This window comes from Azospirillum sp. 11R-A, assembly GCF_049472615.1.
Lineage (GTDB): Bacteria > Pseudomonadota > Alphaproteobacteria > Azospirillales > Azospirillaceae > Azospirillum > Azospirillum palustre.
Genome location: NZ_JBCEBL010000026.1, coordinates 57,672 through 115,342 on the forward strand (window position 1 = coordinate 57,672; position 57,671 = coordinate 115,342).

The 57,671-nt window shown below is 67.5% G+C and carries 31 protein-coding genes and 1 pseudogene (2 of these 32 cut by a window edge); 15 read left to right on the forward strand and 17 right to left on the reverse strand.

Annotated elements, in window-relative coordinates; genetic code table 11:
- On the reverse strand, positions 1-102 hold the 5' portion of the coding sequence (locus tag VH569_RS27270; RefSeq protein WP_098734555.1) for a D-sedoheptulose-7-phosphate isomerase. The gene continues 486 nt to the left of window position 1, outside the view; the window shows 102 of its 588 coding nt (coding positions 1-102); it begins with the start codon at positions 100-102; its stop codon lies off the left edge, out of view.
- A 216-nt stretch (positions 103-318) separates the two neighbouring features.
- Here VH569_RS27270 and VH569_RS27275 point away from each other — a divergent pair, with 216 nt between their 5' ends.
- The 7 genes from VH569_RS27275 (at position 319) to VH569_RS27305 (ending at position 12,703) form a co-directional block, all read left to right on the forward strand.
- Positions 319-879 (forward strand): hypothetical protein, encoded by a 561-nt coding sequence (locus VH569_RS27275; RefSeq protein ID WP_423319477.1) that lies wholly within the window; start codon positions 319-321, stop codon positions 877-879.
- A gap of 100 nt (positions 880-979) precedes the next feature.
- A complete protein-coding gene (locus tag VH569_RS27280) occupies positions 980-2,581 on the forward strand; it encodes a tetratricopeptide repeat protein (RefSeq protein ID WP_423319479.1) in 1,602 nt (533 codons plus the stop codon).
- A 247-nt stretch (positions 2,582-2,828) separates the two neighbouring features.
- Positions 2,829-4,157, forward strand: a complete 1,329-nt coding sequence (locus VH569_RS27285) for a hypothetical protein (protein ID WP_423319481.1) — start codon at positions 2,829-2,831, stop codon at positions 4,155-4,157.
- Between the two features lie 127 nt (positions 4,158-4,284).
- Positions 4,285-5,523: a tetratricopeptide repeat protein gene (locus VH569_RS27290; RefSeq protein ID WP_423319482.1), complete on the forward strand. Its 1,239-nt coding sequence runs from the start codon at positions 4,285-4,287 to the stop codon at positions 5,521-5,523.
- A 64-nt stretch (positions 5,524-5,587) separates the two neighbouring features.
- The gene (locus VH569_RS27295) at positions 5,588-8,656 is read left to right on the forward strand and encodes a glycosyltransferase family protein (RefSeq protein WP_423319484.1); all 3,069 of its coding nucleotides are present in this window, start codon (positions 5,588-5,590) and stop codon (positions 8,654-8,656) included.
- 69 nt (positions 8,657-8,725) lie between these two features.
- The gene (locus VH569_RS27300; protein WP_423319486.1) at positions 8,726-9,463 is read left to right on the forward strand and encodes a hypothetical protein; all 738 of its coding nucleotides are present in this window, start codon (positions 8,726-8,728) and stop codon (positions 9,461-9,463) included.
- 129 nt (positions 9,464-9,592) lie between these two features.
- Positions 9,593-12,703, forward strand: a complete 3,111-nt coding sequence (locus VH569_RS27305; protein ID WP_423319487.1) for a M10 family metallopeptidase C-terminal domain-containing protein — start codon at positions 9,593-9,595, stop codon at positions 12,701-12,703.
- A 39-nt stretch (positions 12,704-12,742) separates the two neighbouring features.
- On the opposite strand, the gene VH569_RS27310 is transcribed toward VH569_RS27305, so the two are convergent.
- The 5 genes from VH569_RS27310 to VH569_RS27330 all read right to left on the reverse strand — a co-directional run bounded on the left by VH569_RS27310 (position 12,743) and on the right by VH569_RS27330 (position 34,984).
- Entirely contained in the window at positions 12,743-15,028 is a 2,286-nt protein-coding gene (locus VH569_RS27310; protein WP_423319488.1) for a peptidase, read from the reverse strand.
- Between the two features lie 56 nt (positions 15,029-15,084).
- Positions 15,085-16,578 carry an efflux RND transporter periplasmic adaptor subunit gene (locus tag VH569_RS27315; RefSeq protein ID WP_423319489.1) on the reverse strand — a complete coding sequence of 498 codons (1,494 nt, stop codon included), beginning with the start codon at positions 16,576-16,578 and terminating at the stop codon, positions 15,085-15,087.
- Complete coding sequence (locus VH569_RS27320; RefSeq protein WP_423319491.1) at positions 16,575-17,411, reverse strand: efflux RND transporter periplasmic adaptor subunit; 837 nt, start codon at positions 17,409-17,411, stop codon at positions 16,575-16,577. The genes VH569_RS27315 and VH569_RS27320 overlap by 4 nt, the downstream gene beginning before the upstream one ends.
- Entirely contained in the window at positions 17,408-19,570 is a 2,163-nt protein-coding gene (locus VH569_RS27325) for a TolC family protein (protein ID WP_423319493.1), read from the reverse strand. Before VH569_RS27325 ends, VH569_RS27320 begins: the two co-directional genes overlap by 4 nt.
- A gap of 117 nt (positions 19,571-19,687) precedes the next feature.
- Entirely contained in the window at positions 19,688-34,984 is a 15,297-nt protein-coding gene (locus VH569_RS27330) for an autotransporter-associated beta strand repeat-containing protein (protein ID WP_423319527.1), read from the reverse strand.
- On the opposite strand from VH569_RS27330, the gene VH569_RS27335 reads away from it, so the two are divergent.
- Both VH569_RS27335 and VH569_RS27340 read left to right on the forward strand, forming a co-directional pair.
- Positions 34,956-35,246 carry a hypothetical protein gene (locus VH569_RS27335; protein ID WP_423319529.1) on the forward strand — a complete coding sequence of 97 codons (291 nt, stop codon included), beginning with the start codon at positions 34,956-34,958 and terminating at the stop codon, positions 35,244-35,246. The two genes, VH569_RS27330 and VH569_RS27335, sit on opposite strands and share 29 nt — an antisense overlap.
- Before the next feature lie 378 nt (positions 35,247-35,624).
- A complete protein-coding gene (locus VH569_RS27340; protein ID WP_423319530.1) occupies positions 35,625-35,924 on the forward strand; it encodes a hypothetical protein in 300 nt (99 codons plus the stop codon).
- 467 nt (positions 35,925-36,391) lie between these two features.
- Here the strand turns inward: VH569_RS27340 and VH569_RS27345 are convergent.
- Positions 36,392-37,111: pseudogene (locus VH569_RS27345) on the reverse strand (DUF4347 domain-containing protein); the annotation flags it as partial.
- A 485-nt stretch (positions 37,112-37,596) separates the two neighbouring features.
- On the opposite strand from VH569_RS27345, the gene VH569_RS27350 reads away from it, so the two are divergent.
- Both VH569_RS27350 and VH569_RS27355 read left to right on the forward strand, forming a co-directional pair.
- Positions 37,597-38,265: a phage tail protein gene (locus tag VH569_RS27350; RefSeq protein ID WP_423319495.1), complete on the forward strand. Its 669-nt coding sequence runs from the start codon at positions 37,597-37,599 to the stop codon at positions 38,263-38,265.
- Positions 38,266-38,355: 90 nt separating this feature from the next.
- Positions 38,356-38,676 carry a DUF6916 family protein gene (locus tag VH569_RS27355; protein WP_423319497.1) on the forward strand — a complete coding sequence of 107 codons (321 nt, stop codon included), beginning with the start codon at positions 38,356-38,358 and terminating at the stop codon, positions 38,674-38,676.
- A 62-nt stretch (positions 38,677-38,738) separates the two neighbouring features.
- Here VH569_RS27355 and VH569_RS27360 read toward each other — a convergent pair whose 3' ends face one another.
- Entirely contained in the window at positions 38,739-39,323 is a 585-nt protein-coding gene (locus tag VH569_RS27360) for a GNAT family N-acetyltransferase (RefSeq protein WP_423319499.1), read from the reverse strand.
- A 186-nt stretch (positions 39,324-39,509) separates the two neighbouring features.
- Here VH569_RS27360 and VH569_RS27365 point away from each other — a divergent pair, with 186 nt between their 5' ends.
- Positions 39,510-40,001 (forward strand): RT0821/Lpp0805 family surface protein, encoded by a 492-nt coding sequence (locus VH569_RS27365; RefSeq protein WP_395453901.1) that lies wholly within the window; start codon positions 39,510-39,512, stop codon positions 39,999-40,001.
- Positions 40,002-40,089: 88 nt separating this feature from the next.
- Entirely contained in the window at positions 40,090-42,456 is a 2,367-nt protein-coding gene (locus VH569_RS27370; protein ID WP_423319501.1) for an HAD family hydrolase, read from the forward strand.
- Between the two features lie 270 nt (positions 42,457-42,726).
- Here the strand turns inward: VH569_RS27370 and VH569_RS27375 are convergent, their stop codons facing one another.
- From VH569_RS27375 to VH569_RS27385, 3 genes are read right to left on the reverse strand one after another with little or no spacing between them, the layout of a single operon-like run.
- Positions 42,727-43,566, reverse strand: a complete 840-nt coding sequence (locus tag VH569_RS27375; RefSeq protein ID WP_423319502.1) for a WcbI family polysaccharide biosynthesis putative acetyltransferase — start codon at positions 43,564-43,566, stop codon at positions 42,727-42,729.
- Positions 43,566-43,814, reverse strand: a complete 249-nt coding sequence (locus VH569_RS27380) for a hypothetical protein (protein WP_423319504.1) — start codon at positions 43,812-43,814, stop codon at positions 43,566-43,568. Before VH569_RS27380 ends, VH569_RS27375 begins: the two co-directional genes overlap by 1 nt.
- A gap of 4 nt (positions 43,815-43,818) precedes the next feature.
- Entirely contained in the window at positions 43,819-45,399 is a 1,581-nt protein-coding gene (locus VH569_RS27385; RefSeq protein ID WP_423319506.1) for an AMP-binding protein, read from the reverse strand.
- 132 nt (positions 45,400-45,531) lie between these two features.
- On the opposite strand from VH569_RS27385, the gene VH569_RS27390 reads away from it, so the two are divergent.
- Positions 45,532-46,524 (forward strand): radical SAM/SPASM domain-containing protein, encoded by a 993-nt coding sequence (locus VH569_RS27390; RefSeq protein WP_423319508.1) that lies wholly within the window; start codon positions 45,532-45,534, stop codon positions 46,522-46,524.
- Between the two features lie 107 nt (positions 46,525-46,631).
- Here VH569_RS27390 and VH569_RS27395 read toward each other — a convergent pair whose 3' ends face one another.
- The 6 genes from VH569_RS27395 to asnB form a co-directional block, all read right to left on the reverse strand.
- Complete coding sequence (locus tag VH569_RS27395; protein ID WP_423319510.1) at positions 46,632-48,557, reverse strand: hypothetical protein; 1,926 nt, start codon at positions 48,555-48,557, stop codon at positions 46,632-46,634.
- Positions 48,558-48,916: 359 nt separating this feature from the next.
- Positions 48,917-49,669: a WbqC family protein gene (locus VH569_RS27400; RefSeq protein ID WP_423319512.1), complete on the reverse strand. Its 753-nt coding sequence runs from the start codon at positions 49,667-49,669 to the stop codon at positions 48,917-48,919.
- Positions 49,670-49,700: 31 nt separating this feature from the next.
- A complete protein-coding gene (locus tag VH569_RS27405; protein WP_423319514.1) occupies positions 49,701-51,671 on the reverse strand; it encodes a DegT/DnrJ/EryC1/StrS family aminotransferase in 1,971 nt (656 codons plus the stop codon).
- A 49-nt stretch (positions 51,672-51,720) separates the two neighbouring features.
- Complete coding sequence (locus VH569_RS27410; protein ID WP_423319516.1) at positions 51,721-52,758, reverse strand: dTDP-glucose 4,6-dehydratase; 1,038 nt, start codon at positions 52,756-52,758, stop codon at positions 51,721-51,723.
- A 22-nt stretch (positions 52,759-52,780) separates the two neighbouring features.
- Positions 52,781-54,514, reverse strand: coding sequence for a glycosyltransferase (locus VH569_RS27415; protein WP_423319518.1), 1,734 nt, complete (start codon positions 54,512-54,514; stop codon positions 52,781-52,783).
- Positions 54,501-56,348 carry an asparagine synthase (glutamine-hydrolyzing) gene (asnB, locus tag VH569_RS27420; protein ID WP_423319520.1) on the reverse strand — a complete coding sequence of 616 codons (1,848 nt, stop codon included), beginning with the start codon at positions 56,346-56,348 and terminating at the stop codon, positions 54,501-54,503. Before asnB ends, VH569_RS27415 begins: the two co-directional genes overlap by 14 nt.
- A 541-nt stretch (positions 56,349-56,889) precedes the next feature.
- On the opposite strand from asnB, the gene VH569_RS27425 reads away from it, so the two are divergent.
- Positions 56,890-57,671, forward strand: the 5' portion of a protein-coding gene (locus VH569_RS27425; protein ID WP_423319521.1) for a radical SAM/SPASM domain-containing protein. 208 nt of this gene lie beyond the right edge of the window; 782 of the gene's 990 nt are visible here — the first part of the coding sequence; it begins with the start codon at positions 56,890-56,892; its stop codon lies off the right edge, out of view.

Consider the following 57,671-nt stretch of genomic DNA (forward strand, 5'->3'; position numbering starts at 1 on the left):
GACCCGCGCCGGATCCAGGCTGTCCATGGTGCGCCGCAGGACATCGATGGCGGCGGTGAGGCAGCCGTGCAGCGAGGGGGCGGAGGTGGCCTGGGAATCCATGGGCGGAATACCTTTGCGTGACCGATGATGCGCGTCGGCGGTGACGGGACGGGGCGGACCCTGCGCGCGTGCCCCATGTGCAGCGGCCAGTGCATCCTATGGATCGCGGGGGCCTGTCAACTGCAAGCCGCGCAATGACGGCTTTCCCATACCGCCGGGAAAGCCTATTTTCGGTCCCGTGCCCCGGCGGCGGGGCGAGGATGCCAAGGGTGGCCTATGACGACGCGGACGGTCCGGCTGGGCCCCCTCAGCGTGAAGATGTACTGTGCGATCGGCATGATCGCCGTGTCCTGGGCGCAGTTGGAAGACATGGTTTCGCTGTGCATCTCGCGCCTTCTCGGCACCGATCACACCGATTTCCTGCCAATTGCCTCCAACATGCAGGTCAAGGCGCGCTTCGACGCGCTGAAGTCCATCGCCGGCCTGCGCCTGCCCGCGGACGAGGCCAAGGCCCTGATCGCCCGCTGCGACGAGGCGCTGGAGCTGGGGCGGGAGCGCAACAAGATCCTGCACGGCTCCTGGATCCAGGGTGAGACCGACGATGTCGCCATCCGCCTGAACTACCGCGCCCACGGCCGCATCTCCACCGACGCTCCCGTCATCTCCGCCCGCGAGATCGCGGAGATCAGCGACCGCATCACCATGCTGACCGAAGGCTTCGCACAGACCCTGCAACGCCTCGGCCTGTTCGATCCCAAGAACCCGATGCGCAGCCCGGTGCGCGAGTCAGGCCCGGTGCGCGAGTCAGGCAAGACGCCGGAGCCGTCCCTCGATTGAACGCCGGCCTCCACGGCCTCCCACCAGCTCCCCCGCCAGCCTCCCCGACCGATGCCGGTGACGGCACCGGCGCCGTGATCCCGGTTTTTCCAGACAGGCCATGCCTTCCATCCACGATATCCTGACCGAGGCCGTCGCCCTCCACAACGGCGGCCAGCCGGAGCGCGCGGCGGCGCTCTACCGAGACGTCCTGGCGGTGGAGCCGGCCGAGCCGCATTCCCTGCATCTGCTGGGGCTGCAAATGCGCCGTTCCGGCTGCGAGGCGGAGGGGATTGCACTGATGGCGCGGTCGCTCCTGCTGGCCCCCACCCTTGCCCCCGCCCTCTTCAACCAGGCGCGCGCCTTGCAGGATTCGGGGCGGCTCGACGAGGCCATCGCGCATTTCCGCCGCAAGCTGGAGTTGGACCCCAACTGCGGCGTGACGTCGATCGCTTTGGGAAGCGAAGCGCTCGCCCGTGGGCGGCTGGACGAGGCCGAACGGATTTTGCGCCGCGCCGCCGTCCTGGAGGCGGGTGGCGCCTTCGCATCCCGGCTGCGCCGGGCGCTGGAGCGCGTCGCCACCGCCCGCGGGATCGCCCGCGATGCCGCCGACCCGTCGCTGCCGCCGGGGCTGGTGGTGCGCGGTGCCTTCCGCGACAGCAGCGGTTATGCCCACAAGGTCCGCCAGTTCGTCCGCCATCTGGTCGATGCCGGAGTGCGGGTCCGGCTGGTCGACCTGAACCATGGCGATGTCGACAATCTGCCCGACGACCAGATCGATCCGCTTCTTCACACGCTCGACCGGCCGGTGCGGGCCAAGGCGGTGCTGAGCTTCACCACGCCGCTGGTGGTCGAGGCGGTGCCAAACCTGAAGACGATCAATTACACCGTGTTCGAGGCGCTCGACATTCCGCCCCTGTGGGCGACGCACAGCCGGCGCCACGACCATGTCGTCGTCGCCACCGACTCCTCCCGCCAGGCATGGCTCAATGCCGGCCACCCGGCCGGCCGCGTCCACGTCTGCCCGGAGGGGGTGGAACCGCTGGAACCCGGCCGGGTGGCGCCCGCCACCCTCCGGGGTTTGAACGGGCGCCGGCTGGCCGACTATCCGGTGCGCATCCTCAACATCTCCGACCTCAACAGCCGCAAGAACCTGGAGGGGCTGCTGCGGGTGTGGCTGCGCACGACGCGGGCGGAGGATGGCGCCGCCCTGCTGCTGAAGGCCGGCAAGGGGGGAGGGGCGTCCGACAGCATCCGCGATCTTCTGGTCCGGCTGACGGCGGAGACCGGCCGGACACTGGAGCAGGCAGCCCCTCTGTTCCTGATCGAGGGCATGTTGTCGGATGCGGAGATGATGTCGCTCCACGCCACCGCCACCCATTACTGGAGCATGTCGCATGGCGAGGGCTGGGACCTGCCGATGGCGCAGGCCGGCGCCATGGGGCTGACCCTGCTGGCTCCGGACCACAGCGCCTATCGCGCCTACCTGGACAGCCGGGTCGCCCACATGATTCCCAGCCGCGTCACCCCCGCCCTGGACGGCTACCGCGGCCGGGACTGGTGGACCCCCGACGAGGACGCCGCCGCCCGGCTGCTGCGCGCGGTCATCGCCGATCCCGACGGCACCCGGCTTTCCGCCCGCGAGCATCTGCTGGAGCATTTCAGCTGGCGTTCCGCCGCCCACCGGCTGATCGACCTTCTGCGCGGGCTGGACGCCCTGTGACCGGCGGCCCCGACATCCGGCGCCGGCCTTCGGCATTGGTGCCGGCACCGGAGCGAGGGGCTCTTGCATCGTCGGTGGGAGCAGGGCAAAGAGCCCTCTTCGGCCTTAGAGTGTGATCGGTTCAAGCGGAATCGCTTGAAGCGTGACTCACACGGAAAACCAAAAGCCTGGAGTCTGTCTGGCGCTTCAATAAGCATCAGACAGACTCCAGGCTTCGACACGCACCTTAACGCAGGCGGGTTTGTGCATGGATCAGCAGAAGTTCCGGCAGGTGATCGGCGGCATCGCCGCGGCCTGCGCAATCGACCATGCCGCCCTCGACCGCGAGCTTTGCGCCATCGAGGCCGCCGGCGACCGTCAGCGCCTCTACGACATCATGGCGCTGCTGATTTCCCGGATCGGCGACGGGGCGGAGAAGGAGCGGCTTGCCGACGCGCTGATCGGCTGCCGGCCCGATGACGAGGCCCTGTATCTCGCCCTGGCGCACCGGCTGGCCTATGCCGGCATGGGGGTCCTCGAACGCGACCCGGCCATCCCCCGGCAGGGCATCGACCTGCTCGGCCGGGCGCTGGAACGGGCGGCGCCATCCCCCCTGCGGCCGCAGATCCATGCCAACCTGTCCTTCCTGTTCAACGAGGCCGGCCGCCCCGATCTGGCGGAGGCCCATGGCCGCGCCGCGGCCGGCTGCCCGAACGCCATCTTCCATCTCTGGCTCGGCGAAGCCCTGTTCCGGCAGGGAAAATACGCAAGCGACGGGCTCTGCGTCATCGACCTGTCGTCCCTGTCCTTCCGCCGGGCGGCCCAGGCTGTGGCCAAGGCGGATGCGGCGCCGCCCTTCACCCCGGCCGGCCGGCATGTGGTGCTGGTGTCGGTGGACGGCGCCTATTTCAAGCGCTACGCCGCAGCGCAGATCCTGAACCTCCACGCGCTCGGGTCGGCGGTGGCCGTGCACTACCACATCGTCAACGGCGATGCGGAGGTCGCCCAGCTGATCGAGCGGCTGCGGGGCATCATCGGCGCCATGCCGGTCACCTTCTCGCACGAGCGCTGGGCGCTGCGGGGGGAGGCCATCGACAAGCCCTACTACGCGTCCTCCCGCTTCCTCATCGCCGCGGAGGCGATGCTGCTGCACAAGGCCGACGTGATCGTCTGCGATGCCGACGTGCTGTTCCGCGAGAAGCCGGAGGACATCGTCAGGCTCGCCGGGGCCGCCGACGTCGCCCACACCGACTATCGCGGCGAGCCGCTGTGCAGCCGCTACAACGCCTCCTTCGTCTATTTCCGCCACAGCCGCAGCGGCTATCTGACGCTGCTGATGATCGCGGACTTCCTGCAGACCAACTTCGCCCGCTGCTACATCTGGATGATCGACCAGGTCGCCCTGTTCGCCTGCGTCGAACGCGCGGCGCAGCTGCTGGGGAGCGAGATGACGCACGCCGCCTGGCCGGACAGCGTCCTGCCGCCGCGTGCCCCCGACGTGCTTCCGCTCGTCCTGACCGGCGCGCTCGCCGGAAAGCACGGCAACAGCCCCTACAGCGCGAAGCGGGACGAAATCCTGCGGGCATACGGCCTGTGAGGAGCGGGGGACAGCGGTCCGCCAGCCTGTCTTCGGCCGTGCATCGCGATTGTGGCTGCGGTAAGTAAGCGGCCGTCCTGACCGCGCCCGAACGGCCCGGCAGATGGATTGCCCCGACGGAGCTTTCATGCCGACCCTCGAAGAAGCCTTCCGCATCGCCGTCGAGCACCATCATGCCGGACGGCTGGCCGAGGCCGAGACCGTCTACGAGAGCATCCTCGCGGCGGTGCCCGACCAGCCGGAGGCGATGTCGAACCTGGGCTACGCCCAGCAGATGCAGGGCAGGCTGGGGGCGGCGGCGGCCACCTACCGCAAGGTCCTGGCCAAATGGCCCGACCGTCCGCAGGCCCATATCCGGCTGGGCGAGATGATGCAGTGGACCGGCCGCTGGGGGACCGCGGTCGACTGTTACGAGACCGCGGCGGCGCTGCTGCCGAACGATGAGGGGCTGGCCGCCCAGCTCGACCATGCCCTGTCGCTCGCCTCCCGCCACCAGGCCCTGCGCGAGCCGCTGCGCCGCGGCGGACGGCTGGATTTGCGCGACGTCACCTTCCTGGTGCCCTGCCGGATCGAATCCCCGGACCGCAGGCGCAACCTGCGCATCCTGGTCACCTATCTGCGGCGGTATCTGGACACCAACATCCTGATCTGCGAGGACAATCCGGAGCGCCAGGACGTGCCCGGCATCATGGCCGAACTGGGGCTGGGGTCCGCCGACTACGGCTATGTCCACCTGACCGGCAACGACAGCCCCTACACGCACAAGGCCAAGCAGATCAACGTCATGGCGGCGGCCGCGGCCACGCCGGTCCTGGTCGTGCAGGACACCGACGTGCTGGTGGAGCCGACCCAGTATGTGCTGGCCCGGCAGGCCGTCCATGACGGTGCGGCGCTCGCCTGCCCGTTCAACGGCCTGTTCTTCGACGTCGCCCCCGACTTCGTGCCCGGCGTGGAGCGGACGCTGGCGGTGAACCAGATCGACCTGTTCGATCCGCGCAACGAGATGCTCTACAAGAACTCCTACGGCGGCTCGGTCTTCTTCGCCCGCCGGGTATTCGACCGGCTCGGCGGCTTCAACGAGAAATTCGTCTCCTGGGGCTGGGAGGATTTCGAGATCTACCGCCGCCTGGAACTGCTGGGCGAGCGGGTGGAGCGCACGCTGGGGCCGCTGCTCCATCTCAGCCATGCGCGGTCGGCCAATTCGGTGACGGAAAACCCCTGGTACGCCCACAACACCGCCGAGTATGAGCGGGTGGTGTCGATGACCCCCGACCGGATCCGGGCGGAGATCGCCGGCGGCGGCTTCCGCCGTCCGCTGGTCGGCGCGGACACCGTCCCTGGCTGGGGGGAACCGCCGGCCTCCTGATTCCGGCCCATGGCGCGGCGGGCATGGGGTCCGCCGTTTCCCAACCCGCGTCCGAGACCTCCGCATGCCGCCGCACACGCAAGCCGCCTCCATCCTCCCGCAGCCGGCAGCCGACGCTCCCCGCACGCTGTTCTGCTGCCTTGCCACGCCCGACTATTACCGCCGGCCGCTGTTCTCGGAGCGCGAGGTGTTCTGCGGGCCCGACTGCCCGACGGTGGAAACCGGCGACGGTTTCGCCTCGCTGAACACCCCGCCCGGTGAATACGATCTGGCGGCCGTCGTCGCCCGGCTGCCGGCGCACCAGCGTCCGGAGCTGATCGTGGTGAAGGCCGACGCCACCCGGCGCAACCTTCCCCGCGGCCTGGACCGGCTGCCGGGCACCAAGGTTCTGCTGGTCGGCGACACCCATCATTTCGCCGGCCCGCTGCGCACGCTGCTGGCCTATGGCGCGATGGAGAGCTTCGACGCGGTGGTTCTCGACCACACCCGCCAGCATGGCCATGCCTTCCTGGAGGCGGGGTTCGACCGCGTCTATTGGATCCCGGCGGTGGATTATGCGCTGCGCCGGCGCGACATTCCCGCAGTCCCCGACCGTCCCCTCACCTTCGTCGGCCAGGTCGGCGCCTTCCATCCCTGGCGGCGTCATGTGCTGGACCGGCTGGCGGAAGCCGGGCTGCCGCTGACCGCGATGCGGGCGCCGCCGGAAATGGCGGCCGACATCTATGCCGGATCGCAGATCACGCTGAACGTCTCGCTGAACGGCGACCTCAACCTGCGCGTCTTCGAGGCGCTGGGCGCCGGCGGCTTCCTGCTGACCGATGCGCTGTCGGCCGACGCCGGCCTGGAGCGCTGCTTCACCCCCGGCCGCCATCTCGCGACCTACCGGTCGCCCGGCGAACTGGTGGAGATGGCCCGCCATTACCTCGACCACCCGGATCAGGCGATGGCGATCCGCCGGGCCGGACAGGCGCATCTGCTGGAATTCCACAGCCCACGGGTCAAATGCGCCCAGTTCTACGCCGCGGTGTTGGACGACCGCGTCGATCCGGCGCTGGAGGTGCGCGGGGAGCGGCGCGGGCTGTCGGTCCTGCCGGCCCGGAGCGCCGGCTTCCGCTGCCGCCTCGCCGCCTACGAGGCATTGCAGCGGCTGCAGCTGACCGCGTCGCGGCTGACCGTCCATGCCGCCGCGGAGGACGGCTTCGCCGCCGATCTGCGCCTCATGGCCCGCGATCTGCCGCGGGTGGCCTTCGCCGCACCGGGCGCCGCACCGGACGCCGAGGCCGACCCGGTTGCCCTGCCGCTGCCGCCATCCCCCGACCGGGTGCGGGACGATGCGGTGACGCTGCTGCCCTGGCCGGGTGCCGGTTCCGACAGGGCCGAAGCCGACCGCCGGATGGCCCGGCTGTCCGGCGCCTTCGTCCTCTGTCCTACTGCCTCGGCGCGCGACCATGCCGCGGCATCCGCCCATCTGGCCGGTTGGGGCTTCGTGCCCACCGAACCCGGCGGCATCCTGTTCCAGTGCGCCGACGCCCTGCGCTATGCCGGGCGCTCGCTGTCCGATCCGGATCTGGCGGCGGGACTGGCGCCGGATCTGCGGCGCGCGCGCCTCGCGGCGCTGGAGCCGATGTTGCGGACCGCCGACCAGATGGTCGGCGCCGCCCGTCTGGCCGCCCGTTTCGGCGAGAACACCCTGGCGGAACGGTTTCTGCTGGGCGCCATCGGGCTGGACCGCCAGCAGCCGGATGCGCTTGCCGGGCTGGCCCGCCTGTGTGCGGCGGCGGGGCGCGCGCTGGAGGCATTCGTCTATCTCTGCGAGGCCCGGCGCGCCGCCCGTCTTGCCGGAACCGCGGATCCGGTTCCGGATTTGGACGCCACCGCCGTCGCCGCCGCCACCGGCGGCCATCCGGGGCTGGAGCGCTACCTCGGCCTGTTCCGGCAGGCGACCGCCCCGTCGACCGGCCGGCCGCGCCGCATCCTGGTGGTCACCAACCTGTTCCCGCCGCAGGAGTTCGGCGGCTATGGCCGCAAGCTGTGGGAGTTCTCGGCCGAACTGATCCGCCGCGGCCATGCGGTGACGGTGCTGACCGCCGACGTGCCCGAACTCGCCCGGCCCGGCATGGCCGGAACCGAGGATATCGAGGCGCATGTCGACCGTTCGCTGACCCTCTATGGCACCTGGAAGGACGGCCGCGCCCTCATCAACGACGATCCGGCCCAGTGCAGCGCGCTGGTCCGCGCCAACATCCGCCGCGTGCTGGAGACCGCCCGCGACTTCCGCGCCGACGCCTGTCTGGTCGGCAACCTCGATCTGGTGGGAACCGAGTTTCTCGACCCGCTGACCCGGCAGATGGGCATCCCGGTGCTGCACTGCCTGGGCAACCAGCATCCCGGCTACGCGCCGGAGGCGGCTCCCCGCTCCCCCCTCTACCGCGCCGGACCGGCCAGCGGCTGGGTGGCGGACCGGCTTGCCGCCGGCGGCTACGGCCTGTCCGCCACGGTGATCCATCCCGGCGCCCGCGTCGATTACTTCCACCGCGCGGCGATGCCCTCGACCGACCGGCTGCGCATCGCCTTCGCCAGCCTGTTCGTCAACTACAAGGGACCGCAGACGCTGATCAACGCGCTTGCGATCCTGCACCGCGAGGGCATCGACTTCGACTGCACCTTCGCCGGGGAGGCGCCGGACGCCGATCTGGCGGCCCGCTGCCGTGACTTCATCGAGCGCCACGGCATGGCCGGCAAGGTGCGCTTCACCGGCTTCCTCGACCGCCGCGGCCTGTCCGACCTGTTCGCCCGCTGCAACGTGCTGGTCTTCCCAAGCGTCTTCCAGGAGCCCTTCGGCATCTCGCAGGTGGAGGCGATGGCCGCCGGCCTGACTGTCGTCGGCACCGGCACCGGCGGCAGTGGCGAGGTGCTGCGCGACGGCGTGGACGGCCTGCTGTTCAAGGCGGAGGACCATGAGGCGCTTGCCGACCGCCTGCGCAGCCTGGTCAAGGACCGCGATGCCTGGCTGCGCATGGCCCTGTCCGGCCGCGACCGCGCCCGCGACTTCACCGTCGCCCGGTCGGTCGACCGGATCGAAGCGGTGTTCGAGGAGCTCATCGAAAGGAAAGGCAACCCGCCGGGTTGCTGATGCCGCAAGATTTCTGATAATGTCGGCCGAATTTTCCGGAAGAATTCCTGTGTCGGGGCAGTGCTGAAGATGTCGAATGTCCTTGTTACCTGCTGCAACTCCGCCTACTACGAATCCTGCCTTCTCCTGATCAGCACTGTTCATTCGACGAGCGATTCCACCATCGACAGAATCCTCGTCTACAATCTCGGTCTTTCAGGCGAACAGGTCGATTTGCTGAACAGGTGCCACAAGGTGCAGGTCGTGGAATTCCCGGCCTGGTTGTCCGACATATACCCCGAGTTCCTCACCCCCAAGCAGTATGCCTGGAAGACCTTCGTCATCAAGGATGCGGCATCCTACGGAGACAACATCTTCTATCTCGATTCCGGCGCGATGCTGGTGCGGGACATCAAGGACATCTACGAGAAGATCGAGAAGAACCACATCTTCGTCGTTGGCGATTCCCACAAGAACAAGACCTGGACGCATGATCTCTGCTTCAAGATCATGGGGGCGTCCGAAGAGGAAAAGAACGCCAACCAGATATGCGCGGGAATCCAGGGCTACAAGCCCAACGGACGGTTCCAGCGCTATGTGGACGAGGGATTCCTCTACGCCTGCATCAGAAGTGCGATTTTCGGCGACCATAAGAACCATCGCCATGACCAGAGCATCTATTCCGTCCTGGTCAAGCGCTATGGCATCGAACATGAGGACATCGACATCTACGGCGAGTGGAAAGGCATCCTGAGGCCCAATCAGGCCATCTATGTCCACAGACGCTATTTCCCGGTCTCCAAGATCCATCTCAAGATGAAGGGATAATCCACCGATTGCCCCCCCGAAGCCCGGCGGTGAGAAAAAAGGTCCGGGTTTGCCTCCCCTTTCGATTGGGGAATGAAAGGTTGTAGAGTGGCGGAGCCGCAGATCCGCGGCGCGGATCCGCTCCCGTCCATGACGACCACCATCTCCGACCTGCCCGACGCCCCGGCCGGCACCGTGCCTGCCTGTTCCTGCCTGCTGTGCAATGCCGCCGGCTGGAGTGCCGCGCCGATTGCCGCAACGCCGGACCCGCAGGGTTCGGTTCCGCAGGGCGCCGCCTCCGCCACCGTCTCGGCCCTGCTGGCGACGGGGACGCCGCGCTGGGGCAGCGGTGCCGTCGGCAGCGGGGCAACCGTCACCTACAGCTTCATGGAGCAGCTGCCGTCCTACGCCACCGTCTCGGACGGGACCGGTTTCGCGCCGCTGTCCGCCACGCAGCGCGACGCCGTGCGTCAGGCATTGGCCGCCTGGAGCGCCGTCGCCAACATCTTCTTCGTCGAGACCTCCGACAGCGCCAACAGCGGGCAGGGCGGGTCGATCCGCCTCGGCACCAACCGGCAAAGCTCCAGCGCCGCCTACGCCTATTATCCGAGCGGCTCGCTCTATGACGGCGGCGGCGACATCTACCTGTCCAACAGCAGTGCCGCCAACACCAGCCCGACGCCGGGAACCTACGGCTACCTGACCATCCTGCACGAGATCGGGCATGCCATCGGGCTGAAGCATCCCGGCAACTACAACGCCACCGGCGGCGGGGGCGAACCGCCCTACCTGTCCTCGGCCGAGGACAATTACCGCTACACCCTCATGTCCTACAACAGGCACCCCAGCCTGGGGCTGAACGGGCTGGCGACGGGGCCGGCGCTGTACGACATCGCGGCGGCGCAGTACCTGTACGGCGCCAACGCCAACACCCGCATCGGCGACGACCGCTATGCCTTCGCCAGCAACACGGTCGCGGTCAGCCAGTCCATCTGGGATGCCGGCGGCACCGACACCATCGATGCCGGCGGCCAGGCATCGGCCGTCAGCATCGACCTGACCCCCGGAGCCTTCAGTTCCATCGGCCCCAACGGGTCGGGCGGGCTGGCGGTGGGCAATGTGTCGATCGCCACCGGCGTCACCATCGAGAACGCCATCGGCGGCAGCGGCAACGACATCCTGATCGGCAACAGCGCCAACAACCTGCTGACCGGCGGGGCGGGCGACGACACGCTGACCGGCGGGGCCGGCGACGACACGCTGCAGGGCGGCGGCGGAACCGACACCGCGGTCTACAACGGCAGCCGGTCCTCCTACACCGTCACCGTCACGTCCGACGGCGCCACCATTTCCGGCGGCGGCGAGGGCACCGACACGCTGACCGACGTCGAATTCGCCCTGTTCGCCGACACCCGCATCAGCCTGCTGCCTCCGGCGGTCGCCGCCAGGGCCGGCCGGGTTTCCATCGGCTCCTCCATCGCCATCGCCGGCCTGATCACGGCGACCGATCCGGCCGGCGGCCTCGTCACCCAGTATGAGCTGGTCGACAACACCAACGGCGCCGGCTCCATCATGGCCGGCGGGACAGCCCAGGCGACCGGCGCGGTGGTGCCGCTGACCGCGGCGGCCTTCGCCGGCATCACCTTCGCCGCTTCCACCCTGCCCGGCATCGACGAGCTGTCGGTGCGCGCCTACAACGGCGTGGCGTGGAGCCGCTGGATTGGCTTCACCATAGCCTCGCGCCCGGCCAACCGGCCGCCGGCCGTCCAGGGCGACAAGACCCTGACCGCCCTGGAGGCCGGGCCGGCCATCGCGCTCGGCATCGACCGGCCGAGCGACCCGGACGAAGGCGACAGCATGACGGTGACGCTGGTCCGCCTGCCGTCCGCCGGCACGCTCCGGCTCGCCAACGGCACCGCCGTCACGGCCGGGATGACGCTGGGGGTGGCCGATCTGGCCGGCCTGACCTATCAGGCATCATCCGGCACCCCGGCGTCGCCGGGGTCCTTCGCCTACACCGTCACCGACAGCCAGGGGGCTGTCAGCGGCCAGACCGTGACCTTGCGGGTAACCACGCTGGCCGAAACCATGGCCGGCTTCGATCCGCTGGCCTATCTCGCCTCCAACCCCGACCTTGCCGCCGTCTTCGGCACCGACGCCGCGGCGGCGCGTGCACATTACCTGTCCGCCGGCCGGGCGGAGGGGCGGGCGGCCCGGTCCTTCGACCCGCTCTCCTACCTCGCCGCCAATCCCGATCTGGTGGCGGCCTTCGGCTACGACCTCGCTGCGGCGAGCCGGCATTACCTGACCCTGGGCCGCCGGGAAGGGCGGGCGGCTGGCAGCTTCGACCCGCTGGCCTATCTGGCCGCCAACCCCGACCTCGCCGCCGTCTTCGGCACCGACACCACGGCCGCCACCCGCCATTATCTGTCCAGCGGCCAGCGGGAGGGGCGCAGCACCCGGTTCGACGGCTACGGCTATCTGGTGTCGAACCCGGATCTGGCGTCGGCCTTCGGGCTGGACCCGTCGGCGGCGGCCCGCCATTACGTGACCGCCGGCCGGACCGAGGGGCGCAGCATCACCTTCGACAGCCTGGCCTATCTGGCGGCCAACCCCGACCTCGCCGCCGCCTTCGGCACCGACACCGCGCGGGCGGCCGGCCATTACCTGTCCAGCGGCCGGCGGGAGGGGCGCAGCACCAGCTTCGACGCGCTGTCCTATCTGGCGGCCAACCGCGACCTCGCCGCCGTCATCGGCAACGATCCCGTGCGGGCGGAGGAGCATTACATCCGCTATGGCCGGCTGGAGAACCGCAGCACCAGCTTCAACGCCCACGACTATCTGCTGGCCAACCCGGAGCTGCTGAGCGTCTTCCTGGGCAGCGAGCAGCAGGTGAAGCTCTATGTCGTCCTCTACGGCAACACGCCGCGGCGCGATGCCGCCGGCTTCGACGCGCTGAGCTATCTGGCCGCCAACCCGGATCTGGCAGCAACCTTCGGCACCGACACCGCGGCCGCCACCGCCCATTACCAGTCGACCGGACAGGCGGCCGGGCGCCCGACCCAATTCAACGCGCTTGCCTATCTGATGGCCAACCCCGACCTCCAGCGCGCTTTCGGCAGCGACCAGCAGCAGGCGCTGGTCCATTTCATCCAGTATGGCCGCAACGAGCCGCGGCCCAACCCGATCGGCTATGTCCGCCCGTCCACGGCCGGATTCGCCGTGGCCGGCGATGGGATGCTGGCGGCGGGGCTGGGGTGATCCGGGAGGCTCCCAGGAGACGGATGTCCTCCGGCCCGGTCAGAACCCCGTCTCGCGGATCAGCACCGACGCGGCCATGCGCCAGAAACGTTCGGCGATGCTGCGGGCCTCGCCCGCCACGCGGACGATGCCGCGGGTGACGCGCTCCGGCCCCTCCTGCCCAGAACCGGCTGAACCTGGCCCGGAGTTCGCCGGCCCGCCATTCACAGGTCTGATGTTCGCCGGTTCTACGTCCAGGGTGATGCGGTAGACCGCCTCCACCGGGGCGAGCGCGCTGCGGGCGGAACCGCCATGGGGCTGCTGGCCCGGCTGGGGCCCCGCCTGTCCCTCGACCGCCACCGGGCCGCCATTGACCGAGGCGAGCGCCGGCACGTCCAGAACCGACACGGCGACCGGGTCGACCGCCCGCACCTTCGCCGTGCGCCGGGGGGCCAGCGGATCGTCGGGGTGGAACTGCGCTCCGGCCCCCGGACTCAGCCGGTCGAAATCGCCTTCGCCGACATAGCCGACCAGTTCGCCGCTGCCCGGCGCCACCACCATCGCCAGCGGCAGCTTCGGGCCGATCCAGCGGCCGGGGATCAGCGCATCCTCCATGTCGCGCACGGTGCCCGACAGGGGGGAGCGCACCACCAGCCGGTCGCGGCTGTCGAGGATGCCCTGCCGCTCGGCCAGGGCGGCGGCCAGATCCTCTTCCATCGCCCGCACGCGGTCGAGCTGCTCGCGGCTGGCGGTCAGGCGGGCGATCTGCTCCTGCATCCAGTCGATGCGCAGTTCGGCCTGCCGCAGCTTGCCTTCCAGGTCGGGGGCGGTCAGGCGGAACAGCGGTTCGCCCTCCACCACGCTCTGGCCGCTGGCGACCAGCGTCTCCTCCAGCCGGGCGGGGAAGGGGGCGTAGACGGTGGCGAACCCCGACGCCCGCCAGACCACCGGCACCGACACGGTGGCGGTCACCGGCAGCAGGGTCAGCCCGACCGCCGCCGCCAGCCCGGCCAGCGTCAGCCCGGTGCGCAGGTTCACATGGAAACGGTCGCGCAGAGACCACCAGGCCTTGGCCTCGGTCAGGAAGGGGCGTGCGACGAACCAGCCGATCTCGATGGCGAACAACAGGATCCCCAGAACCTTGATGGCGACGTGGTAGACCAGCAGAGCGATGCCGAGGAACAGCACCAGCCGGTAGACCCAGGTGACGTAGGAATAGGCCAGCAGGATGCGGCGGCGCCCCGCCGGCATCTCCTCCGGCGGAGCCATGCCGAGGCCGAACAGCCATTCCCGCAGCTTCCAGCGCGCCATGGCGAAGGCGCGCTCCTGCAGGTTGGGCACGTCCAGCGCGTCGGACAGCAGGTAATAGCCGTCGAAGCGCATGAAAGGGCTGAGGTTGATCGCCAGCGTGGTGACCCAGCTGACCGTCGCCAGGAAATAGGCGGCGCTGCGCAGCGGTCCGTCGGGCAGGAAGCTCCAGGCCAGTGTGGCGAAGACGGCGATCGTCAGCTCGGTGGCCATGCCGGCGGCCCCCACCGCCAGCCGCTGCCGGCGCGACACCAGCCTCCAGGCGTCGGTGGTGTCGGTGTAGAGCACCGGCCACATCACCAGGAAGGCCACCCCCATGGTCGGCACCCGGCAGCCGAAGCGCTTGGCGGTGTAGGCATGTCCAAGCTCGTGGCAGATCTTGGTCCCCAGCAGGGTGACGCCGTAGAGCGCCAGCCCTTCGGGCGAGAAGAAATGCTGGAAGGTGTGCAGGAAGGCATCCCACTGCCGCGCCACCAGCAGCCCGGCCAGGAGCGCGGTCAGCAGCACCGCGACCATCCAGGCCCGGCTGTAGAGCGGCGCCACCAGCCCCACCGTCGCCGATAGGAAGCGGTCCGGCCGCACCAGCGGGATGCGGAAGAACAGGTAGTTGTGGATCAGCCACCAGAACCAGCCGGTGTGCCGCGCCGCCGCCTGGCGGGCCAGAAAGGCGGTGTCGGTGGCGACGGTCAGGTTGTTGGCCGCCAGGAACTGGTAGAAGCCGATGACGTCCTCGGCCGTCGGCTCGAACAGGCTCTGCTCCGCCACCGCCGCGGCGATGGCAAGCGGGTTGGCATGGTGCCAGTGGGCGATCAGCGCGAAGCCTTCCGGCCCGATGCGGAAATAGCGGTTGCGCACCGGGTCGTGGACGGTCCAGCCCGGCGCCCCGTCCTGTCCCGCCGGCGCCGGCAGCAGGGCCAGATCGTCACGCAGCCCCGGCAGCCGCACGGATGCCAGCGGATCGGCCGGGGCGGTGTCGACGGTGGGGGAAGCGGCGGGGGAGGCGGCGGGAGTGCCGGTCGGAATGAGGGCGATGGACACGGGAGTCCTCGGGGTTGCCGTCGGATTTGCCTTCGGGGCTGCCTGGGGGCGGCGCCTCAGATGCCCAGCGACTGGCGCAGCAGGGCCAGCGGGCGGCGGAACAGGTAAAGCGCCAGCGGCACGCGGTCGCCCAGGATCTTGGCGGTGCCGCGCAGGCCGATGCGGGGCGGGGCCTCTCCCGCGTCCAGCGCCGCCTTGACCCGGTAGGACAGCACGCCGGCGGCCGACAGGCCGGCTTCGTAGCTGGCATGGGTCAGCCGCGCCTGCAGGGGGTGGAGCGGATCGACGTTCAGGAACAGCTCCACCGGGGAGCCCGGTTCCAACACCAGGGCGTCGCCGACCGGCACCATGATGTCGATTTCCGGCGCCTGCGGGTCGGCCAGGGTCAGCACGCGTTCGCCCACCGAAACCGGCTTGCCCAGCCAGTCGTTGACGTCGGTGAAGACGGCGATGCCGGCACGCTCGGCCTTCACCGTCACCCGCTCCAGCAGGTCGCGGGCGAGCGCCATCTCGGCGCGGCGCAATTCCACCTGGGCGCGGAGCTGGGCGACGCGCGCCTTGGTCTGCGGGTCGGCGAAGGCGGCCTGCGAGGCGGTCAGCAGCTCGGCCTCCGCCTGGGTCAGCCCCTTGCGCGCCACCTCGAAGCGGCTGCGCAGGACGGTGGACTCGAAGCTGAACAAGGGCTGGCCGGCCGCCACCGGCTGGTTCGGCTGCACATGGAAGCGCTCGATCACGCCGTCCAGTGGGGCGGCGACGATCACCGGGTTGCTGGTCTGGATCTCGGCCGGGGCCAGGGTCGACATCGGCACCGGGATGGCGAGCGCGCCGCCGACGGCCAGCAGCACCAGCAGCGGCAGCAGGGCCCGGCGCAGCCCATGCCGCTTCGCCCGCTTGCCCGACAGCGCCCACCAGGCATGGCCGTAGCCTTCGGCCAGATGGCTCAGCAGCAGGATTTCGCCATCGGTCCAGGGCTCGTCACGGCCGAGCCACAGGCCGGCCAGCGGCGGCGCGGCCTTGGCCCGGCTTTCCGCCGCGGCGCCGGGCGCTGCTCCCTCGGGAGCCCCCCGCGGCGCTTCTTGCGGGGTTTCCGGCTTGCGCAGCGGGCACCACAGCACCTGCGCCGGTCCCCATTCACCCCAGGCGCTGCGCACGGAGGCGGGCAGGGTGGCGGGATCGACGACATGGACGCTGTTGGCGTCATCCCCGGTGGCGACGGCGCGCACCGCCTCCTCCAGCCATTGGGCGAAGGGGGCGTTCGGCTCCAGCACCGCGATGTTGGACACCGCCTCCAGCGTCGCCCGCCCGCGCTCGTCCACCGCCAGGAAGGCCGCCTGGCGATAGGCGATCAGCCGGCGGGTCTGGTTGACGATGTGATAGCGCAGCTCCGGCGCCGTCGCCTGCCGCCAGGCCTGCCGCTGCAATTCCAGCAGCATCAGCAGGCTGTTGACGGGTTGCGCACTTCCCTGCACCGCCCCTTGCGGTGCCCCCTGCGGCAGGGCGGGCTGCTGGGGCGGGGGCTGAGGTGAAGTCTGGGCCATGGCGGCGCTCATGGCTTCGCGGTTCCGGGCTTGGAGGGGCTTCCCTGACTTCCAGCCGGCAGCGAAGACACCGCCGGTTCCGGGAAGATGGCGGTGCCGCTCATGCCGGCGATCATGCCGGACGGAACGCCCTCGCCGATCAGCTTGGCGGTGACCTTCACCGACTGGCTGGCCGGATCGACCTTGGCACCGGGCAGCACGACCTCGCCAGGCAGGGTGGCGCCGGTCTCGTCGACGCGCAGGTCGAAGCGCTGCCCCGGCCTCAGCCACACCAGCCAGGAGGAGGGGACGATCAGCTCCACCTTCAGGTCGCGGTCGGACAGGATCTCCAGCAGCGGCGCGCCGGCGGCGACCGACTCATGCTCCTGGATGCGGCGTTCGACCGCCCGGCCGTCGAAGGGCGCCTTGATGTCGCAGCGCCGGGCCTGCACCTCGGCCTTGCGGACGTCGGCGCGGGCGACCTGGGCCTTGGCCTCGGCCAGTTGCACCTCCGCCTCGCCGATGGAGCGCAGGCTGTTGAGGCGCCGGTTGACCCGCGCCGTCACCTCTGCCGCGTTCAGCTGGGCGCGGGCGCCGTCCAGCTCCGCCTGATAACTGGAGCAGTCGAAGCCGACCAGCAGCTCGCCGGCCTTGAAGCTCTGGCCGGCATCGACGCTCATGCGGGCGATGCGGCCGGGGATCTCGGAGGAGAGGACGGCGTGCCGCCGGGCCTCGATCAGGGCACGGACCTGCCCCTGCGAAGCATCCTGGGCCACCGCCGGGGTGGAGGCGAGGCCCCCACCCAGCAGCGCGATCAGGAGAGCGGCGCCGACGGCAATGCCGGGCCGAGCGCCGGGACGGATCACAGCGACGCGAGCCGGTCGGCGGGCCCGCTGTCGGACTGCTGCTCTTGCGCCGAAAGGGTACGAACAGTGCATTCCCGCTGACTATCCTTCACACGATGGCAGAACCGCTCGGCCGCGGCGCGGTCGGCGAAGCCGCCTGCACGCAGCTGGACGATGGTCTTGCCGTCCTGGCTGCGCCGGCTGGCGATGTACAGGGCGCCAACCCCGTTGCCCTCCGTTCCCAGACGTTTGGCGATGATACCCCATTCCTGCCCGGCAAGCCTGTGGCTTGCGTAAGCCCCGAGTTCCGCCTGGATAACGGGAGAGAAGGAGGCCGTCGCAACCGGGGCGGCGGCCGGGACGGCGGTTTGTGCCGCCGGGGCAGGGATCTGAGCGGCGGCCGGAACCGGAGCGGGAACCGCCGCCGGGGCAGGAGCGGGGGAGGATGCGGGGACCGGCGAGGCGGAGGAGGCCGGCACGAAGGGGCTGGCGGAGACGGCAGACGGGGCGGCCGCGACCGGAACCGGCTTCGGCGTTTCCGGCTTGGGGGCTTCCGGCTTCACCGCTTCGGCCCTGCTGTCCGTCGGGGTGTCCTTCGGGACTTCCTGGGCGGCGGTCCTGGGCGCGGCCATCAGGTCCTTGACGCGCTGCATGCCGCTGGCGCGCTCCTGCCAGGAGGACAGGCCCCGGCTCACCGCCTGGGTCAGGGTCGGCAGATCGTCGGCGGCCATCGTCTCGGGCAGCGGGTCGACGCCGGCCGACACCATCACGCGGGAATAGGCGTTGTGCAGGTCGGCCAGCACCAGATCGCGGCGCAGGTCGGACAGCAGCGCCGTCACCTCCGACTGGATCACGCCAAGCTCGCCCACCTGCCCGGCCTCGCCGACGTTGGTGTATTGCGAGCGGATGCGGGTGTCGAGGTCGGCCTGCTCGGCGGTCAGGGCGAATTCCTGCTTCAGCTCGCGGTACTGCAGCACCGCCACATGCACCTGGCTCAGCACCGCCATGCTCAGCGCCTGACGGCGGAAGGCGACCAGCTCCTCCTGCGCCTCGGCATAGGACTTGGTGGCGGGAGCGGAGACCAGATTGATCAGGTTCCAGCTGATCCGCGCGCCGTAATCGGCCCAGCGCTGGTTCAGCAGGAAGCTGTTGCTGTCGTAGCGCAGGGCGGCGTTGACGTCGATGCCCGGCAGCAGCTTCAGCAGCGACCGCCAGGTCTCGTCGGCGGAGATGCGCTGGTTGTAGCTTTCCTCCAGCAGCTCCGGCCGGTTCAGCAGGGCGTAGGTCTCCAGAGCCTCGGCGCCGACATCCAGCTTGGGCGGCGACTGCATGACGCTGGCCGCCGGCATCTCGATCTCGAACGGCTCGCCCGGCGGCAGGCCCATCAGCGCGCCCAGCTGCGACTTCGACGCCACCAGCTCGCGGCGCAGCGACTGCAGCTGGCGCAGCGTCTCGACCAGGGTGCGGGTGTAGTTCAGAGCCTGCAACGGTGCCTGGACGCGCAGCGCCTCCAGCGTGCGGGCGTCGCGGCGGGCACCCTCGACCCGCTTCTCCAGCGGCGCCAGCCGCTTCAGCAGCCGCTCGGCGGCGACGGCGCGCCAATAGGCGGTGCGCACGTCCTGCATGATGCCCTGGACGACGCGGCGGCGGCGCTCGTCGGCGATCAGCACCAGATTGGCGTTCTGCCGCGCCCGCAGATAGCTGACGCCGAAGTCCAGCACGTTCCAGGTGAAGGCGAGGTCGCCGGTGCGGCGGTGCCTGTCGGTGGCGGTGGTGCTCTCGCCCGTCCGCCGGCCGGTGGCGAGGTTCAGGCTCTCCGACCCGGCGTCGTTGTTGCGCCCGACATAGCCGGCCGCCGCCACCACGCGCGGCAGCATGTCATAGCGCGACAGGTCCAGCTGGTCGGTGGCGACCGCCACCTCCATCAGCTTCACGCGTTCGTCGAGGTTGTACTTGATGGCCCGCGCCATCGCCTCGTCCATCGAGACCGCCTTGGTCAGCGGCTCCTGCGGGGTCAGCACGACACCCAGATCCTTGCGGACGCGCGCCAGATTCTCCTCGGCCGTCAGCGGCTCGGGTTTGACCGCGCAGCCCGCGGCCAGCAGGGATGCCGTCAGGACGGCGACGGGAACCACCGAAGAAAGCAAGCGGCGGCGGAGGTGAGCGGTCGAAGTCTTCATGGTGGGAGCAATTCCGTTCGGCGGAAAAGGATTGGAGAAGGAAAAAGCGACGCGGGAATGAGAAGGACGGCGGGAAGGGCCCTGGATGAGGACGATGGGTGGGGAGCCGGGCCGCCGTCAGGCGGCCCAGCTGTCGGGCAGGACGTGGCTGGCGAGTGCGGCCAGCAGGTCGGCGGCGCCGGCCGGGCCGCCATGGGCGCGGGCGACCTGACGGGCGAAGCCGGGGGAGGCCGGCATGATCTCGGCGCGGGTGTCCGCTCCGCGCTCCGCCGGCCGGCCGCTGCCGTCCGCCGGGGTGCCGCCGCCATCCTCGGGAGCGCCCTGGTTTTGCGGCTGGCCCTGCTGCTCGCCCTGGCCCTGGCCCTGACCCTGACCTTGCTGGCCCTGGCCTTGCTGACCCTGTTGGCCCTGGCTCCCCGGCTGTCCGGCCGTCGGGCCGCGGCCCTGCCCGGTGCCGAGGCCGGCCCCCCGGTCCTGGCCTTGGCCCTGAAGCTGGCCCTGACCGTTGTTCTGGCGGGTGCCCTGCGTGCCGGTCTGGCCGGGAGTGCCCTGGCCGGTGGTGCCGGTGCGCGTCGCGCCGCCCGTGCCGGTCGTGGTGCCGGTGGCGGTTCCCGTGTTGCTTCCGGTCCCCGTGCCGGTCCCTCCGGGCGTGCCGCCAATGCCAGTGCCGGTGCCGCCGAGGCCCGTGCCGCCCAGGTTGCCGCCGCCAATGCCGCTGCCCAGCCCGCCACCAAAACCGCCACCGAGACCACCGAGGCCACCGCCCAAACCGCCACCCAGTCCGCCACCGAGGCTGCTTCCCCCCAGTCCGCTGCTGGAACTGCCGGAGCCGGAGGAGCCGCCGCCGATGCTGTTGAGCGTCACCGACCGGCCGGCATCCGTGCTGGACGAGCTGCCGCTGACGCTGCCCAAAGTCACCGACCGGCCGGCGTCCGTGCTGGAGGAGCTGCCGCTGACGCTGCCCAGCGTCACCGACCGGCCGGCATCCGTGCTGGACGAGCTGCCGGGGATGCCGGCGTTGCCGCTGCTGCCACCGCCCGGCAGGCTCGGCCCGGACCCGCCGGTGCCGCCCAGCCCGCTGCCGGACGACGAGCCGTTGGAGGATGGACCGTTCGACGAGGAACCGAGCACGGAGCTGCTGGACTGCGACGGACCGTTGCCACTGCCGGTGACCGGCGTGCTGGTCACCGGGGTGTTGGTCGTGTTGGTGGGGGATGTGGTCGTCGTCGTGACGCGGGCCACCGCGACCGTCACCGTGGTCGCGGCGGAGCTGTTGCCGACGAGGTCGCGGGCCTGGATGCTGATCGACCGGCTGGTCGCCGTGCCGGCGAAGCTCGGGTCGCTGGCGCTCGACCGCAGCCCGATCGCCCGTACCGCCGCCTGATAGTCGGCGGCCGAGGCCACGCCGGTCAGCACGATGCCGGCGCCGTCGCGGGTCGCGGTGATGCCGGCCGGCAGGGCGCCGATCACCAGCTCGTCGCCGCTGCGGGCGTCGGTCAGGGTGACCGTCACCCGGTTCAGCGAGCTGGCATCCGACAGCGACACCGCGGTTCCCAGCGTCGCCGTGCCGCCGGCATTCAACGTCGGATTGGTGCCGCCGGACACCGTCGGGGCCTGGGTGTCGACCGTCAGGCTCAGCGTGCCCGAGCGGCCGATGTTGCCGGCGCGGTCGGTGGCGGTGGTGACCACGCTGTGGCTGCCGTCGGCCAGCGGGGCGGTGACGGCGAAGCTCCAGCGGCCGTCGCTGCCGGTCGTGGCCGTGCCGACGGCGACGCCGTCGACGATGACGGTGACCGTGCTGTTCGGATCGGCGCTTCCGGTCAGGGTCGGACGGCTGGTGGAGATGGCGTTGGCCGTGTTGTCGACGCCGGAGATCGCCGGGGTCGACAGCACCGGCGCCGTGGCGTCGATGGTCAGCGTCAGCGCCGCCGAGGTGCCGCTGCTGTTGCCGGCGCTATCGGTCGCCCGGCTGGTGACGGCATGGGTGCCATCGGCCAGCGGGGTGGCCGGCGTGAAGCTCCAGCTGCCGTCGGAGCCGGCGATGGTGGTGCCGACCGCCACGCCGTCGACCAGGACGGTGACGGTGGATCCGGCTTCCGCCGTGCCGCCCAGGGTCGGGCGGTTGAGGTTGGTCACCCCGTCGGTGGCGGAGGTGCCGGTGTCCTGCCCGGGCGCCAGCACCGGGGCCGAGGGGGTATCCGGCGCCACGGTGTCGACCAGGACGTTCTGCAGGCCCGGCAGGCCGGTCAGCGCCGTGGGCAGCGGGAGGCCGGCCTTGTCGGCAATGCCGCCGCCGTTGAGGTTCAGCCCGGTGACGGCGATGCCGTCGCCGTCGCTGTCGCCCGCCTGCACCACATAGTCGAAGCGCAGGATCGTCCCGCTGCTGCCCGTGGGGGTGTAGACCGCCTGACGGGTCTGGCCGCCGATGTCCAGCGTGATCGTCGGGGTGCCGTTGACGATCACCACCTCGCTGGCCTGGATGTAGAAGCTCAGCGTCTTGCCGAGGCCGTACACGCCGTCGTTGGGCACGACGACGCTGCGGATCGCCGGCGCCGTGGTGTCGATGGCGATGTCCTTGTTCAGCCCCAGCGACCGCACGTCGCCCGGCATCGTCAGGGTCAGGATGCCGGCGTTGCCGGCATTGTCGGTGATCGATCCCGCCAGGGCCGAGGTGCCGACGGCGTCCAGGTCGGCGGCGGTGTCGCCGGCCTGGACCGTGTAGGTGAAGGTCAGCGTGCTGGTGCCGGCCCCGCTGCTGTAGGCGGCGGTGCGGCCGGTGTTCAGCGCCAGCGTCGGCGTGCCGCTGACCGCCACCGCCTCGCTGAAGGTCACCTGGATCGAGATGGTCTGGCCGGTGGTGTAGGTGCCGTTGTCGGTGCTGGAGGTGACGTTGGTGACGGTGGGCGGGAGGCTGTCGATGCGCACGCCCGCCATGCTGGCGATGCCGTTCAGCGTGCGGATGGCGCTGTTGCCGACCAGATCGGCGATGCTGCCGCCGCTGATCGAGCCGCCGATGCCGATGCCGTCGGTATCGACCAGATTGCTGCCGACGGTGTAGCGGAAGGTCAGTGCCGTGCCGCCCGAGCCCGACAGGTAGGCCGCCTGCACCACCGTGCCGTTGTCCAGCGTGATGCCGAAGCCCGGCGTGCCGGTGACGGCGACCGCTTCGGAGAAGGTGACGGTGACGTCGATGGTCTCGCCGGCCCGGTAGGTGCCGTTCACCGCCGAGACGGCGGTGACCGTCGGGGCCGTGGTGTCGATGGCGATGTCCTTGGTCCCGGCCAGCGACGACCCGCTGCCGGTCGCCGGCAGGGTCAGCGTCGCGCTGTTGCCGGCGATGTCGGCGATGGTGCCCGACAGTGCCGCGGTGGAGGCGTAGTCGAGGTCCGACGCGGTGTCGCCGGCCTGCACGACGTAGGTGAAGGTCAGCGTCGTGCCGCCCGACCCGCTGGCGTAGGTCGCGGTCCGGCCGGTGCCCAGCGCCAGGGTCGGCGTGCCGGTCACCGTCACCGCTTCGGAGAAGACGACCTGGATCGACACGGTGTCGCCGGCCTTGTAGGTGCCGTTGGCGGTCGAGGCGGTCACCGACGACACCGTCGGCGCCGTGGTGTCGACCGTCACCGACAGGCTGGACGAGGCGGTGGAGGTGTTGCCGGCGGTGTCGGTCGCCTTGACGCTGAGGCTGTGCGTGCCCTCCGCCAGGGTGGAGCTGGTGATGGTCCAGCTGCCCGAGCCGTCGGCGGTCGTCGTGCCCAGCACGGTGGTGCCATCGGTGTCGTACAGCGTCACCGTGGATCCCGCCTCCGCCGTGCCGCTGACGGTCGGGGTGGCGGTCCGGGTGATGCCGTCGCTGCTCGACGTACCGGTGTCGCTGGCCGGCGCCAGGACCGGCGTGCCCGGCGCGGCCGGCGCCGTGGTGTCGATGGTGATCGGCAGGCCGGTCGAGGCGGTCGAGGTGTTGCCGGCGGCGTCGGTCGCCTTGGCGGTGATGGTGTGGCTGCCCGGCGTCAGGGTGGAGACCGTGATCGACCAGTTGCCGCTGCCGTCCGCCGTGCCGGTGCCGATCAGCGTGGTGCCATCGGTGTCGTACAGCCGGACCGTGCTGTTCGGCTCCGCCGTGCCGGTGAAGGTCGGGGTGGCGTTGCCGGTGATGTCGTCGGTGTTGGACGTGCCGGTGTCGGTGCCGGCGGTCATGTCGGCCGCGCTCGGCGCGTTGGGCGCCGTGGTGTCGATGACGATCGCCTTGTTGGCCCCCAGCGAGTTGGCCGCCCCCGGCGTCGCCAGCGTCAGGATCGCGGCGAGGCTGGTGGAGCTGTCGACGATGGTGCCGCCGCCCAGGGCCAGAGCCGCGGTGGAGGCGTAGTCGAGGTCGGCGGAGGTATCGCCGGCCTGCACGGTGTAGGTGAAGCTCAGCGTGGTGGTGCCCGACCCGCTGGCGTAGGTCGCGGTCCGGCCGTTGTTGCCCAGCGCCAGCGTCGGCGTGCCGGTCACCGTCACCGCCCGGTTGAAGGTGACGGTGATCGTGATGGTGTCGCCGGCCTTGTAGCTGCCGTCGGCGGTGCTGGCGCTGACCGACGAGACGGTCGGGTTGACCAGCGAGGTCAGGACGAGGTCGTTGCCGGTGCCGCCGACGTAATCGACCGTGTAGAGGTCGTTGTTGCTGCTCAGCGTGGCGCCCTGCGCCAGCCCCGACAGGGTGCTGGACACCGCCCCGGCGCCGGTCTGGTCGATCACCCTGTAGGTGGCGGCGTTGACGGCGGTGAAACCGTTGACCCGGATGACGGTGACGGCGCTGGAGCCGCTGGACAGCGTGACGCCGCCGCTGACGATCACCTGGTCGTAGTCGGTGCCGGCGGTGGTGGCGCCGGCGATCTCGACCGCCAGGGTGCCGCTCAGCGACAGGTTGCCGTTGACGGTCAGGCTGCCGATGCCGTTGCTGATCCCGGCGATGCCGGGCGCCAGGGTGGCGCCGGACGCGACCATCAGCGTGTTGGACGAGCTGGCGGCGAAGATCGAGCCGGTGCCTCCCAGCGTCGCCCCCGACGCCACCGAGACGGCGCTGGTGCCGCCGAGCGCCCCGGTCACCAGCAGGGTGCCCACCGACACGGTGGTCGGTCCGGTGTAGGTGCTGGTGCCCGACAGGGTCAGCGTGCCGCTGCCCGTCTTGGTCAGGCCGTCGCTGCCGCCGATGGCACCCGACAGCGTCACGGCGACGCCGGTGTCGATGGTGGCGCCGTTGACCCCGGTGTCGAGGACGTTGTCGATGGTGCCCGCCCCGGTCACCGTCAGCGTGCCGCCGTTCAGCGTCACCGTGCCGGCGCCCAGGTTGGCGTCGCCGGCCACGCTCAGCGTGCCGCCGTCCCGCACCGTCATGGTGCCGGTGAGGCTGCTGCTGTTGGTGCCCGACAGGGTCAGGGTGCCGGTGCCCCGCTTGTAGAAGTCGCCGGAGCCGCTGAAGGTGCCGGAGAAACTGGTGCTGGTGTTGTTGCTGCCGGCCTCCAGCGTGTTGGCGCCGATCGAGACGCTGCCGTCACCCGCCAGAGAACCCAGCGACAGGCTGGCCGCAGTCGAACTCAGGGTCGCGCCGGTGGCCACCGTCACCGCGCTGCCGCTGCCGACGGTGCCGCTGCCGCTCACCGCCAGCGTGCCGGCGGAAACGGTGGTCGAACCGGTGTAGCTGTTGGCGCCCGACAGGGTCAGGGTGCCGGTGCCGATCTTGGTCAGGCCGCTGCTGTTGGTGGAGGAGATCACGCCGGAGAAGGTCGTGTCGCTGTTGGCGCCGCCAACCGTCAGGCGGTAGCTCAGCACCACGTTGCCGGAGCCGCTCAGCGATCCGATGGTCTCGGTGCCGCTGCCCAGCGACAGGGTGGCGCCGGTCGCCACCGTCACCGCGCTGCTGTCGCCGATGGCGCTGCCGCCCGCCGCCGCCAGCGTGCCCGCCGACACCGTGACGGCGCCCGTGTGGGTGTTGGTCCCGGACAGGGTCAGGGTGCCGCTGCCCGACTTGGTCAGCGCCCCCGACCCCGACAGCACGCCCGACAGCGTCGCGGCCGCCGAGTTGCTGATCGTCGACCCCGACGACACTGCGATGGCGTTGGCGATGGTGGTGGCGCCGGTGATCGACAGGGTGCCGCCCGACAGGGTCGTCGTGCCGGACCCCAGGCTGGCGGCGGCGGCGACCGACAGCGTGCCGGACGACACCGTGATGCCGGTCATGCTGTTGGTTCCGCCCAGCACCAGCGCGCCGGTGCTGGTGCTCGCCACCGTCAGCGAGCCGTTCGACACCGCGCCGTTCAAGGTCAGGGCCTCGGTGATGGTGTTGTTGACCGTCCGGGTCGTGCCGCCCAGATCCACGGTGCCGGTGAAGGTCAGCGCCGCCGAACCGGACATCGTCATCGTGCCGCCCAGCACGAGGTTGTTGGCGAGCGTCCGCGCGGTGGACCCCGATCCGCGCACCTTGCCGCCGTCGATCGTCAGCGTCCCGGTTCCCACCGCGGTGTCGCTGCCGAACTGCAGGATGCCGCTGCCCAGCGTCGTGCCGCCCGTGTAGGTGTTGGTCCCCGAAAGCCCCAGGACATTGCCGGCGTTGGTGCTGGCGATGCTCAGCCCGCCGCTGCCGGAGACGGTGCCGGTCAGCGTGACCGAGCCGGACGAGACGTCGACGGTGCCGCCGCCGCTGCCGAGCGCGACGGCGATTCCGCTGTTGAAGGCCGCCGTCGAGGCCAGCGTGCCGCCGTCCAGCGTCAGCGTCGTCTGGCCCAGGCTGGCGGACGCCCCCACCGCCAGGGTTCCCGTGGTCACCGTGATCCCGCTGACCCCGGAGCCGGAGGTGTTGTTGGTCCCGGACAGCGTCAGCGTCCCGCTGCCCGACTTGGTCAGCGTGCGGGTGTTGCCGGTGATGTTGCCGCTGATCGTGACGGCCGCGTCGGTCTGGACCGTGGCGTCGCCGGTCAGGGCGACGGCGTTGTCGATGGTGGTCGCGCCCGTGACCTGCAGCTTGCTTCCGGCCGCCAGGTTGACCGCGCCGGTTCCCAGATTGCCGTCGGCGGCGATGCTGATCGTGCCGGCGGAAACCGTGGTCTGCCCGGTGTAGGTGTTGGTGCCCGACAGGGTCAGCGTGCCGTTGCCCGTCTTGGTCAGGCCGTCGCTGCCGCCGATGGCGCCCGACAGCGTCACGGCGACGCCGGTGTCGATGGTGGCGCCGTTGACCCCGGTGTCGAAGGCGTTGTCGATGGTGCCCGCCCCGGTCACCGTCAGCGTGCCGCCGTTCAGCGTTACCGTGCCGGCGCCCAGGTTGGCGTCGCCGGCCACGCTCAGCGTGCCGCCGTCCCGCACCGTCATGGTGCCGGTGAGGCTGCTGCTGTTGGTGCCCGACAGGGTCAGGGTGCCGGTGCCCCGCTTGTAGAAGTCGCCGGAGCCGCTGAAAGTGCCGGAGAAGCTGGTGCTGCTGTTGTTGCTGCCGGCCTCCAGCGTGTTGGCGCCGATCGAGACGCTGCCGTCACCCGCCAGCGACCCCAGCGACAGGCTGGCCGCAGTCGAACTCAGCGTCGCGCCGGAGGCCACCGTCACCGCGCTGTCGTTGCCGACGGTGCCGCTGCCGCTCGCCGCCAGCGTGCCGGCGGAAACGGTGGTCGAACCGGTGTAGCTGTTGGCGCCCGTCAGGGTCAGGGTGCCGGTGCCGATCTTGGTCAGGCCGCCGGTGCCGGACAGCACGCCGGAGAAGGTCGTGTTGCTGTTGGCGCCGCCGGTGGTGAGGGTATAGACCCCCAAGGTCACAGTGCCGGAGCCGCTCAGCGATCCGATGGTCTCGGCAGCGCCGAGCGACAGGGTGGCGCCGCTGGACACTGTGACGGCATTGCTGTCGCCGATGGCGCTGCCGCCCGATGCCCTCAGGGTGCCGGCGCTGACGGTGGTGGCGCCGGTGTAGGTGTTGGTCCCCGACAGGGTCACCGTGCCGGCGCCGCTCTTGGTCAGGGCACCGCTGCCGCTGACGATGCCGGACAGGGTCAGGGCGTTGGCGGTCTTCACCGTGCCGTCGTTGCTGCCGATGGCGATGGCGTTGGTCAGCGTCTGGCTGGACGCCGTGGTGGTCAGCGTGCCGCCGTTCAGCGTGATGGTGCCGCTGCCGATGGTGCCGGTGGTGCCCAGCTCCACCTCGCCGCGCAGCGTGATGCCGCCGGACCAGCTGTTGCCGGCATTGCTCAGGGTCAGCTTGCCGCTGTCGAGCTTGGTCAGGCCGCCGCTGCCGGTGATGGCGCCGGACAGGGTGACGGCGTTGGCGTTGGTGATGCTGCTGTCGGACGACAGGGCGATGGCGTTGTCGATGGTGGTGGCGCCGGTGACAACCAGGATACCGCCGGCCATCGTCACCGTATCGGTGCCCAGGTTGGCGTCGCCCGCCACCGACAGGGTGCCGGCGCTGACGGTGATGCCGGAGATGCCGGTGCCGACCGTGTTGTTGGTGCCGGACAGCGTCAGCATGCCGCTGCCGGTCTTGGTCATCGTCTTGGTGTTGCCGGAGAGGGCGCCGCTGACGGTGGCGTCGGCGCTGGTGTCGATGGTGGCGTTGCCGCTGAAGGCGATGGCGTTGCTGATGGTGGTCGCGCCGGTGACCGCCAGCGTGCTTCCCGCCGCCATCGTCACCGTGCCCGCCATCAAGGCGTTGTTGTCGGCAACCGACAGCGTGCCCGCCGACACCGTGACCCCGCCGGTCAGCCCGGTCTTGTTGGTCGTGTTCGACAGCGTCAGAGTGCCGGTGCCGGTCTTGGTCAGCGCCTTGGCGCCGCCGGAGAAGGCACCCGACATCGTGACCGCGTCGTCCGTCCGGATGGTCGCCGCACCCGACAGCGCGACGGCGTTGGCCAGGGTCGTCGCCCCGGTCACCCGCAGGGTGGAACCACCGCTCAGCGACAGTCCGCCCGAACCCAGAGTGCCGGCCGCCGCAATCGAAAGCACGCTGTTGCTGTCGATGGTGGTCGTGCCGCTGTAGCTGCCGGTGCCGGACAGGACGATCGAATTGCCGTTGGTGCCGTCGTCGTTGCCGATCGTCAGGCTCCGGGCGCCACCCGTTTCCGAAATGGTGCCGGAGAAGGTGATCACGGCGCCGTTCGCCATCAGATAAGCGGGGGCATCCGTCCGCAGATGCGCATTGCCGGCCAGGACGATGTTGTTGGAGATGGTTCGCGTGCCGCCGCTGACATAGAGCTGGGCACCATCGTTCAATGTGATGGTGCCGCTGCCGAAGGTTCCGGTGCTGTAGGCCTCAAGCTTTCCATTGACGGTTATGTTGCCGGTGAAATCGTTGGCGTTCCAAAGATTCACGTATTGGGAGCCGGTCTGGGTCAGCGCGCCGGACCCGGTCAGGGCGCCCTTCAGCGTCAATTGGGTGCTGCCGAGCGATTGCAGCGTGCCGCCGCCCGATGCCACGACGACGGCGTTCGACAGCTCGATGTTGGCTTGTGACGATGTGCCGACATTGGTGGTGCCGCTGACGGTCTGCGCGGTCGAGAGCGTACCGCCGTCCAGGGTGATCGTGCCGGTGCCGATCGAGGTCGGGCTGCCGACCGCCACGGTTCCGGCAGTGATGGTGGTGGCCCAGCTATAGCCGCTGTTGCCGCTGTTCGACAGCGTCAGCATGCCGGTGCCGGCCTTGGTCAGCGTGAGGGCGTTGCCCGAAACCGCGCCGGAAACCGTGATGTTGGCGTTCGCCTGGATCGTTGAATTCGCGGTCAGGGCGATGGCGTTGTCGATGGTGGTGGCACCGGTGACGGCCAGGGTGCCGCCGGCCATCGTCACCGTGCCGGTGCCCAGGTTGGCGTCGCCCGCCACCGACAGCGTGCCGGCGCTGACGGTGATGGTGTTGATGCCGGTGTTGCCGCTGGCGGTGTTGTTGGTGCCGCCCAGCACCAGCGCGCCGGCGCCGCTCTTGGTCAGGGCCGCGGTGTCGGTGCCGTTGTCGGCCAGGGTCGAGTTGATCGTCAGCGTGTCGCCGGTGTCGACGCTGACGCCGAAGCTGTTGCCCAGCGTGAAGCCGTTGCCGGTGATGGTGATCGACCGGCTGTCGGTGTCGCTGTTCATCGCCAGCGTCACGCCGCTGCGCACCGTCAGCGTGCTGGGCAGCGTGATGGTGCCGCTCAGCGTGCTGGCGAAGCGGATGGTGATGTTGCCCGACATGTTGTTGGCGAGCGCGATCGCTTCCTGCAAATCCAGGCCGCCGCCGTCGGCCTTGTCGGCCGCATAGGTGCCGGCCGGCGCACTGCTGTCGATGGCGGTGACGTCGACCACGAGGTCGTTGGTCACGCTGATGCTGAAGGTCTTCTCGTAGGTGGCGGTGCCGTCGCTGACCCGGACGCGGACCGAATAGCTCTGCCCGCCGGTCAGGGTGGCGGCGTCGTTCGCCCGCAGCGAGGTGCCGGAGATGTTGAACAGCGCGTTGTCGGTGTCGCCGCTGCCGCTGACCAGCGTGTAGGTGAGGGTCTGGCCGGTGTCGGCGTCGGTGGCCGACAGGGTGCCGACCACGCCATTGGTGCCCTCGAAGATGCTGATCGAGCTGTTGGACAGGGCGACGTCGCTCGGCGCGTCGTTGATCGAGCTGGCGGTGACCACCGTGCTGGTGTTGGCGCTGCTGCTGCTCGTGCCGTCGCCGGCGGTCAGGCTGAAGGTGGTCTGCACCGTGGTGCCGGGCGCCACCTGGTTGTTGGTGGGGGTGAAGACCAGCGCCTGCAGCAGGGTCTGCAGCCCGCCCGGCGTGGTGGCGGTCAGGGTGTAGTTGCCGGCCGTGCCGGTCAGCCCGCCGCCGGCGCTCGACAGCGTGCCGTTGGCCGCGGTGTAGGTGATGGTGACGGTGAAGGTGCCGGTGCTGTCGTCGGCATCCGTCACCGTCACGCTGGCGAAGGGCGTGGCGGTGGCGTTGTCGTCGACCGTGCCGGCGGTGGTGAAGGTGCCGCCCAGCACCGGCGCCTGGTTGGACGGCCCGGTCAGCACGACGTCGTTGCTGTTGGTGCCGGCGGCATAGCTGATGGTGATCGACCCGCTGTTCAGGGTCAGCGCGGCGCCCGACGCCAGCCCGGTGAAGGTGCCGGTGACGGCGTCGCTGCCATCGTTGGAGATGATGGCGAAGCTGTCGCCGCTGGCCGTCTTCACCGGCGTGTAGCTGCCGCCGGCGGTCAGGGTGGCGCTGCTGACGTTCACCGCCCCGGTGACGTTCACCTGATCGTAGCTGCTGGTGCTGGCCAAATCGACTGCCAGGGTACCGCCGGACTGGATGGTCAGGCCGCCGTGGACGGCCAGGGTGCCGACGCCATTGTTGGTGCCGGCGATGCCCGGCGACAGCGTGCCGCCCGACTGCACGGTCAGGCCGCCATTGACGGTGCCCGTGCCTGCCAGCGTGCCGCCGCTACCCACCGTGACCGCGCCGGCAGAAGCGCCGTTCAGGGTGCCGGTGACGATCAGCGTGCCGGCGCTGACGGTGGTGGTGCCGGTGTAGGTGCCGGTGCCGGACAGGGTCAGCGTGCCGGCGCCCGACTTGGTCAGGTTGTTGGCTCCGCTGATGACGCCCGACAGGGTGAGCGCGTTGCCGGTGCCGACGCTGACGGTGCCGTGGCCGCTGCCCAGCGCGATGGCGTTGGCCAGCGTGACGGCGCTGCCGGTGGCGGCCAGCGTGCCGCCGTCCAGCGTGATGCTGGCGCTGCTGATGTTGCCGGACCCTGTGATCGACAGGGTGCCGTCGCTGACAGTGGTGGTGCCGGTGTAGTTGTTGGTTCCGCTCAGCACCACCGTGCCGGCGCCGACCTTGGTCAGGTTGTAGGCGCCGGACACCGTGCCGCTGATCGTCAGCGTATCGCCGCTGTTGTAGGAGCCGATGCTGGCGTCCGCCCCCAGGGTGACGGAGCCGGTGATGGTGGCCGTTCCGCCATTGACCTTTACCGCACCGATCCCGGACGACACGCCGATGCCGCTGATCGTCAGGTTTTCGGCGATGGTCAGACCGGTGTCGATGCGCAGGGTGGCGCCGCTGGCGACGGTGGTGCCCGCGGCGGCGGTGCCCAGCGCGTTGGCGTGGGTGATGTACAGGATGCCGGCGCTGACGGTGGTGGCGCCCGTATAGGTGTTGTCGCCCGACAGGGTCAGCATTCCGCCGCCGGTCTTGGTCAGGTTGAAGCCGGTGCCGCTGACCACGCCCGACAGGGTCAGGCCGGTGCCCGACACGCCGATGGTGGTGTTGGCGCCCATGGCGACGGTGCCGCTGACCGTGGCGCTGCCGCTGGTGATCTGCAGGGCGCCGCCCGACGACACGCCGGTGCCGGAGACGGTGAGGTTCTCCGCCAGCGCGATGCCGTTGGCGACGACCAGGGTGGCGCCGCTCGCCACCGTCGTGCCGCCGGCGGTGCCGCCGAGCGCGTTGTTGTGCCCGGCGACCAGCGTGCCGGCCGACACGGTGGTGGCGCCGGTGTAGGTGTTGGCGCCCGACAGGGTCAGCGTGCCGGTGCCCGCCTTGGTCAGGGCGTTGCTGCCGTCGATCACGCCCGACAGGGTGAGGTCGCTGGTGGTGGTGACGGTGGTGTCGGCGTTCAGCGTGACGGTACCGCTGACGGTGTTGGTGCCGCTGGCGCTGACCAGCGCGCCGCCCGACGACACGCCGCTGCCCGACAGGGTCAGGTTCTCGGCGATGGTGATGCCGCCCGACAGGGAGAGGGCGGCGCCGTCCGCCACCGTGGTGCCGCCGGCGGTGCTGCCCAGCGCGTTGGCGTTGCTGACGGTGACCGTGCCGGAACTGATGGCGAAGGCGCCGCTGAAGCTGCTGTTGTTGCCGGACAGGGTCAGGTTGCCGGAGGCGGCCTTGGTCAGGGTGCCCGATCCGCTGATGGCGCCGGACAGGGTGACGCTGCCGCTGGGCGCGACGCTGATGCTGCCGCCGCTGCTGCCGACGGCGATGGCGTTGTCGATGGTGCCGACGGCGCCGCTCAGCCGCAGGGTGCCGCCGTTCAGCGTCAGGGTGCCGGCGCCGAGATTGCTGTCGGAGGTCGCGACCAGCCAGCCCCTGGTGACGGTGATGCCGCCGGCGAAGCCGGTGCTGTTGGCGGTGCCGTCCAGCGTCAGGTTCCTGCTGTCGGCATCGGCGTTCAGAATCAGGCTGCCCGACGAGGTGCCGGTGATGGCGCCGCTGAAGGTCCCGTTGGTCGACTGCTTGACGGTCAGGGCGTTGCCGCCCAGCGCCAGCGTGGCGCCGCTGACCCCGGTCAGCGTGCCGATGGTCTCGGTCGCCGCCGACAGCTTCAGCGTGGCGCCGCTCGCCACCGTCACGGCGCTGCCGTCGGCGAGCGCGGTGCCGGCGCTGCTGTTCAGCTCCAGCGTGCCGGCGCTGACGGTGGTGGTGCCGGTGTAGCTGTTGGCCCCGGTCAGGGTCAGGGTGCCGCTGCCGGCCTTGGACAGGCCGCCGGTGCCGCTGACGATGCCGTCGAAGCTGGTGCTGCTGTTGTCGCCGCCGGTGGTCAGCGTGTTGCCGCCCAGCGTGACGGCGCCGCTGCCGGTCAGCGACCCGATGGTCTCGCTGCCGGACAGGTTCAGCGTGGCGCCGCTCGCCACCGTCACCGCGCTGCTGTCGCCGATGCCGCCGCTGACCGTCAGGGTGCCGGCGCCGACTGTGGTGGCGCCGCTGTAGTCGTTGCCGCCGCTCAGCGTCGCCGTGCCGGCGCCGGTCTTGGTCACTGCGCCGCTGCCGGAGATTTTGCTGGTGACGGTCAGCGTGTCGCTGCTGCCGTTGCTGAGGGTCAGCGCCGTTCCGGTCGACACGGTGATGGTGCTGCCGGCGATGGTCAGGCCACTGGCGGCGTCGGCGTCGAAGGTCAGGTTCTCCGTCACCGCGAGGTCCGAGCCCAGCGTGATGCTGCCGTTGGCCAGCCCGCCGGCGAACTTGATGGTCTGGGTGCCGGTGGTGTCGGCCAGGGCGATCGCCACCGCCTCGCGCAGGCTGACGCCGTCCGAGACATCGATGCTCCCGGCATCGGCGGTGTTGGTGACATAGATGGTGTCGCTGGCCACCGTCACGTCGGCGGTGGTGCTGCCGCCGTTGCCGTCGGTCAGGCTGTAGCGGATCACGGTGTCGCCGGTCGGCGTGTCGTTCCGGTACAGGATGTTGTGCATCACCGTCTGGATCAGCGTCGCGGTGGCGTTGCCGTTGAAGGTGACGGTCAGCGTGCCGTTCGTGTTGGTGACGGTGGCGAAGGCGGCGTTGGCGTTCGCCGTGTCCAGCAGGGTGCCGCCGCTTTCCGAGAAGGCGGCGTTGCTGTTGAACGAGAACAGATCCGACGTCAGCGGCGTCGCCGTGCCCGAGACCGAGCGGTGGATCGTCAGGACGCTGCCGGTCCAGCTGCTTGCACCGTTCTCCGTATCGGATGCGGTGACGGCGATGCCGGCATCCAGCAGCACCGTCTGGCCTTCGCCGGCCCAGAGGACGCTGTCGCCGTTCAGGTTGCCGATCACCGGGTTGCTGTTGGCGGTGACGGTGATGCCGGTGCCGGTCGAATCCGAGATGTCGCCGAAGATCGGGCCGTTCCAGTCGTCGGCCGCGGTGAACTTGTAGGTGGTGCCGCCGGTCGAGCTGGTGCCGCTCTTGTTCAGCAGGGCATCCACGCTGGTCTTGGTCGATCCGCTCAGCGTCACGGTGAAGCTGGTGGCGCTGGTGATCTCCACCGCCCCGGTCAGCGAGGCGGTGCCGCTGCCCTGGCCGGTGATGGTCAGCTTCGTCAGGTCGATGTCGTTCGCCGACCCCGACTGATGCACCAGGTTGGTGCCGGTCACGGTCAGCACGCCGCTGGTCGAATCGTAGGTGACCGCCGTGATGGTCGGCTTCTGGGTGCTGGAGACGGTGACGCCGTTGCCGGTCGTGTCGGCCGGCGCCGATTGCGTGCCGTCCCAGTTGGCCGCCGCCTCCAGATTGTAGGTGGTCGCCCCCTGGGAGCTGGTCCCATTCTTGTTCAGCAGCCCTTCGACGAACGCCTGGTCGGTCGCCCCCAGGGTGATGGTGAAGACGTTGGAGGCGGGGGAGGAGGTGACGGTGGAATTGCTGGTCAGGGTGTAGCTGTTGCCACCCTCGCCGGTCAGGGTGAGCTTGGTGACGTCGATGGTGTCGCCGTCGGTGATGTTGCTGCCCGTCACCACCAGCTGGTTGGTGCTGGCGTTGTAGGTGGCCGAGGTGATGGACGGTACGGGGACGTAGGCATTGAGCGTGATGCTGCTGGTCCGCCCGGTGCTGTTCAGTTCACCGTCGTTTGCAACGACCGTAACGGTCCGGGTTCCCACCGTATAGGATCCCGCGGAGTTGTAGTATTTGATCTGCCCGAGAACAGTCGTGTAATTCGCCACGCTGGACGCGCCGGTCAGAAGAATGGTCTGGTTGCTGTTTGTGTATGTCACCGCAATTCCAAGACTGGCCGCTGCGCTGATTTCGGCAGCCGTCAAGGAAATGCTTTCGCTGCTGCCGTCAAGCGCGCTGGAAAGTATCACGGATGCGGAAAGCAGGCGGTTGTCGCTGTCGCCCGGTTCGGTGATCGCAAGCGAGGGGATGACCAGAACCCCGCCGCTGGGCGACGTGGTGCTTGTCGCTGCGTTGTTGCCCGCACTGTTGCTGTCGAGATCCAGCACAGCCTCGTTGCCGGTTCCCCACTGGACCTCATAAGCTCCGATATCCAGAGCTCCGCCACGGATGCGCTCCAGGCCGCGGAGGTCACCGGAAGCGGAATAATAACTGGCGTTGGAACTGTCGCCCGCATTTATAAGCGATGTCGCATTTTCCTTCGGCCTGAAGTCATTGGTCGATGCGTCTACGAACGCAACGGTCGTCCCATTGGTGGTTCCTTTGTAATTATTTTTCTCCGTTATCGTAACGCTGTTGCCCGATGCATCTATAATGCTGTTCGGGGAGCTGCTGGAGACGGAGTTGTTGGTGATCGTGTTATCGGCAATGATGGTGTTGTAGACATTCAGGGTGCTTCCCGTTCCGGCGGTGGCAATTCCAATACCGCCGCCGCCAGCAGTATAGCTGGAAGCCGTATTTATGAATGTATTGTTGGCGATTGTTGTGTTTCTGACGGTAAGGCTGAAGGTAACCGCATTGTTATTTACTGTAATTCCGCCAAAAACCCCGCCGGTTGCAAAATTCAAGGAGTATGAATTATTCGCTATAACGACATTTTCAACGAGCGTTGAAGAAGACGCGGCTTGGACGATACGGATCGGAGAGAGAACTTGTTTATCTACGGTGCTCGATCCGCCATTGTTGGTTAAGATGGTATCTCGAACGGTCAGGGAGTTGCCGGAAGAGCTGGCTTGGCCAATCACCGTTCCACGATTATAGGTGAAGACACATTGGTCGATCTCCAGGCTGCCGGCCGAAACCGCGACAGCCCCAAATTGTGGAGCGCTTGTATAGAAGCTGTCGAACCGAAGGTTCTTGATAACGAATGTGGACGATGCCGCGTTGAAGGTAAATCCGAATGAATCCGACGTGCTGGCAAGAGTGTTCGTGCCGGATACATCCTTGTCGCCGCTCAAGGTTATGTCGTAAATTCCATCGCCGTTGATATCGCCATTGATGGTGATCGATTTTGTGACTGAAAGAGCCGTTGCGCTATTCATTAGAAGTGTTTGACCCTTCAGGGTCGGATCAAACAAAACGATATCCCCGGCCGTGGCAGCGCTGAGGACGTTGCGCAGAGAGTCTGTCGTGCTGTCGGTTGCGCTCTTCACCACCTGGGTGGCAAGCCGCCCGGAAAACTCATGCAGGGATTCCGAAGAAAACGGCAATGACGCTTCAATATTTCCAACCTGAGCCTCAAGAACCCAGTTTTCTCCCTCCCGCTGACCGGTGTCGTCGGTCGATGCCGCGACATCCGCTCCGGTCAGCGTGTGAATCGTGTTGATGAAGGACTGGCCGCGCTCGCCGGCGCCGACATCGCAGGCGTAAAACAGGATGTCGCCACCGGACTTCAGGGCGCTTCCGATCGCATGCAATTCAGTCGCACGACTCTCCAGGCCTTCGGTCCAATAAGCGCGGCCTGCCATGTAAAGATGGCCTTCGCCGCCATGGCTGACGATCTGGATCGAATCCAGATCGGACATTCCTGCCACGGCTTCCGCCATTTGCTGGAATGCTTCCCGGTTGGGATCGAGCAGGATGACCTTGGCATCGGGCGCGATGTCTTTGATCAATGTCGCATAGTCGGCAACGGCGGTATCGACGAACACGACGGAGTGGACGGCTGGCGCGGGCGCGGCGGCTTGCGCGGCGGCACTGCCGCCGTCCGGTTGCGCGGAGACGGCTTGAGGAACGGCATCCGCCGATGCCGATGCGGCCGCGTGATCCGCCGAAGTGTCCGGTATCGGTGCGGCCTCGCTGTGCTGGTTGGTTTCCGCGGCCGTCGCGGCGCCGGCCGCGTCGAACATGAAGCGCGGTTCCAGCGCCATGGCGAAGGAGGATGGTTTGCGCGTCTTGCCGGGCAGTTGGTTTCCGCCGAAGCCTTTCGCATCCCGAGACCGCGTCATGTTTCCTCTCCGCCGACGATCGCCATAGCGCCCCGATCCTAGGCCAAAAGTGGTTACCAAGAAGTGTGGAGCTTTGAGGAAGATACCACTTGGTTGCGGTGGAGTGAAACACTCGGATAACCCAGAGATGCGGGATCTGCCTCTTTTTTCGATCCGATTCGGGCATAAGCATTGTAAAATCCCGCTTCAATTTTTAGTTTTTCGATGAATTTCCCTTTTAATGTTCCATTTTCGTCATATTACATTTCCCGATCAGACGCATCGTCTCTGAAAAAATCATACTCCAGTATGATAAGGCTTCGACTCAGCCATCATCGCGTCTCATGATCTGGTCTAAAAATCTTATTATAATAGTATGTTTGCGCCTTGGCTGGCTCTTTGCGAGAATATTTGGACATTATTGCGACCGCGGTCGATGCCTCGCCCCAGCGGCGATGGCGCTGCCGTCCCTCACAATCGATTTCAACGAATCCGGAGGTTCCGCCATGGATGTCTATATCGCCTTGATCTTCCCGTTTGCCGGCGTCTTCGCTCCTCAGGGCTCCGCCCAGTGCTGGGGACAGGAAGTGCCCGTGCAGCAGAATCAGGCATTGTTTTCGCTCATCAGCACCCTCTATGGCGGAACCGGCAATCCGAGCTTCAAGCTGCCTGACCTTCGTGGCCGCGTCATGGTCGGCTCGGGCGTCAGCCCCTATCTGAACCAGACGCTGAACCCGGCCAGCTCCGGCGGCACCGCGGCCACCACGCTCAGCCTGCTCAACCTGCCGCTGCACACCCACGCCGCGAGCTTCACGCCGAGCGGCAGCGGCGGCGGCGCATCCACCATCAACGCCAGCGTGCAGATCCCGGTCGGCACCGGCAACGGCAGCGCCACCGCCCCGGTGAGCGGCGCAAACTATCTGAATGGCCTTGCGTTCGACGATGCGAGCTCCGGCGCCTCGCTTGCCGGCCCCTACAACACGACCGCTCCCGGCGCCGGCAGCTATCTGCAGGGTACGGCCACCGGAAACGTCACGGTTGCGGGCGGCGGCGGCACCGTGTCGGTCTCGCCGGGCGGCGGCCAGGGTGTGCCGGTGGCGATCAGCAACCTGCAGCCTTACCTGACGGTGACCATGTTCATCGTCACCATGGGCCTTTACCCGACCCGCGATTGATGCAAGCCGGACGGCCCGATCCCGCTTGCAGCGGGGCCGGGCCGTCTCCCGGCCTCCGAAACATCGCCCCGTTACCGGAACCCCCCTGTCATGACCGTCGATTTCAGCATGCTGACCGCCGCGCAGTTCACCCCGCATGTCGGCCAGACATTCCGCTTCCTGTCAGCGGAAGACCGCTCCACGATCATCGAGGTCGAACTCACCCTGGTCAAGGAACGGCCGGATTTCACACCCCGCTGGGCGAAGCGTACGTCCTTCTCGCTGACCTTCGAAGCGTTCGGCCAGAGCGATCTGTGGAACGGCAATTTCCTGCTCGATCATCCGACCGAAGGGGCGCTTGGTCCCTTCTTCATCGTCCGGACGGTTCCGCTCAATCCGGAGCGGTCCTGTTTCGAAATCGTCCTGAACTGACGGGGGGCACGACGGGGAGCGCCGTCGGTTCCGCCGGGCCTTGCAAGGGGCAAGGGCACCCGTCAGGCCACCCCACCCCCTTGCAAGGCGAGCGGAAGGATCTGCGGCGGCAGATGCTGGATCCCCGGATGCCCCGGCGGCAGCCAGATCAGCTCAACGACTGGCGGGGAATGCACCAGCAGGTCGAAGCCCAGCCGGTGATAGAACCAATGGACCCGCGTTTCCGTCTCGTTCACCGACAGGGTCATGGGCAGGCGAAGCTGCATCGCCGAGCCTTGCAGGCTGCGCAGCAGGTTGGTGCCGATGCCCTTGCCGCGGGCCAGCTTGTGGATCTCGACCTCGGCCACGCGCCAGTCCCAGTGCCCCAGATCCATGACGATCCGGCCGACCGGCTGCCCGGTCTTCTCCACGACGAAATCCAGATGCTGCGGATAGCGGGTTTCCTGTCCTGTCCGCATGGCACTGTACTGCTGTTCGTAAAGCGTGCGGATGAAATCGCGGTCCTGGTGGGCCTGGGCGAGCCAGGGGCGGGCATCCATGAACAGCCCCAGCAGGAAATCATCGTCCGAAGGCCGGGGATGACGCATCGACAGGCCGCCCATCAATGGCAGGCTTCCCTGATAGGCCGCCATACGATCACCCTTCATGGTGGTGAAAACATTCCGTCTAGATAGCCGCAGGAGCGGGTGGATGGCAAGACACCCGTTGATGGCCCGACAGGAGCGGGCCGCACGGGAATGTGACGGGAAAACGGGATGGACCGGCTGCACAAACGGCAACGCTTGCGCTATAAACGGAGACAGCGCCCTTTGGAAAAAAGAAAGCCCACTCCGATGCGTGCCCACATCCGCCCCACCCGTATCGCCGCCGTCGCCGTGCTTGCGCTGTCCACCATGCTGGCCGGCTGCCAGACCGGGTCGATGGGCACCAAGGAGGGGGTCGGCACCGTCGGCGGCGCCGTCGCCGGCGGCCTGATCGGTTCGCGCTTCGGCGGCGGTTCGGGCAAGCTGGTGGCGGTCGGCATCGGCACGCTGCTGGGCGCCTTTGCGGGGCGTGAGATCGGCGCCTCGCTCGACCGCGCCGACCAGCAATATGCCGACCGCGCCGCCTATCAGGCCTACAGCGCGCCCATCGGCCAGCGGATCAGCTGGAACAACCCGCAGTCCGGCAACCAGGGCACCGTCGTGCCGGTCCGCGACGGCTATGACGGCAGTGGTTCCTATTGCCGGGAGTTCCAGCAGACCATCGTCGTCGGCGGTCGCACCGAACAGGCCTTCGGCACCGCCTGCCGCCAGCCGGACGGGTCGTGGAAGATCGTGGGCTGAGGGGGCGGAACGGAGCGCCGGCTTTCCTTCCTCCGCTAAGCAGAGGAAGATGGGCGGGCCTCCGCGTCGAACGATCCCGGCCATTTCCATGCCCCCATTCACCATTCTCGAGCGCCAGCCTCTGCTGGTGTCGTTCGACGTGTTCGACACCCTCCTGCTGCGTCGGGAGGAGCAGCCTGCCGACCTGTTCGAGGCGGTGGGAGAGCGGGCTCTTGCCGCGGGGTTGGTCGATCCCGGGCTGACGCCCGTGCTGTTCCGTCTGGCACGGGAGGAGGCGGAACGTCGCGCCAGGACCGGACTTGCAAGCGGGGAGGTTGGGCTCGCCGCCATCCATGCCGAACTTCGCCACCTCCTGTGCGAAACGGCCGATCCGGCGATGCTGGCTGCCCTGGAGCTGGAGGTGGAGGCGGAACGAATCTTCGCCAACCCTCTGCTGTTGGCCGTGCTGCGCGAGCTGTCGGCGGCGGGGATCCCGGTTGTGCTGCTGTCGGACATGTATCTGGCGCCTGCCGACTTGGCGCGGCTCCTGGCGGCAGCGGGGATCGGGCCGGAGCTTTATGGCCGCCTTTATGTCTCCGGTACCGAAGGCTGCTCAAAGCGGGACGGCGGCCTGTTCCGGCTGCTGCTGGCCGCTCATCCCGGCATTCCCCCCGGCCGCATCATCCATATCGGAGATGATCCACTGGGCGACGCCGCCATGGCGCGCGCCGCCGGGCTGGAGGCGATCCATTATGTGCCCGGACCGGGACTGGCGCGCCTGCGCGAGCGTGAGCGCAGCCTGTCGGGGCTGGCGGCCGAGGCCCCCCCCCCGCCACGGCGGCTGGCCGCACTGGCAGGCCGGGAGGATGACGCGGTCGGGGCCTTCGCGCTGGAGTTCGGCGCGCTGGTGCTGGGACCGGCGGTGGCGGAATATTGCCGCTGGGTGGTGGAGGAATGCCGGCGCCAGGGCATCCGCCGCATCGCTCCGCTGATGCGCGAGGCGGCGCTGTTCGCCCCGCTGATGCGCGACTGGATCGCCCATCGCGGCTATGCCATGGAGGTGGTGGCGCTCCACCTGTCCCGTCAGGCGCTGATGCCACTCGAGTTGGCCGGGTTGAATGCCGCCGCCGCCCGCCGGATTTTGGGACAGCGGCCGCATCTGCCCTGGGACCGGCTTCTGGTCCAGGCGGGCGGGGAGGTGTCGGCGACCTTGCTGGATCTTGCCGGGCTGACGCTGGAGGAACTTCTGGCCAAGCCGGTGACGGATGGAGGGAGCGCCGTCGACCGGGTGCTGGCTCTGTTCGATGATCCGGAACTGCGCTCCCGTGCCGCGCGCCTGGCCGAAGAGGCGCGGGAGCGGCTGCTCGACTATCTGGCGCAGGTCCTGGGGCGGGAAGAGCCGGTGGCACTGGTCGATCTCGGCGCACGTGGCAGCACGCCCGCCGCAGTGGCCCGGCTTCTGCCGGAGGGGCGGCGGCGCTGCCGCATCTTCCTGGCCTATGCGGTTGCCGACATCGTCGCCGCCCTTGCCGACGGCATCAGAGTCCAGATTTTTGCCGGACAGGACAGGACAGGGATGGCCCTGGGCCGGGTGCTCTATCGCAGCCCGCAAATTTTGGAACGGGTACTGACCGGGTTGGACGGCACGACGGTGGGCCATCGGCGAAATGCCGACGGACGGGTGGTTCCGCTTTTGGCCCAACCGCCAGCGGCTGGGGAGGAGCGGCAGCTTTTGGCTCTGCTGCAGCAGGGCATCCGCCGCTATGCCGGCCTGATGACCGCCGTCTATCCGGCGCGGGGAGAAATGGCGGTGACGGGGGTACAGGCCCTCCTGCCTCTCGCCGCGGCGCTGCTGCGGCCGACTGCGCAGGAGGCTGACATCCTGGGCGGCCTTGCCTATGACCAGAATGACGGAACGGAAGGGGAGCGCGTCCTCTGCGATGCCACGGCCCTGGCAACCGTGCAGCCGTTGGCAGAGATGGGGGAGGGGCCGGTCCTGGCCCTGGCGCTGGGGCTACGCCCCGCCCTCGCCCCTTGGCCGCAAGGGGCGTTGACCCGTCTGGTTCCCGGGATCTTCCACCAGCTGGCCGATCGACTGGGGCTGGAGGGCGGACATGGCCCGGTCTGCCGGGCACTGGTGGAGCGGCTTCGGGGACGGACGGCCGGCCGCTTCGGCATCCTGGCCGTCGGTGGCGATGGCGGAATGGGACCGGACTTCATCCGCTACGCCCGCGAGGCCGGGCTGGAGCCCGCAGCCTATGCCGACTTGATGAACCATCTCGTCCCGCCCCCCCTGTTCCATGGGGTGGCGGTGCGGGACATGGGTGAGATGGCCGCTCTTGGAATGCCCCTGGTGCTGGTGACGCTAGGCTATGCCGACCGGCTGGCGGGGCTGATGCGCGATCAGGCGGCGGCTGGCGGATTGCTGCCGCCCCGCCTGATCGCCTTGGGCCGGCCGGACCTGGAGCGGGACTGATCAGGCAACGACGGCGGTGCTCCCATTGCTGTCCACAAAAGCACCAAAACAGCCGGGGCGACGGTGATGCTCTCGCCGCCCTACAGCCCCGACTTCAATCCGATCAAGATGGCCTTCTCCAAGATCGAGACATACCTGAGAGCCGTCGCCGCTCGCAGCCTACCGGACCTCTGAAATGCCGTTCGCGACGCCATCAACGCCGTCACACCCAATGATTGCCGATCTTACTTCGCAGCCGCTGGCTACGAACAAGAATGATCGGAATCCGCCCTAGTCAAAATTGATTTGGTGTCTCCAGTATTCGATATAGTCGATATTCCTGTGCTGATAATGAGAATACAGCCTGTCTGGTCGGAACCAGTCGAGTTCCAAGACGTTCGCCACGTCTGGATGGATGGCGACCTTGAGCCAGTCTGCTGGCTCCCATCCATTGGCGAATAGGGATGGTACCTCGTCGACAACGGCTTGTGGCAGGCCCAGCAAGGCTGCGGCCCGTTCCACCACAGTCAGAGCTAAGGGCAACAACAGGGCTGCAGTGGGGTGGTTGTAGGTCCAGAAGAGGCAGCGGTGCCGGAAGTTCGACAGGATCCAGCCGCCAAAAGGAATATCGCAGAGGGCGTCGAGGGCGGTGATCCGCTCCGCTTCGATCGCGGCGAGACGGAGTGGATCGATCACCGAATTCAAAGGGGTGGATAGGTAGCGTTCGAGGATCACCGAGCCAGAGAGGTTCCGGGCCAGCATCTGGTTGAGCAGCCTATCTCCGTAGGGATAGCGCCCGAACGGAAAATCGGGTTCGGCTCGGTTGCGCTTCTCGCGCGCCTGCAGAGGCCATTGTGCGTTGAGCGCCAGCATCGGGAAGCTCAGCGTCGGACAGCCGGGAGGAAGCCGGTCAAGCGCGGGGAACCGGTGCCACAGCGCCCGCTGCTCAACCAGCAGGGCGCAACGCTCCAGGTCAGCGGGCTCGATCCTTGCCTGGCCATCGATTGGATGGACGAAACTGGGAATGCCAACGATATCATAGCAGTCGGAGACTTTGGAGATCTTGGTCAAACATGCGGAAATCGTGTCCGACTGACAGTTGCCGTAAACAATGATCGTCGGCTTGGTCATCACTCCTCCAGCAATGACTTGGCCAATGCATACAGCTCTCCCACATTCTCCAGATAAGGAATGCGGTCACCGGGGAAGGCGATACCGAGCTTTTCCTCGATGTGCAGGATGAGATAGCTGTGCGAAACCGAGTCCCAGCCGTCGATATCGGTAGCGACGGTTTGAAAGGAGATGGCAGCGTCATGGGCATCGAAAACGTCTTGAATGGACTGTTCAATGCAGGTCCAGACCGGATCGGGTATTGTCATCGTGTCATCCTGCGGCCGAGGCGATGAGGTCGAGATATTTTTTCATATTTTCCGTCCGACTTATCTTTCCGCTTGTTGTCTTGATCACCCACCCTCGCTCGACGATCAGGGTACGGTGGGGGGAGATCCCAAAGCTGGCTGTGACGACTTCACGCAGTCGGCGCCGCAGTTCATCCGGCGCCACCATGTCCTCGGCCTCGGCGATCAGCACGAGGTCCTGTGTCCCAGAAACGTGGTTCGCCAATCCGAGGGCAACGGTGCGCCCTGGGATGATGCCGGATACGGACTGGGCCACCAGTTCGATATCGTAGGCATGCAGGTTGCGGCCATAGACGATGATCCGATCATCACGCCGGCCCGTGACGTAAAGCCGCCCCTCCACCAGGAATCCCATGTCGCCGGTCCGGTACCAGCGGCCTTCGCGGCAGCGGGCTGTCAGATCAGGTTGTCCACGATAGCCGTCGAACAGAAATGGGCTGCTCAGCAGGATCTCGCCAACGCCGTACGCGTCAGGCTCAGCGATGCGGAGTTCCACGCCGGGGATCGGCGGGCCACAGTCCACCACCTGATGGTCTGAATTGCCTGGCAGGGGAAGGCGTTTCGGTGTCGCCTCGGTCTGCGTGACCGCAAAGACGTTCTCGGCCATGGCGTAGCAGACACGGATCTGCTCAGACCTCACTCCGCAGTCGGCAAAGCGGTCCAGGAATGTTTCGATGGTCTCCCATCGGGTGGATTCCGAGCAGCTGATGAAAGCGCGGACGCGATCCAGCGGCCAGCGGATGCCACGCGGCGCAGCGCGGGCGAGATGGCCGAAGGCGAAGTTCGGCAGCCAGCAGAAGCCGGCCTCGGTCTCGGCCATAGTTTGGAGCAGCAGAGCCGGCCGTGCGACCCAGTCGAAGGGGCTCATGCTGACGACCGAGGCCCCAAGCGCTAGGGGCATTAGGAATCCCGTGACCAGCCCCATGTCATGGTAAAGAGGCAGCCAGGAGGCAACCCGGTCCTCCGGACCGAACCCCAGCGTCCCGGCATAGGCGTCGATCTGCGCCAGTACGGCCCGGTGGCTGAGGGCCACTCCCTTCTTCAGACCGGTCGTGCCGGAGCTGTGCTGCAGCAAGGCAATGTCATCGGTGCCGGGAAAGGCTGGCAGTACAGCCGCGGCTCCGTCCCCGGCCACAACCAGTTCCTCGAGCGCCACCCGTCCGACGCCCGCCGGCAGATCCAACCCGGGATGAGAGGAAATCACGAGCCGCGCTCCCAGCCGCAGGAACACGGGGCCATGCTGGGCGGCGAAGACGGCCGGGTCCTGCCGCGGGTTGGGAAAGGGCATGAAAGTCGGGATGGCGCCTGCCCGGTTCACCGCGAGAAAGGCAGTCATGGCCGGAATTCCGTTGTCAGCCACCAGCGGCACCACCTCGCCCGGACGTACACCCAGCGCCACCAGCCCCATGGCTGCCCGTTCCACCGCGTCGGCCAAGCCGGCAAAAGTCACGGTTCCGACCCCGCCGAAAGACGTCAGATGTCGGCAGAACACGTCGGTTGGCCGGCTCTCGGCCAGCAGCCACAGTCGATGGAGCAACGTTTCCAACTGTCACCTCCTGCTTACCTGTGCGGTGCCGGCTTCGGGCGCCATCGCAGGAACATCCTTGCACGTACCGTCCCCGTCATGAGAAGCCAAGGCATCAGCCACCCCGCCTTCCGGCTTTGGACACCTGCCCCGATGACCCAATGCGATCTTGCCGTTCCTCCCGCCAAGCTCGGATTCCTTACCATCGAGACGACGACTTGGTGCAACCTGGCTTGCGCCGGTTGCTCGCGCACGGTGGGCATGGCTGCCGGCGCCTGGTCGAACATCCATATGCCGGCCAGCCAGTTTGCCCGCATCATGCCGAATCTGCCGCGGGCACAGCAGGCGAGCCTGCACGGGGTGGGAGAGCCGACGCTCAACCCGGACATCGTCGACATCATCGGACTGGCCAAAGGCAGTGGACGATTCGACGAGATTCTGCTTGTCAGCAACGGGCAGAACAAAAACCCGGGAATCTACCGCCGCATGATGGAAGCCGGTCTCGACCGGCTGCACATCTCGGTCGACTCGCTGGTCCCGGATATTGCCGAAAAATGCCGGAAAGGCACCCGGCTCGGTCTGTTGCGCGACACGCTGGCGGCTCTGCACGAAATGGGACTCCCCATCACGATCAACATTGTCGCCAGTCGCTTCAATCAGCACGACATACCGAACACATTGAGCGCCCTGAACGGGTTCGGGCCTGCAGAGGTCCTGGTGCAGCAGTACATCGATCTCGGAAACCCAGACGGTTGCCTGGACGACGGCCAACGCGGCGGCCTGCGCGCCACCTTGACCGCACTGCGAGCTGACCTGCCGAACCTGCGACTGAACCTGCATGGAATGATGGCCGGAACTCTGGAGGAAATCTGCTCCAGCCCCTGGACGTCGCTTGCCGTCACAGTGGAGGGGTTCCTGACTCCCTGCTGCGTCAACTTCGACCCGGCCGTGCTCCGCGGTGCCGATCTGGCACGGCGCCCGTTCAACGAGATCTGGGTGTCGGCTGAGATGCAGGACTTCCTGCGTGACTACTTGATCGCGGCTCCTGCCTTCTGCGCAGGCTGCCATATGAATGGCCGCCCCATTCCCGCCCAAGCTCCGCTCCCTGAACGCCGAGGCTTCGTCACGACCTCGGCACGCCATTGACGCCGCCTGCTTTCTGGAAGGGATATCGGGTCTCGATGACGGTAATGTGCAGTCATATGATCTGCAAGCCGTCAAGCTTGCTCCTCTCGAAGCGGAGCCTGATCCTCTCATGGCGAGCCGGCGGAACCCGATAGAGCAGTCTCGATCGCCTCCTCCATCGCCCTGACAAATGCTGTGCTGTCGGCCCAGCGTCGGCTGGACGCCCGTGCCGCTTCGCCCGCTTGGCGCCGGTGCTCCACATCTACGGCCAGCCAGTGAATACGGGACACGGCTCCGGCCGTGTCCTCCATGTCGAATGCTTCCTCATGGAGGCCGAGCATTTCCACCGTCGGCAGCCAAGTGTGCTCCCGGAATCCTTCCAGCGGATTGTCGCGGAACCCGATCACGGGAATGCCAAGGGACATTGGCTCGGCCAGGGAATAGCCGCCGCCGTAAGGCACCGTGTCGATGACGATGTCGACCAACGGATAGATGTCCAGGATATCGTTCCGCCAGCCGAGGGCGTGGACACGTGGGCGCAATGCCGACGGCAACCAATCCTGTGGCAGGTTGTCCAATCCCGCTTGATCCAGTCCGCAGGCCGCGAAGCGCAGATCCGGTAGTCTGGCCAGAGAGGCGGCCACGATTTCCCAAAGGCGTTGGCTTCGGAACTTGAGGGGGCGTCCCGAAGCAAAAAGGATCGGCACGTCTGTGGGGAACCCCAATCCAGGCCGGGTCAGGCGCCCGGAAGGACTGCCGAACCGGTTCCCCGGCATGAAGGCCGGCGCTGTTGCCGACGGGCAAAACGCGTCCATCGCCGGCTTCGTGGCGAAATGAACACAAAGATCCAGATCTGGGCTGGCATAGAGATGAGGATCTCCCAGGCCGATGCCAAGAACTGCACGGGCTGGGCGCAGCATGGCCAGCAGCGCTCCCCACCGGGTCAAGGCCAAGGGGATCAGTGCATCAAGGTCGAGCGCTTCGACCTGTGCCGCGCCTGCCAGAAGCCGGTCAAGCCAGGCGGGACCCTGTCCTATGTCAATGAAGTGCAGAGGTATTCCCGCCGCCTCCAGCCGGGCTTGCCGCTCGGCGTGGAAAGGCGAGGCCGCCAGGAGTTCCTGAGGTATGAGGGAAAGCAGAATCGGTGTCACTTTGGACGGGTCATGGCCGCAGGCGATCTGGATGGCGATGTCCGGCAGACTGCTGTAGGTGTCACCCGCCTCCCCGGCCAACAGGTATCCAACCCGCAACGGTCCTGGCTGGCGTCTGGCTGGCAGCGAGCGGCGGTAAGGGGCCAGCATCCGGCGGGCTGCCGGCGACACCACTGGGTCCTGATAGCCGGGAATGCGTTGTCCGGCCGCATAGGCGGCGTACATCGCCTCGTGCAGCCGGACCAGGGATTCCACCGCCAAATCCACATCGCCCCGTGCCTCCGCCACCAGGGCGGCTCGCGTGATCAGGGGCCAGATTTCATGGAAGGCACCCCGCTCCAACAGTGCCGCCACGCAGGGGGAAAGCGCAGGAGCGCGGCCCAGGACCCAAGCACGGCGCAACTGCTCGCCACCCTCCCGGTTGCGTCCATAGGAAAGCAACGCCAGACCGAGCTGCTCGAAGACCCAGGCCCTCTGATCAGGACCCCGCAGGGTGAGCAGGGACGACAACTCGTCATCCGGAACCGCCCAACCCCGCCCCAGACGGCGCCCCACGACCATCAGCCGCTGATGCAGGCTCTCGGACACCGGTTGCACGAGCCGTACCGTGTAGCGGCGGCCATTACGGTCGGGTGGCGAGCCGTCGCTGCTGGAGAAGAACAGGTCCCGTCCCCAGTGCGCATAGCGTCCGCCCCCCAATGCAACAATATCCGGTTGCAGGGTATGGGCTGGCCCAAGAGGGCGGCCGTCCTCCTCCAGCACGAGTTCCGATACCCGCGGGGCTTCTCCGATGTCGCCCCAGGGAAGCTCGGGGCCGCGCCAGTGCCACAGCAGACCCTCACGGTGCACGATAGCTGCCGGGTCGATCTGGATCGTCTCGGCCATCTGGATCGTCTTGGCCATCTGGATCTTTCCTCTGCTATTCTGCAGCCGGTTCATCAGGCTTGGCGCCATTTGCTGCCGACTGGAACCTGTTCCATACCATGCGGTTTCCGGCGAATGGCCCTTGGGTCGACAGAGGGTTCGGGGTTGTCGATTAGGCCTTGGAGGGAGAGCGCACGCCCTGCGAGCCAGTCGTGCGGCCCCTCCGGTGTCGCTCCAACTCATCAAGGTCCGGACATGATGTCCGAAACAGAATAAGACGCACTCATGACCGGGTTCTTGGCTGCCGTGTGACGCGGATCGTGGTCCGAGCCGCAAAAATTGCCACATATCAGATTGAAATGAGGTTAAGCCGCGCTTGAGCTAGACAAAGGAGGCCGTCATCCTTCCGGTGCCGGCCAGTTTTCCGGCATGGCTCCCCACCCGCCCGGCCCGAGCACCACTTCGTTCGCACGCCGCGAGGCGATGTGTTCCTTCGCACCTGGCCCCACGTTCATGAGCAGGTCGATGACGGACAGGCCCGGCTGGAAGGGTCCCCACTGCTGAGGGTAATCGGCGTAATCGTAGGTCTTGTATTCGAGGCCGATTCCGACGTCATGGAATTTGGCGACCTCGATATAGTCCTTGGCGGCAGGTCCGGAGAGATAGGACGTGGCCCCCACCTTGCGCAACAAATCAAGCAGACGGTCGGTCTTTCGGCCTTGGGCGCCCAGTTCCGATGCCAGCCGGACCGGTGTGCGGATGTCAAGCAGCCGCATCAACCACAGGCAGGCCGAGTGGTTCAGCTCTAACAGCGTACGCGGTTCGGCGGCCAGCAATTCAGCCAGTTCATCCCGGTAAAGCGGATAAAAGGGGGCCTTACGATACCAGGCATCGATTTGGGCCATGTGTGCAGACCGCCACTCCACCTCATACGTGATCTCGACTTCAAAAATCCGTTGGTCCCGTGCGGGATGCCGGACCGGTACGGTCAGCCAGTGCCAGCCTTGCGCTGTCTTGATCCTGCTGCGGTTGCGCCAGTCCCGCCGCGTATATTGGACATCGTCAAAAAGTAAGAATAGATCCACCTGCCGAATGAAGTCCATGTACCCGCGCCATGGCAAGTAATTCGGCTGGATGATGCCGACCCGCATAGGATTTTTCCTATCCCTTTGAAGTTTATGGCTACTTCTTGTCCGAGGCGAGGCGTGCCACGAACAGCTTGCGGGTCATCTGCATGCGCATGTCGAAGTCATCGGATGCGATGACATTGTCGGTGATCGCCTGATCGACACCAGGATAATATCCAGAGAAAGCGTCGTCGAAGCACACCACGGTTCCAGCCACGGCAAAGCGCCGGATGACGGCGAGATCGCGGGAAACGGCGGGGAAGCTGTGCTCGCCGTCGATGAACCCCATTCGGCACCGCAGCCCGGCCGGCGCCCGCTGCGCAAAATCCTCCGCGGTCCCCTGATTCACGCTGACCAGATCGCGGACATTGAAACGCTCCAAGTTGCGCAGAAACTGGTCGAGGATGCTACCGCCATCATAGACCGGCATCATCGCCCGGAGGAACGGCTCTGCCCAGACCGTCTGAGCGGAATAGGCGGTGACAGAACGGCCATGAACCTGGGTGGTGAAGCTCCATGACCCGTCCGGATTGGATGCCCAGTCCTCCCGCGTCGGGAAAAGATCGATGGCGTGGACGCGTCCATTGGAGGCACGGGCAGCCAGGGCCAGCACGATGGTCGACCGGCCGCACCAAGACCCGACTTCCACAATGTCCCCGCCAAGTCCGGCCGTTCCAACCGCAAGCGAGTAAAGAGCCATCAACTCGTCATGATCGGAAAAACCCGGAACATGGTCGATGAGGCTCGCGATGACCTGGGAGATGGAAGGCACTGGCTCTGCAGCCACGGTGACGGGCCGCTCCAGGCGGTCTGCAGGCCGCCCATCGGCTCGCAGGCCGCTTCCGAGCACCTCCGCGAGCGCTTCGGCAACGGCCTCGACATGGGCATCGGGCATCGACGGGTAGAAAGGAAGGGACAGGGTTTCATTCCCGATCCGCTCCGCCTCCGGAAAATTACCGCGTTCATACCCGAAGCTTTCACGGAAATAGCGGGTCAGATGGACCGGATGGTAGTTGACGACACAGCCGATCCCGCGATCCCGCAGACGCTGGCGCACCTCGTCCCGGCGTCCTTCGCTGATCCATACGGGGAAAAGATGGAAGGCATTGATAGCCCCTTCCGGAGTGGCCGGCAGCCGAATCCCAGGCACTGTCTCCAGATGGTGGCGGTAGAGCTTTGCCAAGCGGTCCCGTCGGGCGTAATTCTGGCTCAGGCGCTGCAACTGGGGCAGCAGCAGGGCCGCCTCGATGTTGCTCATGTTGTATTTCCAGCCCATGGCGACCATGTCCCAGTCGCTGCTGCCGCTGGTATAGCGCTGGGCCAGATCACGGTCGATCCCGTGTAGGCGCAGGAGCTTCAGCTTGCGATACAATTCGGAATCATCGGTAACCAGCGCGCCGCCTTCACCGCAGTTCAGATTCTTGGTTGCATAGAAGCTGAAGCAGGCCACGTTCGACAGAGAGCCCGGAACCGCGTCGTCCCGCCGCCCTTCGATGCAATGGGCCGCATCCTCGATGATGGCCAATCCATGAGCATCGGCGACGGCACGCAGACGGCGCATGTCGCACATCAGGCCATAGAGATGAACCGGGATTATGGCGCGGGTTCGTGGTGTAATGGCAGCGGCCACCCGCTCCACGTCCAGGTTGCCGGTTTCCGGTTCCACGTCGACAAAGACGGGGGTGGCGCCGACCTGTAGGATGGCGGCTGCGGTGGCTACAAAGGTCATGGGGGTGGTGATCACCTCGTCACCGGCTCCGATGCCGAGCGCCAGCAGCGACATGTGCAGGGCGCCAGTGCAACTGGTGACGGCCAGGGCGTGACGCCGCCCCAGCAGGGCGGCGAAGCGCTGCTCGAACTCTTCCACCAGGGCACCGGTGGTCAGGATCGGCCCCTTCAGGGCACGGGCGACGGAAGACGCCTCGGCATGGCCAAGGTCATGGCAGTAGAAGGGAATCGCCGTAGGCGTCCCTGCGTTCCGGCTGCTCGCGTTCCCGCTGTCGGTCTGATCGGCTTGGATCGCCAAGAACCCTCTCCTCCTGAAACTCACCGCAGCCCCTGGGGGGGCCAGTGCTTCAATGCATCTCCACCACACCGGTTCGGGTCCGGATTGGTACGGCCCGCATCCACATCTGGGGCTCCCAGATATAACGGTTCTCCCGGAACCAGTTGATGGTCTCGATCAGTCCGCTTTCCCAATCCACCTCGGGTTGCCAGCCAAGCGTCCGATTGAGCTTCGACCAGTCGCCCGTATGGCGGGCCACCTGCCCTGGCCGATCCCCAACATACCGGATCAACTCCGGGTCGGCTTTCATCAGACGCACCACATCGTGGGCAATCGATAAGGTCGAGCGGGAGGTTCCGCTGGCCACGTTGAAGACTTCACCCAGGACAGCGCCGCGATCGGCATGCAGCAGCAGATCCAGCGCCGCGCAGGTGTCACGCACGTTGATGAAGTCCCGCTCAGCCAACCCATTGCCATGCACGCGGAGCGGCTCCCCCAACAGGCAGCTGGAGATGAAACGGGGGATCACCTTCTCCAGGTGTTGGCGAATCCCATAGTTGTTGAAGGGGCGGACGATGACGGCAGGCAGGCCATAGGTGGCCCAGTAGGAATAGACCAGCCGGTCGGCTCCACACTTGGCACTGGCATAGGGGCTGGCCGGGTTGAGGGGATGGGCCTCGTCCATCATCCCCGTTTCGGCCGTGCCATAGACCTCGGAGGTCGAGATGTGGATGAACCGATCCACCCGCTCCCCGGCACGGAGCACCGCGTTGGCCACCACCTGGGTGCCGATCACGTCCGTCTCAAAGAAGGGCATGGTGTCGTGAATCGAGCGGGTGACGTTCGTCTCAGCGGCGAAGTGGATGACAACATCATGTTCGGCAACGAGATCGTTCAGCAGACCAACATTGCAGACATTGCCCAGCCAGAACCGGATCCGTCCTTCCGGTTGGGCGGGATCATATTCAGGGATGTTCTGCAGCGACCCGGCATAGGTCAGCGCGTCCAGCACCGTGATCCGGTACTCTGGGTAGCGTTTGGCGATCCGGCTGACGAAATGCGAGCCGATGAATCCCGCACCGCCCGTCACGAGGAGTTTGAGTGACATCGTTTTCCGCCCCACTGCCTTATCAGATACCGGCCGCCGCCAAGGTGTTCACCACCAGCCGCTCCAGCGAGAAGTTATCCAGAACCCAATTTCGGGCTGTTTCCATGCGTCCGTGCGCAGTCGGAAGATCCGACAGAACCTCCAGGCAACTCCGCGCCAACCCGGCAGCATCATCAGTTGCATGCACATGCTCGCGCAGCCAGGGCACCAGACATTCCCGTGTTCCGGCCGCATCGGTGCAGACGACCGGACGGTTCAGGAGTTGCGCCTCCAGCACGACGTTGGGATGGCCTTCGGCCAGGGCGGTGTGCAGCAGCAGATCGCCGGCAGCCAAGAAAGACCGCACATCCGGCCGCGCTCCCACCAGATGAACCCGATCCTGCAGACCGGCTGCGGCCACAGCGGCTTCCATCACAGGCTGCAGCGGGCCAGAGCCGACGACTGCGGCATGCATGTCGGGCCGCGAAACCGCGACCCGGCGCAAGGTCTCGACGAACAGCAGCGGCTGTTTTTCCACCGCCAGCCGGAAGGCGCCGACGATTAGGGGAGCATCGGCGGGCAAGGCCAGCTCGGCTCGCACCCGCGCCACCTCCGCAGGGTCGGCGGGTGCTGCCGCTGTCGGCGTTACACCGTTCGGCACGGTGGAGACGGCACCGAACGGCAATTCCAGCCAGTCCTCGTAGGAACGGGCGCCGACATGGCTGTTGGCCGACAAGCGCAGAGCCGGAAAGTCGGCCAACACCTTGTAATACCCCCGCATCCAGCGCAAAGCGCTGCTGTAATGGTTGGGGAAATGGGACGGGTTTATGTTGCGGCCCGATACCAGGACATTGGGGATGCCGGCCATCAGCGCGGCAATGCCACCGGCGACATTGCAGGTGTCGAGATAGCAGATCACCAGCTCAGGCCGCTCCCGCGCAAAGACGCGATAGGCCACGGCAACTTGGTGAATGATCTCAAGCGGCAGTTGGCTCAGAACGCTGGTGATCCGCACCATGTCGTCTGGCAGGGAACTGGGCACGTTCTCCGGATAGAAGACCTCACGGGCACTCGGCAGAATCCGGTTCGGAACCCCGGCACAGGCCAGATCCTCAACGTAATGCTCGCATCCTGGGGACGGCGCTCCAAAAGTCAGCAGTTCTGCACTCCACCCGGCCCGCCGCAGGCCGCCCGCCAGATGGACGATCTGTCGCTCGGCACCACCAGGCTGCAGGTTGCCGATGAGCAGACGGACCTGCCCGCGCGCCACTGGCGGCAGGTCGCGGTCGGCCGTCGCCTGCAGTGCGGCGATAGATGGGCCAAGCTGATCGGCGGACCAATTCCGCAGCATGGCTTCAATCTGCTCGCCGTCGATGCGCGCGAGGCTGGGGAGGCCCGCCGCAGCACGCTGCTCCAGCTCCTCGCGCAGCATCGGTCCGTCGATCTCGATGCGGAAAGGAGGGATGACAACGAAGGGGCCCAACTGATCGAGCCGTTCCACAATCTCCTTCACCCAGGTCACCCGCTCGGGATAGACAACTACGCAGCAGCCGGCCGCATCTTCCGCCATCAATCGCTCTGTTGGGAAGATGGGAATGCCACAGACCTGGTGCCCTGCCTTGGCGGCATCGGTGTCCACCAGATATTCGGGCAAGACCGGGGACTGCATGCAGAGATAGGGAAAGTTGCCGATCGCTCCCCAGCCAATCAGCCGGCGGCGGCCGTCCAGGATCTCGCGGTAGGCAGTGCGCAGTGCTTCTCCCTCAAGCAGCGGCATGACCGACCTCCCGGTTCAGGAAGGCCGCCGGCGTGGCCGGGTGGGCGCGCAACCAAGTTTCCAGCAGGGCCAACGCCCAGAGTTGGTAGAAGGATGCATGTGAAGAGCCATGCTCCGCCCACCAGCGGCGCAGTTGGTCGCCGCCAAGCCAATCGGCAAGCCGGCACTGCGGGTCTTCCAGCAGACGTGCCACGACAGGGCGCATGGCGGCTTCGCCCCAGCCGTTGACTGGCATGCCGAAGCCCTTCTTCGGCCGGGTCAACCAATCCGCAGGCAGATAGCGTCCAGCCAGCGCCCGCAGCACCAGCTTGCCTGTACGACCGCGAGCGATTCGGTCGCCACCCAGCCCACCGGCGAAGCGGGCAAGCTCCAGCGACAGGAAGGGTGTACGCACTTCCAGCGCATGCTGCATGCTCATCCGATCGACCTTGGCCAAAACAGCACCTGGCATGTAATGGGCAGCGTCCAGTTCACGCAGCACATTGACCAGCGGTCGCGGGTCCTGGTCGATGGCCCTGCGCAGCAGGAGTGCCGTTGACGATACAGGATCGGGATCGGTGCCGGCCAGAAGCCGCAGATCACGGTCGTCGAAGATCAGCAGCCGGCTGGAGTAGTAATCGCGCCCGGCATGCCAAGTTCCCGCTTGAATCCGCTCACGATTGGCCGCCACGGCCTCGACACAATCGAAGTAACGATTGTAGCCGCCGAACATTTCGTCTCCGCCGTCGCCAGACAGAGCAACTGTCACCTGCTCACGGGCGAAACCGGACAGGAGCCAAGTGGGCAAACAGGAACTGTCCGCATTCGGTTCGTCCAATCGCTGCCCGAGCAGTTCAACCAGATGGGTCTGGTCGGCCTCGAGAACCCGCTCATTGTGTTCGGTGCCAAGATAGCGGGCGATCTCCGCAGCCTCATTATGCTCGCTGTCCGATGTGCCGGCAAACCCGATGGAAAAGGTACGCAATGGCAGATCCAGGCGCCGGGCGACCAGCGCCGCCACGGTGGATGAGTCGATCCCGCCGGACAGGAAAGCTCCCAGCGGCACGTCGCTGATCAGGCGGCGGCGCAGGCCGCGCAGCAGGATGTCCTCAGCCTCGTCCGCCAAGTCGTCCAATGGCCGCCTGTCCTCCACCGCGGCGGAGGTCTGAAAGGAGAACCAGCGCACCGGTTCCGCAGGCCCGTCGGCGGTCACCCGCAGCCAAGCGCCGGGCTCCAGCTTGCGGCAGTCGCGGTAGATGGTTCGAGGAGCGGGTACATACTGGAACTGCAGATAATCCAGAATGGCTGCGCGTTCGATGACAGGGTTGAAGCCGGGTATCAAGGCCAGGGCTTGCAACTCTGATGAGAATGCAAACAGATTGCCCTGACGCCAATGGTAGAGCGGCTTTTCGCCGAAGGCATCACGCGCCAGCAGCAGCGTGCGGCTGTCTGCATCATACAAGGCAAGAGCGAACATGCCGTCTGTGCTCGGCAGAAACCCGGTTCCCTCGCGCAGCAAGCCGGCCAGCAGCACCTCGGTGTCGCTGCGGCTGCGGAATTGGCTTCCGCCCACCTCCAATACCGTTTTCAGTTCCCGGTAATTGTAGATCTCACCGTTGAAACTGATGGCTTGGCGGCCGCCAGCTGCGACCATGGGCTGACAACCGTCTTCGCTGAGATCGATGACGCTGAGCCTACGGTGCGACAGGGCACAGAGTCCGTCCGGCGCGACCCACACACCGGAGGCGTCGGGGCCACGATGGGACAGACTGTCGGCCATGGCCACCGCAATACGCCGCAGCTCTGCCGGTGACGTATTCCCCGAAAAGTCGACGATGCCAGCAATTCCGCACATGGTCAGCCCCAGGTCAATCAGACGTCGCCGATCGCGGCGGCGGAATGGGTGAGGCGATGGTCGTGCCAGATCAGATCGATGGCGATCTGACCATGATCTGGCGCCGGCAGTCCGCTCATGAGGTGTGCCCCACAGGAGAACTCAACTGTGGATTGTGAGCGAGGGCAAGGCGCTCCCCCGAGGAACAATTCTCCGCGCAGAGCTTCAAGATCATCGCCGAACCGGCACCACGTTTCTTTGGCCATCACACCCATTCGCCCTGCCTCTTGCTCCTCAGTTTCCCCGGCCGCCCTGCAAGACAATCAAATTTCCTGGATCATCCCGATTGGATCCTGGGAAGCGCCGTACACCCCCTCTGTGTCCACCCAAATTGGGCACGTTCGGTACTACTCTTTGCATAATTTGCGCCGACGTGTATACGATATCTTCAGTCGCGACAATCTGGACATCCCGAATGGGAATACCGATGAGCGGCAGGCCTCGCTCCCTTGGGCTTGCGTTATCGGCTCAGGATTGCGGGGTGAATTGAGGGAGTGGAAAGATGAGCGTCGGGACATTCCACGGGCATTTGAGCCCTGCGTTTCCATCCCAGATCAACATCGACGTAACGGAATTCTGTAACCTCGCCTGCATTCATTGCCCGTACGAGGCCGTAACGAAGATCAAGGGTGCAGCGCGGCGGAACTTGTCCTTGGACCTGCACCGCAAGCTGGTGGACGAGATTGCGGAGTTCGGCCTCCCGCATTGCCGTTACATCCGCTACACCGGCGAGGGAGAGCCTCTGCTGCACCCGCAACTAGCCTCCATGATCAGCGATGCATCGATCCGCACCGGCTTGCCGATCAATCTGACCACCAACGGGCTGCTGCTGTCGGAACGGTGGATCGAGGCTCTCTTGGAAGCGGGGGTGACTGTCTTCGACATCAGCCTGGATGCGGCCTCGGCCGACACCTATGCCCAGATCCGGGTGAAGGGCGACTATGATGTCGCCGTACACAATGTACGGACCTTGATCGCGCGCAATGCGGCGCATGGGAAGCCGGCCAAGGTGGTGGTCAGCTTCGTCCGGCAATCCCTGAACGCGCATGAGGAGGAAATCTTCCAATCCTTCTGGACAGCCGAGGCCGCGGATTCCGTCGTTATGCGCAACCAGCATTCTTGCGCCGGATCGATTGCCTCAGTGGCCCAGACGATGTGGGCGACAGCACCGGTACCGCGCAAACCCTGCCTCTACCCCTGGGAACGGCTGGTGGTGGGGCCTACCGGGCGTTTTAGCTACTGCCCGGCGGACTGGATGCATGAGGCTGAGATCGGCACCCTGGC

What these genes read in the sequence shown, in the direction of transcription:
- VH569_RS27275 (WP_423319477.1), top strand. Translation starts at nt 319, where the DNA reads ATGACGACGCGGACGGTCCGGCTGGGCCCCCTCAGCGTGAAGATGTAC.
- VH569_RS27280 (WP_423319479.1), top strand. Translation starts at nt 980, where the DNA reads ATGCCTTCCATCCACGATATCCTGACCGAGGCCGTCGCCCTCCACAAC.
- VH569_RS27285 (WP_423319481.1), top strand. Translation starts at nt 2,829, where the DNA reads ATGGATCAGCAGAAGTTCCGGCAGGTGATCGGCGGCATCGCCGCGGCC.
- VH569_RS27290 (WP_423319482.1), top strand. Translation starts at nt 4,285, where the DNA reads ATGCCGACCCTCGAAGAAGCCTTCCGCATCGCCGTCGAGCACCATCAT.
- VH569_RS27295 (WP_423319484.1), top strand. Translation starts at nt 5,588, where the DNA reads ATGCCGCCGCACACGCAAGCCGCCTCCATCCTCCCGCAGCCGGCAGCC.
- VH569_RS27300 (WP_423319486.1), top strand. Translation starts at nt 8,726, where the DNA reads ATGTCGAATGTCCTTGTTACCTGCTGCAACTCCGCCTACTACGAATCC.
- VH569_RS27305 (WP_423319487.1), top strand. Translation starts at nt 9,593, where the DNA reads ATGACGACCACCATCTCCGACCTGCCCGACGCCCCGGCCGGCACCGTG.
- VH569_RS27315 (WP_423319489.1), bottom strand. Translation starts at nt 16,578, where the DNA reads ATGAGCGCCGCCATGGCCCAGACTTCACCTCAGCCCCCGCCCCAGCAG.
- VH569_RS27325 (WP_423319493.1), bottom strand. Translation starts at nt 19,570, where the DNA reads ATGAAGACTTCGACCGCTCACCTCCGCCGCCGCTTGCTTTCTTCGGTG.
- VH569_RS27335 (WP_423319529.1), top strand. Translation starts at nt 34,956, where the DNA reads ATGGTCTGGTTGCTGTTTGTGTATGTCACCGCAATTCCAAGACTGGCC.
- VH569_RS27340 (WP_423319530.1), top strand. Translation starts at nt 35,625, where the DNA reads ATGAATGTATTGTTGGCGATTGTTGTGTTTCTGACGGTAAGGCTGAAG.
- VH569_RS27350 (WP_423319495.1), top strand. Translation starts at nt 37,597, where the DNA reads ATGGATGTCTATATCGCCTTGATCTTCCCGTTTGCCGGCGTCTTCGCT.
- VH569_RS27355 (WP_423319497.1), top strand. Translation starts at nt 38,356, where the DNA reads ATGACCGTCGATTTCAGCATGCTGACCGCCGCGCAGTTCACCCCGCAT.
- VH569_RS27360 (WP_423319499.1), bottom strand. Translation starts at nt 39,323, where the DNA reads ATGAAGGGTGATCGTATGGCGGCCTATCAGGGAAGCCTGCCATTGATG.
- VH569_RS27365 (WP_395453901.1), top strand. Translation starts at nt 39,510, where the DNA reads ATGCGTGCCCACATCCGCCCCACCCGTATCGCCGCCGTCGCCGTGCTT.
- VH569_RS27370 (WP_423319501.1), top strand. Translation starts at nt 40,090, where the DNA reads ATGCCCCCATTCACCATTCTCGAGCGCCAGCCTCTGCTGGTGTCGTTC.
- VH569_RS27375 (WP_423319502.1), bottom strand. Translation starts at nt 43,566, where the DNA reads ATGACCAAGCCGACGATCATTGTTTACGGCAACTGTCAGTCGGACACG.
- VH569_RS27380 (WP_423319504.1), bottom strand. Translation starts at nt 43,814, where the DNA reads ATGACAATACCCGATCCGGTCTGGACCTGCATTGAACAGTCCATTCAA.
- VH569_RS27390 (WP_423319508.1), top strand. Translation starts at nt 45,532, where the DNA reads ATGACCCAATGCGATCTTGCCGTTCCTCCCGCCAAGCTCGGATTCCTT.
- VH569_RS27395 (WP_423319510.1), bottom strand. Translation starts at nt 48,557, where the DNA reads ATGGCCAAGACGATCCAGATGGCCGAGACGATCCAGATCGACCCGGCA.
- VH569_RS27400 (WP_423319512.1), bottom strand. Translation starts at nt 49,669, where the DNA reads ATGCGGGTCGGCATCATCCAGCCGAATTACTTGCCATGGCGCGGGTAC.
- VH569_RS27410 (WP_423319516.1), bottom strand. Translation starts at nt 52,758, where the DNA reads ATGTCACTCAAACTCCTCGTGACGGGCGGTGCGGGATTCATCGGCTCG.
- VH569_RS27415 (WP_423319518.1), bottom strand. Translation starts at nt 54,514, where the DNA reads ATGCCGCTGCTTGAGGGAGAAGCACTGCGCACTGCCTACCGCGAGATC.
- asnB (WP_423319520.1), bottom strand. Translation starts at nt 56,348, where the DNA reads ATGTGCGGAATTGCTGGCATCGTCGACTTTTCGGGGAATACGTCACCG.